The following is a 46,308-nucleotide window of genomic DNA, read 5'->3' as shown; positions in this document are numbered from 1 at the left end:
ATTGCTTTTCCATTTCCACTCCATCTCATTATTGAAATCGTGAGCTTGAAGGATTTAGATTTGACTTGATAGTCTGGGGTTTATGGAGCGCTTACAATTAACTGCGGCGCCATACTACAATAGCAATTGGCGTCAATCGATTGGCATTCATTTGTATCAAGGCATATTCATTAAGGAGGGAGTAGTTCATGGCGACGAGTGATCCAAGAAAAAATCTGCTCACTGCTAAGCTAGATTTTGAAGCCGTGGATGGCGGACCCATCAAAACCTCGGCTATCAGCGATGAAAGTTTAGACGAATGGGGTTTTAATCTTGATCCGGCTAAGATTGAATCAAAAGAGAATGACAAAGTAGACAAGACCGTTGCAAGTGTCCCAGTTTCTCCGGCTTTGCAAGCACCACCGATGATCCCTCTGAGCCAAAAAGCAGCGCGGGTTGGTGCCAATCAAAAAAAATCACCACCGCCAGATCCGCCCAGAAGAAAAACGGTCACGGTCAGAAAAAAAGACAACTTCGCCCAATATGCCGCCAGTGTCATTTTGCTGGCGTTTATCGGTATTACGGTGGCGATCTATACCTACGTCAATCGGGCGCCGACCAACGATATCGCAATCAGCTATGCCGCATTGCCTGAAGCGGTCGTCAACATCGATGGGCAAGTGACCAGGATGCAAGTTACGATTCAGGTAGATAACGAAGATCTGGATTGGTTACAAGAGAACAAAAAGAACCTTAACGATATATTCCAAGTTGCGGTTTCTACTACCGAGCCAGATGCTTTGCGCACTCCAGAAGGTTTTACGACGATGCAAAATAATCTTAAAAAACGCTTTAATACCGAGCTGAAGACCGATAAGGTGCAGGCTGTTTTACTTACAGAATTATTGTTGCAGGATAAATCTTAAGCTCAATTGGTTTTTTGCTGCGGTATTGACATACCGATGGCGATCACCTCGGCAGTTTATTTTTTGTGGCTGGTAAGCCTGGAGAGATAGATTTTAATATACTCCCCATTTATTTTTTAAAAAATGCCACATTGTCCAAGATTTATATGGACAATTAAAATATACTGGATATGAGTATATTTCTTGTTTGAACTTTAAAAACGGACTTGTCGTCAATTCCTAAGCCAGAACTTGTGTAGCGATTCTGGCGTCAATTAAGTACAAACTTAGTCTTGTTTAATCGCTTTATTGTGGGTGGTCATGCTCTCTTTTGCGCTCGCCCAAAAGAGTTGAAAGCATGGTAATGTCACAGCCAGATTATTTTATTCAGGGTGCGGTTATATGACGAAGACAGAAAAATCCATCGAGTTTGAGTTCATAGCAGGATTGACTGCCGAGTTATCGTCCAACGAATTAATTTTCCCCACATCGTTGAATGCGACGATGAAAATCCGACGCGCTCTTAGCCAGCCAGAAATGTCGATTGACGTGGTAGTCAGAATCGTCAGTGCAGAGCCGGTATTGTCTGCGCAGATGCTGCGTTTAAGCAATTCTGCAATGGCTAATCACACAGGTAAAAAAATAGTTGATCTGCGTTCTGCAATTATGTTGTTAGGCTTTACCGCTGTGCGTAATGTCGCTATCTCGGTCGGGATGAAGCAATTAGTCGACCAAAAGCGGAATGAGGTTTTATCCAAAAATATGGATGGTTTGTGGACCAGAAGTCTGCGCGTTGCTGCCTTATCTTCAATCATCGCAAAACGTATGACGCGATTAAGTCCTGACAAAGCGATGTTAGCGGGCTTACTGCATGACGTCGGCAAGTTTTATATTATGAGTAGGGCAAGCCACTATCAAGGCTTGTTTGTTTCCGATAGCGCGCTGTGGGAGTTAGTCGATCATTGGCACGCCAGCATCGGTGCGGCAATTTTAGAAAACTGGGATCTGGATCAGGATATCCGTGACGCTGTGATGGATCATCGTATGATTAATTTGCCATTGACTAGCAAACCTAGTTTGACGGATGTGGTAGCTACGGCGGATTTTCTGGACGCACATTTTGTCAACGACTCGCTGTCCGGACTCGATTGGGAGGCGATGCCGTCTGCACTGAAAAATCTTCAGCTCGATGCTGATAAATGCCAGATGTTAATGAATGAATCAAAAGTGGAATTAAGTCTGATTCTGCAAGCTATTGCCTAAAGCCTGAATAGTAGACATTTAATTTTGGGGTATTTTTGGGGTATTTCAATGGTCGGCGAGTTGCGTTGATTTTTTTTGCCTGTTCATTTAAGTGCCATCATTTGCAATTGCGCTTTCTCACCTTGCTTTCTTCTTCTCTTCCCACCTTTCATCTTCCATTTCACTTCAACTCATGCCACGGAGTTGTCACAGAAAATCTTGGCAAACAGTTCCGGGATTTTGTTACACTTGCCGCCTTGCATCGGAACTATCTTTACTCCTGAACTGCCGTTACTCCTTCAATTTCTTATTTGCAGAGACCTACCTTGTTCAATCATAAACGTTCGACTATCCAATTCATTGCGACCACGTTTGCAATGACGACAACAGCTCTGTTTGCACTTGGTACTGCCAGCATGGTTGCCCACGCCGACGAGGGACAATGGCAGCCTTACCAATTACCACAATTAAAAGCAGAGCTAAAACGTATCGGTATCGCCATCCCTGCCGAGCAGTTGGCTAACTTAAGCAAGTTACCGATGAGTGCCATGGTGGCGCTGCCTGGTTGCTCGGCCTCGTTTGTGTCTGACGCAGGTTTGGTCGTGACCAATCATCACTGTGCTTATGGTGCCGTGCAGCGTAATTCCAGTGCGACGCGTAATTTAATCGCCGATGGTTTTTTAGCGAAAACTCGTGCCGAGGAATTGCCAGCCGGACCCAGTGAACGTATCTATGTGACGGATAAAGTAGAGACCGTGACAGACAAAGTAACTGGTAATTTAAGTCCGAATTTATCGGGATTGGAACGCAATAAGCAAATCCAGAATCGCATCAAGGTACTGATTGCTGAGTGTGAGCAAGATAAAGCTTATCGCTGTTCGGTGCCGAGTTTTCATCGTGGTCTGGAGTATTACCGGATACGCCAATTGATGATACGTGATGTGCGTCTGGTGTATGCACCGTCGGATAAGATCGGCAATTTTGGCGGTGACGTGGATAATTTTGAATGGCCGCGCCACACCGGTGATTTCTCGTTTATGCGCGCTTATGTGGGCAAGGATGGACGTCCTGCTGACCCTTCACCAGAGAATATTCCTTACTATTCCAAAGACTTTTTAAAAGTATCTGCTGAGGGTTTAAAAAACGGTGATCCGATTTTGTTGGCGGGTTACCCAGGTCGCACCAGCCGCTACAAATTGCCGACAGAAATCCGCTCAGCGCGTGACACCAGTTATCCCCGCCGTGTCGCCGAAAACCAGGCAGATCTGGCAACGATCGCGCTGGCGACAAAAGACAATCCAGAATCAAGCGTACGTTATGCCAGTGTGGTTAAGAGTATTAACAATGGCATGAAAAAAACGGAAGGTCTGATTGATGGTTTTGCACGCAAAGATATTGCCGCCATCAAAGACGTACAAGAGGCGCAATTCCGGTTATGGTTTGCCGCTCATAGCAATGCCAATGATAAAAATCTGCTGACTGAGCTAGACACCGCCATTGCTGCTGATATCGCTTTAGGTGAGCAAGAGTTTGCGATGTCCGTTGCGCTGCACAGCGATATGTTCCGCAGCGCACGCAGCTTGTATCGCCTGGCCTTAGAGCGTAAAAAGCCTGATGCTGAGCGTGAGCCTGGCTATCAGGAACGTGATATTCCTTTTCTCAAAGCGCGCCTCTCCGGCTTAGAGCGATCTTTTGTCAGCAGCGTCGATCAGGCGCGCTGGCAAGCTGCGATGCAGCGTTATGCACAATTGCCAGCCGATACCCACCCGCAGGGTTTGGATGCGCTGCTGCCAGCGGTTGACGCGATTGCACCCTTGTACGCTCAGACCAAATTGACTACCACCGCGCAGCGTCTGGCATGGCTGGATAAAGATGCCGACAGCATGGCTCAATCGGATGATGCATTTTTACGTTTAGCCAGTAAGGTTTATCCGATGGGTCAGATTATGGAAAACCGCCGCAAAGAAATTGATGGCAATTTAGAACGCATTATCCCGCGTTATATGCAAGCTTTTATCAATTGGAAAAAGTCGCAAGGCAAGCCGGTGTATCCAGATGCCAATTCCACCTTGCGTGTGACCTTTGGTACCGTTGCACCTTATTCACCACGTGATGGCATTAGCAAAGGTCCGTTCACCACGGTAGAAGGTATTGTAGAAAAAAATACAGGCAAAGAGCCATTTAATGTGCCACCAGCGGAGCAAGACGCGATCAAGGCAAAGCGTTATGGCGTTTTCCGTGATGCGGTCTTGGGTACCGTACCAGTCAACTTCTTGTCCAGTGCAGATACTACTGGCGGCAATTCTGGCTCTGCTGTGATGAACAAACATGGTGACCTGATCGGCTTAAATTTTGATTCAACTTACGAATCCATTACCAAAGACTGGTACTTCGACAGTGCGATTACGCGTGCTATCCATGTGGACATTCGCTACATGCTGTGGGCGATGAAAGAGATTGATCATGCAGACAATGTATTGCAAGAGATGACGATCAAGTATCCATCGCATCCAAAATAATTTGTTTTGATCAAATGAGATGAAGTGCAATAAAAAAGACCAGGCAAAATTGTTTGGTCTTTTTTATTTGAAATTCCCACACCTTATTGGGCAAATCGTCCCAGAGGCTTAGTGAAGAGGTCATAATAGAGAACCTATTGATTGCCTCAACAATGGCATTTGTATTTAGGTTTGCAAGTGCAATCAAACTAAGCTCTTCTATGACACTCCCACTGTTCACATCTGATTTACTAATAAAGCGACTGAAGGCAAGCGCCTTGCTACCAAGGCTGCCAGCGCTAGTGACGCTCTCAGTTGTATGTTTACTGTTCAGCCAAGCTGCTATGGCGCAAGCTGTACCAGATACCTTAAGCCAGCGGCTCATGGCATGCACTTCTTGTCACGGCAAACAGGGTAGGGCGGCTAATGATGGCTACTATCCGCGTATTGCAGGCAAGCCGGAGGGATACCTGTTTAATCAGTTGAAAAATTTTAAAGACGGCAAGCGCACGTATCCTGTCATGACTTATATGGTGGGTAATATGTCAGACGCTTACCTGCAAGAGATCGCTACGTTTTTCTCCGATCAGCATCCGCCTTATCCAGCACCGCAGCAATTGGATATTCCGGCTGCATCGATAGAACGCGGGCGGCAGTTGGTGCAGCATGGTGATACGCAGAAAAAAATCCCTGCCTGTGTATCCTGTCATGGCGAAAAGATGATCGGTGTTGCTCCTTTTATCCCCGGCTTACTTGGATTACCGCGTGATTATATTAACGGGCAACTTGGTGCCTGGCAAACGGGTAGCAGACATGCGCAAGCACCGGATTGTATGGAGCAGATTGCCCAAAAATTAAGTCCCCAAGATGTAAGCGCGGTATCTGCATGGCTGGCGTCACAAGCCCTACCTGCCGATCCGCTGCCAATCGCAGCAAAAGACATGACCGCATCTTTGCCTATGCGTTGTGGCAGCGTACCGCTAATGGGAGCTAAGTAAATGAAGCGTATTTTCTTAGCGATGTTAGTTGTATTGGTGGCGGGTACTTCTGCCTTATTTGCGTATGGCTATTATTTAGGTGATACCGTTGTTATACGGTCGGAACAGCCTGCATCGGCGATATCATCTGCGCCAACAACCGCCAGCAATATTGCGGCGCAGATTACTAAAGGTGAATATCTTGCGCGCGCAGCGAATTGCATGGGCTGCCACACCACGCGAGGCGGATTGGCCTATGCCGGCGGTCGGGTAATTTCTTCTGAGTTTGGTGATTTTATCTCGCCCAACTTAACGCCAGACGTCGCTACCGGTATTGGTAGCTGGAACGCCGATCAGTTTTGGAATGCGCTGCATAACGGCAAATCCAAAGATGGTCGCTTGTTGTATCCCGCATTTCCCTTTACGAATTACACCCAGATCATGCGGAAAGATGCCGACGCGATGTTTGCCTACTTCAAATCGATCCCCGCAATTCAACGCGAGAATCAGGCGCATGCTTTGCGCTTTCCGTATGATCAACGTCCTTTACTGGCATTCTGGCGCGCTTTATATTTCCGTCCGGGCGAATATCAGAGTGACAGTAAACAAAGTGTTGACTGGAATCGAGGTGCCTATATGGTAAAAGGTCTGGCACATTGTGGCGCTTGCCACACCAGTCGCAATGCTCTCGGTGCCAGCGATACGGGGAATGAATTAGGTGGGGCAGTCATGCCGATCAGCCATTGGTACGCACCATCCTTAGTGGCTAAAGATGGGGCAGCGGATGACGCTATGTTAAGCAACTGGTCGGGCGATCAGGTCAGTGCCTTACTCCACACAGGCGTATCAGAAAAAGCCCACGCATCCGGCCCGATGGCAGAAGTGGTTGTCAATAGTTTGCAATATCTCAACGACTACGATATCCACGCAATGGCGAATTATTTACAAGCATTGCCCGCCGCTAGCAAGCCCAAGCCAGATGCACTGGACCGTGCCATTGCTAACCGTGGCGAAAGCAAAGAAGAGATGGCGCGCATCATGCAAGAGGGCGGCAGTATTTATAAAAATCACTGCATTGATTGCCACGGCGCAGAAGGCAAAGGCGCAGGGACAATCTATCCTGCACTTAAAGCGAATCCTGCAATTTTAATGAGTAATGCAGGCAATCCTATCCGCATCATATTATCGGGCGGCTTCCCTGCAACAACCGCAGGCAATCCAAGACCTTACGGCATGCCCCCATTTGCACCGACGCTGACCGATGGCGAGGTCGCGTTAGTGTTGTCGTATGCGCGCAATGCCTGGGGCAATCAGGCCGGTGTGGTCAGTGCGTCTGAGGTGAATCGTTACCGGACTGCGCCTCTGGATTAAATTAAATATCACCATCATATCGATTGATCAGGAAACACAATGTCACTTGCCTTCTCTTTTCTGCCATTGTTACTGATGCCATGCATCTTCGCATTGCTCATCAAACTGGCAGCTTTTTTGTATAAACGTACACAGTTACGCTGGACTCATGCATTAATATACGGCGTCATTGTTTCTGTATTGAGTACGATTACAACGATATTAAATAATGTCACTGGCAGAGTCTTACCGGTTTACTTCGCTTTTATTATTGGCTTAGCCTTACAGTTATTGCTGGGTGGATGGTATCTGGGACCAAAAGCCACCAACACAGATAACGCTCCTATTCTATTTAAAGGTGGCGTCATATTGTCATTGATCAGCTATCTGTTGGTTGTCGTGACCGGTATATTGGCCGCAATTTTCATTCTGATTTTTTATCAAATGCACTAGATTTCCTTGTCTGAAAAATAGACTCTGCAACGAAAGGTGGTTCTTTTGGATCTTCAGCTATCAGGTCTTCATGCCATTGTGACCGGTGGTTCTGCCGGAATAGGCGCGGCGATTGTCCATGCTCTGGCGAGTGAAGGTTGCACGGTTTCTTTTTGCGCCAGAGGTCAGGTGCAGATTGACAGATCACTTCGTTTAGTTGAGCAACTTCCCGGAACTGTTCGTGGCTACGTTGTTGATGTGACTAAGATCGACGATTTTAAAACGTGGATGGCTGAGATCGGTCATGTTGATATTTTCATTCCGAACGTGAGCGCGATCAGTATGGATTGGGCTGCCAGTATCCAAACAGATATTCAGGCGACGGTCAACACAACAGAGGCAGTCATTCCATATCTGCAAAAATCTTCTCATGCTGCAATCACATACATTGGCTCTAAAGCAGGCTCGCTGGAGGCACCGACTTCTGCACCTTATGGAGCAGCAAAAGCGGCAATGGTGCATTACATGAAATCTCTAGCCACGCGTCTGCTGCCGACAATTCGGGTGAATACAGTCTCTCCCGGGGACACCATATTTGACGGTGGATTATGGGATCGCGTAAGTCGAGAAGAACCTGAGACTTTCGAAAAAATTATTAAACGCAACCCCATGCGGCGCCTAGCTACAGCAGAAGAGATTGCGCGAGTTGTCGCTTTTATTTCCAGTCCCGCAGCAAGTTTTGTCGCAGGTGCAAATTGGTATGTTGATGGCGGTTCAGTCAATCATGTGCAGTTTTAAATGCCGACTCTGTGATTTCATGTAATTACATTTCAAGCACATGGCTACAGTCATCGGTTGGTCGCGCAAGATAGCTGTTTAACCAGTTAAATACTTTGCCTGCATTATCTTCAATTTGCTCGCCAAAACCGTGCGATGACAGTAAGGCGATACCGTTGGTATGTGCCAGTATTCCAGGGCGCAATATTAAGTTCTGTGCGTTGTCATCGGTTGCTGTTACGTAAAGCGAATTGAGCCATTTTTCTAGCAGTGGCGCGAGCACCAGATTATGTGATGAGACGATTACCAGACCTTTTTGCGCTAGTGTTTTTAATACCGCTGCGGCGGCAGAAACTGATTCGCTATGGTTGGTCCCGCGGAAAATTTCATCAATGATGTAAATGCCCTGATGCGTCTCATTGGCTGCGGTGAGTAATTCTTTGGCACGTCGCAGTTCTGCGATGTACAGACTCTCGCCACCCAATAAAGAATCTTCATTTTGCATACTTGCATAGACCGGACGTGTTGATACGTTGGCGGTCTTGGCATAACAAAATCCAAATGCACGGGCGACGATCAGATTTATTCCTATGGTGCGTAGCAGGGTACTTTTACCAATGCCATTTTTGCCGGAAATAAATGCACCCTTGGACTCCAGCCCAATTGATAGCGGCCGCGCCTGATGTAGCAGTGGATGTACTGCCTCAGTAAATGCAAGCTGCTTATATTGATGGCGCTCTGCCCAACAAGTATTGTTTTGATCTAACAGATGACGTGCCAAAGCGATGTCTGCTTCTAAATTTGATGTACGCAAATAACAGTCGCGTAGAAAATCGATATTGGCATAGACGTGCAATACACTCTTAAAATAATGCCTGACATTCGCTATCATTAACCAGTCGATATACGCTCTGGTGCCTGGAATGATGGCATCAATACTAGGCAGTCGTGTTAATTTCCGGTTGATTCTCCCGGCACGGACTCTATTATCAGCAAACTCTTTCAGATCTATTTCTGTACGTTTCCCAAGCACACTGCATACGCCCAATAACTGATTGAGTGAGCGCATGGAGTGATTCCAGAGATGCATCGCCGAATGATAATGAATCTGTATGGCAAACAGTCCTAGCAGCGAAAGTGACGCAGTTATCCCGGCGAATGGATGCAGCAATGTCGCACCAAGTGATACAAAAAATGTCGCAGCTATTAACCAAGTATAGCGATGCCAGCCAGGTAAGCTGATCTGATTTGAATCACGAAATAATAAGCCTGCAATCTCGGCGTCGGCTTTACGCAGGTTTTGGAATACATCATGCAGCTCGTCTAACACGGACGGATTTTGCGTCAGTGTTTGCAGTCGCTCAGACAGCTTTGCACATTGCTCATCGCCAAGCCCAGTACGCAAGCGTTGATACAGTATCTGTTGACCAAAAATACTGACTTCTTTTGATAATACTGTTGCGTATTGCTGTACCAATAAATCTTTCCAAGTTTGGTCATCAATCGCATGTGCGTCGGGATTTAGTGTGACGCTATGTAATTCCCCGATCTGCTTTACAGAAAATGAATGATCAAGTGAGTCTGGCTCGGGTAGAACTAAAAAACGAATCCAGCTGATGAAATTTTTCCAGGCAAATTGCAGTGATGATATAGACATACAGCCCTTGGCTAGCGAAGTGTGTAGCAGAATATAAATAGGAATTACGTAAATGCGTGCGCGTTGATTCACTAGATGTAGCTTTGGGCCAAGATATCAAGAGAGATGCAAAGGGATACGCAATACTGCGATAGATATTTGTCAACGCAGTTCGAAACGCGTTTGCCCGGTGGTGTCTGCGACGGACTTTTCTTCGCGCATAGAGGAAGATCGTATATTTTCCCGTAGACTAGTTACGGCAACTGGCACTGTTCTGATTTAATCTCTAATGTATGCTGCTTTCAAACCTTCAAATTCTATTACGTTGTTTAGTACGTATTTCCTAACATCCGTCTAGCCAACGCTATATATTCTTTCAACTTATCAAATTACATAGCATGACCGTGGCGCCCGCCTGGCGCCAGCTTGTCGCATACAACCAGTAACCGCCATGGCGCTGTGGAAGAAGTGGTGATTCGCCGCGAACCGACCGAGGGGTGCGAAGCACGAGCCAATTAGGTCTGGCTCAACTTTGCTCAGGTCATCACACGGCATGGCGCGAGCGGGCAATTGAATGGAGCCGCATTGATCATTTGGTAGCGATGCCCGAGTCAACGAAGTTGCACAAAGTGGATCGAAAAACCTTAGCAAAGACAGCGGTTTTGAGCATAAACTGATCTCAGTGCTTAGATTTTTTTCAACCTGCCATGGCGCAATGCGACTATAACAATCGCGCTGATGTCCGATTTCTCTGCAGGACTTCGCTGGCTCATCTTTTATGGCCCACTGTTCCCAACTACAACTGCGGCACATTGCCCTTGGCTTTATCTTGCTCGGCGCGGCGCTTCGCCTCGGCGCCCGCAGCCTTGGCATTGACGACGCCAATATCATGCACTAGCCATGGGGCTGCCATGGATACGCAGTAGGTATTGACCAAGCCCGACCTAGGAGCCAAGTGCGACGTAACCATAATATTTAGTGCACAGTTGGGCGAAGGATGGAGCAACATCGCATTCACTTCGGGGGCGCCGGGTATCAAATCCCCCTGGCATGGACTGTCGGTATTGGGTCCTCTGTCGTTCATGCTGAGTTTGCCGTTCATGTCGTAGCGCCACTTCGCTAGCCCGAGAAAATCCGGACGCGTTGCGTTGTCGATTCCTTGTGCATCGAATTTCGCTGCGACAGAGCGCTGCAGTACGGCCACTGGGATCGCTTTGTCTGACGGCAGGTTTGTGAAGGCGCGCAATACCATGAAGACGGTCCCAGCCTCGTTGTACAACAGGACGAACTTCTCACCGCTACCGTAAGAGTCGTCAGGCGAGGTGGTTCGCACATCGGCTTCAACACCGTTGAAACTAGAACTCATCCAGGTAAAATCGGTCTTTTTGAACTTGAAATTCGGATTTGCCTTGAGTGCAAGACGGCGCGCTTCATCGATATTCATACCAATCTTGATGCCAGCAATATCTGGCAAATTAAGTTTTGCTAGCACTGCGCTGACCTCGGCTGAATCGGGTCCTTCCGAGCTATTACGCGACGGACTGTTACTCCTACCCGCTGCGTTGCCGGACGGGGTCGACTTTCCTGAATTTGCCGTGTTGCCACTCGCAGGTGTGGTAGCGGGGGCTTGATTCTGGGTTGAGATGCTGTCGGTGATTATCTTCTTTAGGTCAATCGTTGTACCAGCATGGGTTGCCAGCGGTACCGCGAGTGCCAGTATTGATACGAGGGTTGATACAGCTTGCTTCATGTGTGCTCCGTCAAAAGGAAATTAGGGGGGGCAGTTGCCGTGCAGACGGCGAACGTAGCCATTCCATTGAAACATAAACTTGATTTAATTTCAACATTTCCGCATTGCTGCAGCGTGATGCGCAATTGATGTGAATATTTTGAATGAAGTCAAACTGATGTATTTTGAGAGCGGCGGCATTTCTTGCAGCTCACAATATCGATAGTGTTTGTTAACGCAGTTGGCAATGCGTTTACCCGGTGGTTTTGCGACGGACTGGATTAATTACAGCAACTGACATTGTTCTGATTCAATCACTACCACGCCGGGCGTGGCTTTTAAGGCCGCACTAATCATGGCTGCTGCCACTTTGCTTGTGGAGACCGGGCGTAGACGTTTTGGGACGAGTGGTCCTAGTAATTTACTGAAACTGATTGCAAACGATTCCCCCCAGCGTTTTTCTGGCCGTTCGCCACCGTCCAATAGCGAGGGACGGACTAGCATCAGAGATATAAATCCCAATCCCGCCAGATCACGTTCGGTTTCTGCTTTGACGCATAAATAAAATGAACTGGCATTGAGTTTGGCTCCCATGGATGAGTTGAGTACAAAGCATGTGGTACCGGCAGCAAATGCATATTTCGCTGCATCCACCACATAATCATGATCTACCCGGTAAAACGCAGCTTGTGACCCAGCCTGGCGCATGGTGGTGCCAAGCGCGCAGAGAACGGCATCGGCTTTCCACCATAGGGCATCAGCTGGTAGCTGATCAAAATCGATAATCGGATTTTCCAGCTTGGCGTGACGACGTTGGGCATCTGCTAGCGGGCGTCGGGTGGGCGCGATGATATGACTGATGCCCTCATTGGCCAGCGCTTGCGCCAAGATTTGTTGACCTACTAAACCACTGGCGCCGAGTACGATGAGGCGGGTCATAAGCGACTTTCACAAAATAAATAGGATGCGTTGAGTTTGATCAAGATGCCATAGCGACGATTAGTGTATCGCTGAAACGAATATGTTCGCAGAAGATTGTCTGGCGAACCGCCTTAGGCATAAGAGCCGATTTCTTGCGCTGACCGTACGCTAGTACGGAACCGTTTTGAAGCACAGCTGATTTTTACGCCGGCAGTTCCAAGCTTTCAGGACAATATTTCTACCTGAATTGAATATACTCCCTATTATTTTTATTAAAAATGTCGTAGTGTCCAATGATTATATGGACACTTAAAATATACTAGGTGATAGTATTTATTATTCATCCTCTTGTCTGATCATAAAAATACTATCACCTGCTACGATATATCACCAATTGTCTGCTACTTAGTGCCTACTTAGTTCCTACTTAAATGCCTTAATCAGCGCATCAAACTTCACCTTGATGGACTCGTCATGATGATGAATTGACGGGACTTCCCTATCGATTTTAAGTAGTTCATACACAGCCATTTGTGCCGCCCGTACCGAATATTCCACGGTGAAGACAACATCGTCAGCAATCTCTACAAACTGGCTGACGAAGGCAAGATTTTTAGAATTCGCTGGTACTGGCAATGGGCGATCATTTTTTGTCCTTGGCATAAACATGCTGGTGATATATGGCATGCGGCAAGGGATGCAATTGGCATTGGCAAAACTGGCCTGATCAAAATTGAGATGACCGCACAACTCTTGCAAAATCTCTGCTCCGCTGCATTCCGCCATTGGTTTGGCTACAAAATTACCGATGCGATCTGGGTGTAGCGCATAACCCCAAAATACCTGCACGCCCTCTGGCTGATCCGCAAAATGCGGTTGATGTGCAAGCACTACCGACATAAACCAATTGGAATCTTTAAACGTCACCAAGCCGCCAGTACCTGCCCGGTTACCAGTAAATTGTTCCATCTTATCGAAGAAAATACTGTCTTTGAGTGTGACCGTAAACGATGCCCAATACGATTCCGGGATGCTGGAATTAAAGGCGGCAGGGTTACCAAATTCAGGACGATTTACGGCGATCTTTTCCCACAAGCGCCAGCCTTTACTATCGTGTTTGGTCAGCTTTACCGGGGCGGCGCTCATGGAGCCATAACTAGAGGCATCGGTCATGGACGCATTTTGGAAAAACACAATATCGCCATCAACAACGGTAACCACTTCATCTTTACCATCGCGATGGCAATGCAAGGCAGTGACGACGATTTTGTCATTTTGCGTGACGAGATCCATATCCGTTACAGTGCAGTTAGTCACAAAGTTCACACCCTGAGTTTGCAACCAGCTTAACAACGGACGTACCAGTGAATCAAACTGGTTATACACAGTGCGCTTTACACCAGCTAAGGTTTCGATGCGAGAAAACTCCATCATAAAGCGGTGCAGATAACGCTTAAATTCCACCGCACTATGCCAGGGTTGGAAGGCAAACGTAGTCGCCCACATAAACCAGAATTTGGTTTCAAAAAATGTTGGCGATAACCAATCAGTGATGGCGCTGTTCCCCAAGCTGGCTTCATCAGCCTCGCTTAGTTTTAGCAGCTCCATCCGGTCTTGCATACTAAATCCCATGGACGTGACGTCCACTTTGAAGCGATTTTTATCTACCAGACGTGCCATAGAATGCGGCATGTTTTTGAGATTAAACGCAACGGTTTCATCGAATACACTTTGCGCCGGATTGCTCAATGAAGGAATGCTATTGAATAAATCCCAGGTACATTCGTAATTGTCAGTAGTTAGCATACGTCCACCACGCAAGGTGTAGCCGTGCTCTGGATTGCCCGCGCCATCGAGACTGCCGCCAAGGAGTGGCATCGCTTCAAAAATCGTAATTTGCTTACCGCTCACGCCGCCGTCGCGGATCATAAAGGCGGCGGCTGACAAAGAGCCAATGCCGCCCCCAATGAGATAGGCTTTATGCGTACTGTTCATTATTTTCCTAATTAGTTGATGTGTTGACGATTCGCGCTGCTTAGCGCTGCTTTCATGCTGATATGGCACGCGTTACTTTTCATCTAGGTCAAGATGTCTTACCTGACCGTAGAGCTAAAGGTAGATAAAATCTGTCGATTACGCTTTGATCTAGGTCAAGCAATAGTGGTGATAGAGCGAATGCTCAGGATGAGCGCATCGTAAAGCTCGGCGATAGTTCAGTCAGTGCGGCAGCACACAGTGCCTTGTATGTAGCCTCGAAGCTGATTTTGTTTGCATTTTGCTACGCAGAATGGCGATTGAGTTTTATAATAGTTTTTACCGATGTAAAGCAAAGAAATGACATGACAAAGACGCCAAGCCAGATGACTACCGTCCGCAAACCAGACTCTGCCAGCGCAGAGCAGCGAAGACTGCAAATGGCCGATATCGCCCGCTTGGCAGGCGTCTCTACTTCTACCGTGTCACGTGCTCTTAGTGGCAGCTCCTTAGTCAATGACGAGACCAAGAAAAGAATAGAAGAGTTAGCACGCTCATTAAATTATTCCATCAATATCGGCGCACAAAATTTACGCCTTAAACAAAATAAAACGGTAGCAGTCGTGGTGCCTTACGATACGACAACACGACAACATTTATCGGACCCTTTTTTCTTAAGCATGTTAGGTAGTCTGGCCGATGCATTGACCGATCGCGGCTTCGATATGTTGCTGTCGCGGGTGGATGCTGAGCAACTGGACTCGGCCGCACAAATTTATGATACCGGCAGAGTGCTTGGCGTGATTTTGATCGGGCAATGGCGTCATCACGATCAGCTTAATCAACTGGCAGCGCGCCGGGTGCCGATTGTGGTCTGGGGCGCACAATTGCCACAACAATTGTATGTGACCGTTGGTAGCGATAATGTCAGCGGCGGTTTTTTAGCGACCGAACATTTAATTCAGTCCGGCAGAAAGCGTATCGCATTTTTTGGCGATACCCAACTGCCAGAAATGGCGCAGCGTTATGAAGGCTATTGCAACGCGCTGAGCCGTTTTCAACTCCCCTTAGATCCCAATCTGGTCGTACAAGCCTCATTTGTAGAAGACGGCGGCCGACTCGCAGTAGAAGAGTTGTGCTCCCGTAAAATCCCCTTTGATGCCTTGTTTGCCTGCAGTGATTTGTTAGCGATGAAGGCAATCAATGCACTCAGGGATAAAAAATACCGCGTATCAGAAGATGTCGCCGTAGTCGGTTATGACGATATTGAACTTGCCCGTTATTTTCATCCTCCACTCACCACAGTGCGACAACCTATGGCAGCAGCAGGGCAGGCGCTGGTGCAAGCCTTATTGTCGATTGTCGAACACGATGCAGTTAGTCCGCGACTGTTGCCTACCCAATTGATTTCTCGTACCAGCAGTTTGTAATCTGGTCGACTAAGGCTTCTAGCTTGAATTCTATGACAATCAGTTTTCTGCTTTGATTGCAAATATTTGCAAACGGTTGCAATTCTTAGATTTTTTGTGTTTTTAAATCATCTAGATGTAGAATTTCTCTCGAAATTCATGCTGCGCCGCATCAGCAAACGATTTACATTTTTAGTATGTTGCACAATTGTGACAAGCGATTGTGGCCAGGGTACTTATCCTTTTTGCATTGAAAATTTCCGATTTAATCTTGAAAATTTCTGCTTTGACCATAGTAAAGGCGATAGTTTTTTGCTTAATGACAATTGGGAATAGTTAAGATATTTACCGCGAACAATATCAAATTCCTATTTCTTGATTGCACTAAATAAGTGCTTTGCTGCACTGCGTTATTGCAATCGATTGCAATGATTATTTATTTGACCGATAATCCATTCACTTACTGGTCGCCCATGGTTCAAAAGATCTTCAGCAATGTTTGTAGAATATGTTTGACGAGTGTTTTTGGAGAATTCCAAAAATCTACGAGGATTGCTGGAGGTCTTTTGTTATTTTCTTTAGTCCGTTGAAACACAGCGGTTTAGTAAGAGAACAGTGCGCTGAAGTAAAGTAAATACGTAAAGTGAATGCATAAAATAAATACGCAAAACGACGCAAAATAAGATTGTTAAGAGCAGTAAAAATAAAGAGAAGCAAAAATAAAGAGCCAAATCAAGCATGCATTGTGTTTGAAGAAATTTGGCGAAACCGAAAAAAACGGAGACAGAAATGACATCATCACGCATCAAAATGACGCGCATAGCCGGCTTGGTATCACTGGCTGTTTTGCAAATGAACTCTGCTTGGGCGCAAGAGGCAACGCCAAGTGCCGACAATGAAAAAAATTCTCTCAATCTGAATAGCGTAGTCGTAACGGGTACACCGCTACGTACGTCTAAGATGAAGGCCAGTGTTTCTATCAGTACGCTGGATGCAGACCAGATCGCCCAATCAGCGCCTACCAATGCAGCAGAAATTTTGCGTGCGATTCCGGGTGTGCGTGCCGAATCCTCTGGTGGTGAAGGCAATGCTAACTTGACCGTGCGTGGTGTACCGATCTCTGCCGGTGGTGCGCGTTATGTTCAGTTTCAGGAAGATGGATTACCCATTTTACAGTTTGGTGATATCGCTTTTGTGACGCCGGATATGTTCTTACGTGCTGATGGCGGGCTCAGTCATTTAGAAGTTGTCCGTGGCGGTACTGCCTCAACGATGGCGACTAATTCTCCGGGCGGCATTATCAATTTCATTACTAAAAATGGGCGTGAAAAAGGCGGCAGTATCGGGATTACTAAAGGTCTGGATTTTGATCAGACTCGTTACGATTTTGATTTTGGTACACCGATTTCCGACAAGACACGGATGTTTGTAGCGGGTTTTTATCGCAGCGGTGATGGCGCGCGTCCTGCTGGTGTTACCGCAGAAGATGGCGGCCAGATTAGGGCGAATATTACGCATGAACTGGACAATGGTTACATCCGCTTAAGCTTTAAACATCTGGATGATAAGACTCCGATGAACATGCCTGTGCCTGTGAAAACAGTTAACGGCACCATCTCAGAATTGCCGGGGATTGATCCACGCACAGCGAGCTTCTATTCACCGTACTGGACCCGCGATATCGTACTGAACGGTAACAACAGCAAAACCTCCACCAATGTGAACGATGGTTTGCATGTCGTCAATAATGCGTTCGGCGCAGAAGCTTCGTTCAAGCTTGGCGAGGGTTGGACTCTGGACGATAAGTTTCGGAAGTCGAATAATTCTGGTCGCTTCATTTCGATTTTCCCAAGTGATAACAGTAATGTACAAACCGGTATGACTTATGCCACCGGCCCTAATGCGGGTAAGGCGTATAACGGTGCTGCGTTCACTGCAACGGTATTCAATACTTCCCTGGATGATGTCGGTAGTACGGTCAATGATCTGAAAGTATCCAAAGTATTCGAACTTGGTAGCGGTAAATTGGCCGCAACAGCTGGTTTGTATTCCTCTATCCAAAATCTGGGCGTGACCTGGAACTTCAATCAATACCTGATGCAGTCCAGCGGCGACAAGCCAGCGCTGCTGAATTCCAGCGCAACGATTGCGGGTTCGCCCGGTCTATTAGCAGCAGGAACCGATGTCTTTGGGGGTTGCTGTAACCGTTATATCGATGCGCAATACAAGACCAATGCGACGTATCTCAACCTCGGTTGGGAATCGGGTAATTGGAATATTGATGGTGGTCTGCGCTACGATAAACAGAATGCTTCCGGTACTTATAATCAGGCAGTTAATCAACTGTATAGCGCGGCTAATACTAAGTTTATCGATTACAGCGTTAATCACACTTCGTATTCATTAGGTGCCAATTATCGTCTGACAAAAGACCTCGCTTTATTTGCACGTACGAGCGACGGTATTGCCTTCAATGCGGATCGCATTATGTTTGGCAATCCACTGGATGGATCGACACCGATCAGCACTAATATCGTCAAGCAAAATGAGGCTGGTGTGAAGTGGAAGACGGGTGACTTTAGCAGTTTTGTTACTTTCTTCCAGGCTAAAACGGCCGAGTCTAATTACGAAGCAACGACGCAAAAATTTACCTCTAATAATTACGATGCTAAAGGTATCGAAGTTGAAGCCAGTTATCGCATTAATGAATTCCGTATGGCTGGCGGCTTGACTTATACCAATGCAAAAATAGTTGGGGCAAATGATCCAACGATTATCGGCAAGACACCCCGCCGTCAGGCTGATTTGATCTATCAGATTGCACCAACTTATACCATCGGTGATACGGTATTTGGTGCTAGCGTGATCGGTACAACCAAGTCATTTGGTGATGATGCCAATACTTTAAATTTGCCAGGATTTAGAGTGGTCAATGCCTTCGTTAATTACCAAATTAATGAGCGTACACAAGTCTCCTTAAGCGCGAATAATTTGTTTAATTCAATCGGCTATACCGAAGTGGAGGGCGACGGTCATGCTGCTCGCTCAATCAACGGACGCACGATCCGCGCTACTTTGAAATACTCGTTTTAAATAATTGATCGTCTCAAATTAGTCCAAATAATGCCGTGGAGATTTCCACGGTGTTTTATCCAGTCCAGCAGTACTTTGACTCCCGTTGTGTGTTCTCCTTCTGCGGGAGTTTTTTTCTTCTTTTTGTCTTGCTAAATAATGCCTTCTAGTTTGTTACATCGCAGTCTTGCGTCTTTGCTCTCTGAGTTGCCATCATCGCAGCATGCCTTAATACGTTTACGTTTTGAGACGCAAGCGCCAGCTCTAATCGATAAATTGCAAAGCTTATATGCAGATCGCCTTGGGAGCGCCGAACAGTTTTCTACATGGCTTATTCAGTTGATGAATAGCGTCGGTCAATTGGCTGCCCAGCGCTCGTCTGCGCTATGCCAATTAGACCAAAGTCGCAGCGCAACACCTGGATGGTTTGCCAGCCAAGATATGCTGGGCTATTGCACTTATGTTGACCGGTTTGCCGGAGACTTAGCTGGCGTGACCGATAAGATTCCTCACCTGACAGAGATGGGTGTGCGCTACTTACATTTACTGCCATTTTTAAAAGCCCGCCAAGGTGAAAACGACGGAGGCTTTGCAGTAGCTGATTTTGATGCGATAGAACCGCGTCTAGGTAGTATGGAAGATTTGCAAGCACTGACCACCCGATTGCGTGATGCCAATATCAGTTTATGCTCTGATTTTATTTTGAATCATATTGCAGATGACCATCCTTGGGCGATGGCAGCGAAGCAGGGTGATCCGCATTATCAGAATTATTTTTATCACTATGCGGATCGACAAAAACCGGATGAATTTGAAACGACTTTAGGACAAGTTTTTCCCCAGGTAGCACCAGGTAATTTTAGTTTTATCGAGGAAATGCAGTCCTGGGTTTGGACCACTTTTTATCCTTATCAGTGGGATTTAAACTATAGTAATCCCTCTGTTTTTGCTGACATGGCTGCTGCCTTATTGCGTCTTGCCAACCGTGGGATAGAAGTATTCCGATTAGATTCCACTGCTTTTTTATGGAAACGTGAGCAAACCAATTGTATGAATCAGCCAGAGGCGCATTGGATACTACAAGCATTGCGAAGCATTGTTGATATTGCTGCGCCTGGCGTATTGTTAAAGGCGGAAGCGATTGTCCCGACAGCAGAGTTACCCGCGTATCTGGGCAGCGCAGATGGCGTTGTGAAAGAGTGCCATATTGCTTATCACAGTAGTTTAATGGCAGCTAGTTGGGTTGCATTGGCGGAGCAAAATACCGAGTTGATCAAACAGGTAATACTAGGCACGCCAGTGTTGCCGGATCAGGCCTCATGGCTGACGTATGTGCGCTGTCATGATGATATCGGCTGGAATGTATTACGCCCAGAGGCGAGTCAATGTACCTCAGATGTGCAACAACGGCTATCTAAAGTAGCGCAATTTTTTGCTGGAGATGGAGATAGTTTTGCCAGAGGAGCCAGCTTTCAGGCGAGCGATCCCAGCGCGGTTCATGGCAGTGTTGGTATGGCATCTGCATTAGCCGGATATGCCGCGGCTATTACGCCGGAACAATCCCAAATTGCCTTGCGTCGCCTGTTGTTAATGTACGGTCTGGCACTGAGTTTTGGTGGTATGCCCGTCATTTATATGGGTGATGAATTAGCCCTGGCCAATGATTCTGATTACCGTCAGAACTCTGCTAATGCGCAAGACAGTCGCTGGCTACATCGTCCAGTATTGGATGCTGCTGCATTTGCCGCGCGATACGACGATCAAAGCGATGCTGGTGCAATGTTTGCGGGGCTTTGTCATTTGCTTAAATTGCGTCGCCAGTTAAACCAACTGGCAGCAAATCAGCCACGCCAGTTATTGCATTTCAGTCAGCCAGAAGTCCTGGTATTTTCAAGAGGTAGTTTTTCTACTGACAGTGATCAATTTATTTTTATCGGTAATTTTTCTGATAAGAAAATTAGCTTAGATTGCTCAACGCTATTTAGTAATTTACCTGCGACGATCTCGCATGTCGTTCGCTGGAAAAATCTTCTTGCCACCTCTGCTCAGCAAGAGATTCCACTCGCTATCGAAAGCCAAAATCTGCTGGAGCTTCAGCTAGAACCATGGTCACAAGTCTGGCTTACTCCAATAACAAATACTGAAGCAGGAGTCGTATCGTGAGTAACCCAATTAGCATGCAAGTCACGATTTTTGGCGAGGTATTGATTGATCAATTTCCTCATCAAAAAATTATTGGTGGGGCACCTTTTAATGTGGCGCGTATATTAGGTTATTTTGCTTGCGATCCCTTATTCATTTCGCGCGTCGGACAAGATGCTTCTGCTGAATTAGTCCGTACTGAAATGCAGCGGTTTAGCCTGCGACAAGATGGCTTGCAAACTGATGTGGATTATCCGACTGGACTGGTCAAGGTAGAGCAAGACGAGGGCGGCGATAAAGCGCAGCATCGCTTTACGATTCTGCCAGATCAGGCGTATGACTACATCGACGCTGAGCAAGCATCGTCTACGTTTTCAACTATTAATAAAGCTAACGCAGGCATCATGTATTTCGGTACCTTGGCACAACGTAGTATGACTTCCCGCAGCGCTTTGTATGCCTTGCTTAATCAAACCAAGGCATTGAAATATCTTGATTTAAATTTACGTAGTATGCAGTTCAGTATGTCGGCGATTGATACGTCCTTGCATAGCGCCGACGTACTTAAGTTGAATGAAGATGAATTACTGACTTTGTACCAAATCTACCTGCAAACGGATTCTGCGCACCAGCTCAATATCAATAGTGAGCCGGCAGACTGGCAAGAGGCGATACAGATCTTAATGCGCCTGTTTAGTTTGCAGGCGGTTATCGTGACCTTGGGCGCACGTGGCTATGCTTATTTTGATCGCGAAGGTCGTTATCTCGATAGTGGAAAAAATACGCTGAATACCGTAGTGGTGGACACCGTCGGTGGGGGGGATGCGTTCTCTTCGATTTATTTATTGGGCCTGGTTCAGGGATGGTCGTTGGATGTCAGCTTACGGAGGGCGCATCAGTTTGCCGCCGCAATTTGCGGTGTGCGTGGTGCAGTCGCGGCGGACCTTGATTTTTATCGGCAATGGCAAGAGCGGTGGGCTGCAGAGTCTTTGAAGGACGAACTCAGTAAAGGAACACCCGTATGAGCAGCGTGACTAATGTGACCAGCGTGATCAGCAGCGTTCGAGGTATTTTGACTAAGCCTAAGCTATCGTTTTGGCAAATCATTAATATGAACTTTGGCTTTTTCGGTATTCAGTTCAGTTTTGGTTTGCAGCAAAGTAGCATGAGTCCGATTTACAAATATCTCGGCGCGGATGAAGCCAGTTTGCCTTATCTGTGGCTGGCAGGACCTGTTACGGGCTTGTTGGTGCAACCCTTGATTGGTGCGATGAGCGATCGCACAGTAACTCGTTGGGGACGACGCACACCTTATTTTTTATTCGGTGCGATTTTATGTAGCCTGGGATTGCTGGTGATGCCGTTTAGCGCAACGCTGTGGATGGCAGCTAGTTTGCTATGGATATTGGATGCCGCCAATAATGTAACGATGGAACCCTACCGCGCATTTGTCAGCGATAAGCTAGATAAGAGCCAACATTCAATCGGGTTTTTAACCCAGAGCGCATTCACCGGACTTGGGCAGACGCTGGCGTATTTAATGCCCTCTATCTTAGTCTTGATTGGCATGAATAAAGATGCCGTTAATGCCAATCACATCCCGCATATTGTGATTGCTGCGTTCTTAATCGGAGCTGTATTTTCAATCGTATCGATCATATGGACGCTCAAAACCACGCCAGAAATCCCGTTGACCGCTGACGAGTTAGCGGCGATCAAACGCAAACCAAGTGGCTGGTTAGCGACACTGCGCGAAGTTGGTCTGGCGATCAAAGAGATGCCGCTAACCATGCGCCAGTTAGCGCTGGTTAAATTATTCCAGTGGTACGCGATGTTTTGCTATTGGCAGTACATCATGTTGTCGATAGGCAGGACTATTTTTGGTACCAGCGATCAGACCTCGCAGGGTTTTCGTGATGCAGGTTTATTGAATGGGCAGATCGGCGCTTTTTATAACTTTATCGCATTTGTCGCGGCATTTGCGATGGTGCCATTTACCCGCCGCTATGGACCAAAAATCACGCATGCAATCTGCCTGACCTTGGCGGGACTTGGCATGTTAAGTATTCCTATGATCCACACACCGTCGTTATTATTTATTCCGATGATTGGTGTCGGTATGGCCTGGGCAAGCATTATGGGGAATCCCTATGTCATGCTGGCTGGCTGTATTCCGGCGGAGCGTACAGGTGTCTACATGGGGATTTTTAATATGTTTATTGTGATCCCGATGATCATTCAGATTTTTACCTTGCCTTTGTATTACCAAAGCTGGTTGGGTGGTAATCCCGAAAATGTGGTCCGGCTGGCGGGTGCTTTATTGATTTGTGGTGCGTTTTCAGTCAGTTTGGTGAAGATTCGTTCAGTCACTTCTGCTGTTAAAAAATAAAATAATCTTGCGTTGAGTCGATCCAAGATTGCATTGAATGTACGCATGATCTTGGATGACTATAATTAATATACTGGATGGTAGTAAATATGAGTTGTCCAGGTATTATCTGGATAATGAGCATTATTTCTTAAAAATAATGGGGAGTATATTATTTACATACTTAACAGAGCGGTTTTTTATCCTGCAAACACGCTCTATTTTTTACGATAAATTGGCTGATTAATTTAAAAAATTTTATTCCAAAATCCAGCGTAATTGCTTACCGTTGGCATCAACGATCGTCGTCATTTCTTTAAATACCCTTGCCTGGATCGCATCCGGCAGACGCACCAGATCCACGTGATTGACAAACCGGTCGCCGTGCATAAATCCCCAGGTAAAGAACTTAATCGCCGCCAGCGTTTTGTCTGGATTATTAGTTACTTGCGGCATGATGACAAATGTCCCCATAGTGATGGGCCAGGCATTGGCGCCTGGTTTGTCTGTCAGCATTTCATCAAACATGGCTTTAGATTTCCATTGGCTGGCATTCAGCGCGGCAGCAAAGCTGTCTGCCGTTGGCGCTAAAAATTTCCCGTCACGATTTTTTAACTGGACGCTACTAAGCTTGTCTTGCAGTACATAGTTGTAATCAACATAGCTGATCGAGTAGGACGTTTTTTTGAGGGTCGCAACGATGCCGCTACTACCTTTGACTTGGGTTACATCTTTATGCCAGTTAATCGTAAAATTTTTGCCATACGTTGTTTGCCAATCCTTGCTCATCTTTCCTAAGTAATCAGTGTAGTTGTAGGTTGTTCCTGATCCGTCTTGACGCACGATGACTTCAATATTTTTCTTCGGCAGACTGATTTCTGGATTGAGAGCCGTGATTGCCGCATCATTCCAGCTCACAATTTGACGAGAGAAAATAGCTGCTAATACATCACCGGTTAAGCGCAGTTCGCCCGATTTGACCCCTGGCAAATTGACGATGGGCACCACACCAGAAATCGCGGAGGGGAACTGTATCAGTTGATCTTTTTTTAAATCAGCCGGACTCAGTGCAACATCACTTGCACCAAAGTCAACTTCCTTCGCCTTGATTTGCTTAATCCCACCGGATGAGCCGATTGGTTTGTAATCCAATACATCGCCACTTTTCTTGGCATATGCTTCTGCCCAGGTGTTATACAGCGGTGCAGCGGCAGAAGAACCAGCTCCGTTCATAGTCGCCGCTTGGATGGGTGCGAGCAATACCAGATTGAGTAAGGCGAATAAGCTGATTCGTTTGGTGATGTTGTGTGCAAATTTCATAATAGACTTAGAGTAAAAAAATACTGCTGTAAAAAACTCGGATTATAACGACTATCCGATGATTGATATCGATCATTACTGCATCACTAAAATAGTTAATTTGATGCCATGTCACAGGAGTGTCACGTAAAAACACTAGGCTTGATCAATCTGAATATTCGATTTGAATATTCGTTTAGCTAAAAATCCGGATAAATTTTAATTTGTTTGTTTGAGATAAATAGTTTATATTATTTATATGTTTACATTTTTTGGAGATATTAATGGTTACTACTGCAAATAAAAAACCAGTTTTAGATGACAGCGCAGACAAGCCAGTGATTAAAACTGCTGTAGTTCCTGCAAAGAAAATTGCTACAGCAGCGAAGCTGGCTTCCAACCCGGAAGCGATGCCAAAAGCGCCTGTCGTAAAGGAAGAAGTGAAAGCGGTAGCTAAAAAAGTTGTAGCAAAAAAAGTAGCTGTAGCAAAAGCGAAGCCAGTTACTAAAGTGGCAAAGTCAGCGGTAAAAACAAAAGTATTAGCTAAGCCAAACACCGTAAAAATTGCAAAAGCGGCTACGCCTAAACCGGTAGTGAAGTCTGTAGCAGTTAAGGCCGCAACAAAGCCTGCTGCTAAATTAAGTGCAGCGACTGCGCATAAAGAAAAAGCTAAAAAAGAGAAACTGGTACGTGATAGTTTCACCATGCCAGAATCTGAATATGTCGTTTTAAGCCATGTGAAAAAAGCTTGTCTAAGTGCAGGGATTGAAGTTAAGAAAAGCCAATTGCTACGCATAGGCCTAGTCTTGCTGAACAAGACGGATCTCACTTCCCTCAAAACTTTGATTGCAGGCTTAGCGCCATTGAAGGCAGGACGTCCTAAGAAAGAAAAGTGATTTTTAAAAAATCATAAAATCGCTGCCAGTCATGACATAAGTAGCGAGCTTAATTAGCCATACTTAATCAGCTTTAATCAGCTATACCCCAAACAGGCTCAGCCCATAACGGACTGAGCCTGTTGTATTTTTGCTTGTCATAAAAGCGACATCAAACTGTCATCTTGTTGAAGTAATCCTCATTTAATCTTCGTCCGTCTAAAAGCACAATGCCCAAGATGAGATTGTCTAAGATTAATTGAAATAGGATGAAGAAGAGGATGACAATATGAGATTACTCACGATACCTGCTGATGCCAATCCTAGTTTTTCTAAATTAAGTTTAAGTCTGGCGAGTACCGCCAAAGAGATTAAAGAAGTCCAGCGTCTGCGTTATAAAGTATTCATCGAGGCAATGGGTTTATCTGCCTTAACCAACCCCGATGGTCTTGATAAAGACGAGTTCGATGAGCATTGCGATCATCTGATTGTGCGCGATACCAAGACCTTAAAAGTCGTCGGCACCTATCGTATTCTTGGCCCAACGGCCGCAAGACATATCGGCCGCTATTACTCCGAAACAGAATTCGATTTATCTCGCTTGCAAAATATTCGCGGCAGCATCGCTGAGGCAGGGCGTGCTTGCATTCACCCTGATTATCGCAGCGGTGCAGTCATCATGATGCTGTGGGCTGGCTTAGCAGCGTATATGCGTCGTGAGCGCTGCACCTACCTGATTGGCTGCGCCAGTATCAGTCTGACGGATGGTGGCCACAATGCGGCAGCGATTTACCGTAATTTTAAAGAGAACGACTTTGCTCCTCTGGAATATCGGGTTACGCCGCATTTGCCATTTCCGATTGATGAGATGGATGTTGGTCATGAGGCACGTATCCCACCGTTACTTAAAGGATATTTGCGCGCCGGAGCCTGGGTCTGTGGTGATCCTGCCTGGGACCCGGACTTCCACTGCGCCGACTTGTTTGTGATGTTGCCTTTGTCAAATTTGGATAATCGTTACGCTAAACATTACGGTACTGAGGAGAATGCATAATGAAACCTGGCGACCACTTCTTAAATCAGAAACTGTTTAAAACCAGCAAAAAAGATGTGGTGCGCTTCCGCACTATCTGGATATCCGATCTGCATTTAGGAACTACTGGTTGCCAGGCTGCCCGCCTACTTGAATTTTTGCAGGCGACTGAGTCAGAGAATTTGTATCTGGTCGGCGATATCATTGACGGCTGGCAGCTCAAACGCCGTTGGTATTGGGATCAAGTCCATAATAACGTAGTGCAAACCGTACTGAAAAAAGCCAAGAAGGGCACCAATGTCATTTTTGTCCCTGGCAATCATGATGAATCGATACGCCAATTCATCGATCTTGATTTTGGTGGTATCAAAGTCAGGGATGAACTGGTACATGTGACCGCACAAGGCAAACGTATGCTGGTGTTGCACGGCGACCGTTTTGATGGCGTGATTGCCTGCGCCAAATGGTTAGCGTATGTCGGTGATAGTCTTTACACCGTGATTTTGAAGTTCAACCAAGTCTTTAATAACTGGCGCGCCCGCGCTGGTCTACCGTATTGGTCACTATCGCAATACCTCAAACTCAAAGTCAAAAATGCGGTCAGCTATATCAGCTCATTTGAAAATGCCTTAGCCGATGAAGCACGCAAACGTGGTTTGGATGGTGTGATCTGCGGTCACATCCATAAACCAGAAATCAGAGATATTGATGGCGTGATGTACTGCAATGATGGCGACTGGGTAGAAAGCTTGTCGGCCCTGGTAGAAGACGCCAGCGGTGAATTACGTCTGATTAGCTGGCATGACGTGGTGCAGGTGCAGCAGCCAATGATGGCGCAAGAGCCGGTATTTTCTGAGGTTTGATTTTTTCAGCAGCTTTTGAATTAAAAATATCAATGAGAGTTTCTAAAAAGCCAAAGTGAAGGTTCAGTAATAATGCGGCTTGTAGCACAATATTGTGCTACAAGCCGCATTATTACTGGGGGGAGTGATTTTTAGAATTTCAAAAATCTTATGTCGGAGTATTTTTCTCCGCGTTTCGATTGCATAGTTTTTGGAATTTCTCGATTAGCTTGTTTTAATTTTTATTAAGCATAATCACCAGCTATCTCATCCTCGGCCATGCCAGGCGCTTCTGCTTGTAGGGTGATGTGATCGATTCTATGTTTCTCTAAGAGCATATTTTTTACGCTTTGTAAGATGCGTGGCCATGCCGTCAGATCATCAATTTCTAGATGCCCTATTAATGCAGGGTAACCGGGCGACATTTCCCATACATGCAAGTCATGTACCGACAGAACGCCTGCAATTGTTTCCAAGTCTTCACCGATTTGAATATAGTCGATATGGCGCGGGACGCCTTCCATCAAAAAATGATACGACTCACGCAGCACACTAAACGTTGATTTTAAAATCAATAGCGACACAAAAATCGATAACAGCGGATCAATTTGCATCCATCCTGTGTAGTAAATCACTGCACCAGACACGATCGCTGCAATTGATCCTAGCAAGTCGCCCATCACGTGGACTAGCGCCGCCTTGGTGTTGAGGTTTTCTTTGTCATGCGATAACACCCATGCAACGATGAGGTTAATCGCTAGGCCAATGCTGGCAACCAGGATGACGGTGCCGCCTTGCACTGCTTCGGGGTGAGACAGTCGTTGGGCTGCTTCAAAAGCAATCCATAAAACTACTGCCAACATGATTAAACCATTGACAAACGCGGCGAGCGCTTCTGCACGGCCAAAACCAAATGAATTTTTAGCTGTTGGCGGTCGTTTTGCAATCATTTGTGCCAGTAACGCTAGGCCTAATGCGGCTGCATCGGTCACCATGTGGCCAGCATCAGATATCAATGCTAGCGAGTTAGACCAAAATCCAAAACCAACTTCAACGCCGGCAAAGCCTAGTGTCAGCACCAGTGCCCAGGCTAGAATTTTTTGACTACGGTTTTCAAAAAAATGTCGATGTTCGGCATCACCATGACGGTGAGCGTGTAGATGTTCGCTGTTAGAGACGGCAATTTTTTCTGGCATGAGTGCTCGGAATTGTAAATAATATTGGTTAGTAAAGTCTTTCATCAGTGTAGCGGGATGCGGGCTTATTTGCTTAAAATCAGCGTAAATGACTGAATAACATTGCGCGCCGTGTTTCGCAAGCGCGGACAGCACCATAAAAATAAGTAAAAGATGTTTACGTTTTCGGCGCGGTTTGCTATAGTCTCGGCTCTTCGGGCGGTTAGTTCAGCTGGTTAGAATACTTGGTCGACATCCAAGGGGTCGCAGATTCGAATTCTGCACCGCCCACCAGATTTAATTATGCGGCACATAGTGTTGCAACATAGGTAAGAGCGAGAAAGGCATCATGGTTATGACACCGCGAACTACGATCACAGCAATTTGTGAGCGACGTTAGTCGAGGGTCTTTTTCGTTTGTAATTATTGAAAAAAACGCGGCTAGCCCGCGTTTTTTTTCGTCCGTATTTTCTGTAATTTCTTTTGAACGTTGTAAGTACTCGGCAAATATTGCTGACATGGAGACTTAAAATGGTTTCAGTTCGACTTCCCGATGGTTCGCAGCGTCAATTCGACTCACCAGTTACTGTGGCTCAAGTTGCCGCTAGTATTGGCGCAGGCTTAGCTAAAGCTGCTTTGGCTGGCAAAGTAGATGGTAGATTGGTAGATACTTCTTACCTGATCTCCTCTGATGCTGATTTGGCGATCGTGACTGACAAAGATGCTGATGGTCTTGATGTGATACGTCATTCAACTGCACATTTGCTGGCATACGCAGTGAAAGAGTTGTTTCCCGATGCGCAAGTCACTATTGGCCCTGTGATCGAAAATGGCTTTTATTATGACTTCTCTTATAAGCGCCCATTTACACCAGATGATATGGCCGCAATCGAAAAGAAAATGCAGGAGTTGGCGAAAAAAGATGAGCCAGTAACTCGCAAGGTATTGCAACGCGACGAGGCAGTGGCTTACTTCAAATCAATTGGTGAAGCGTATAAAGCAGAAATCATAGAATCGATTCCCGCCGACCAAGATGTATCACTTTACACAGAAGGTAACTTCACCGACTTGTGTCGTGGTCCGCACGTACCTTCTACCGGCAAGCTGAAAGTTTTTAAACTGATGAAGCTGGCTGGCGCCTACTGGCGTGGCGATTCTAAGAACGAGATGCTGCAACGTGTGTACGGAACTGCATTTGCAAAAAAAGAGGAGCAAGAGGCGTACTTGCATATGCTGGAAGAAGCTGAAAAGCGCGACCATCGTAAGCTAGGTAAATCATTAGATTTGTTCCACTTTCAAGACGAAGCGCCTGGTTTGGTTTTCTGGCATCCAAAAGGTTGGAGTATTTGGCAGCAAGTTGAGCAATATATGCGCAAGGTGTATCAAGACTGTGGCTACCAAGAAGTAAAGGCGCCGCAAATTCTGGATCGCACTTTGTGGGAGCGCACAGGGCATTGGGAGAATTACCGTGAAAATATGTTCTCCACAGAATCTGAAAACCGGAACTACGCATTAAAGCCGATGAACTGTCCTGGACATGTTCAGATATTTAACGCAAATATGCGCAGTTATCGTGAGCTGCCTTTGCGTTACGGCGAGTTTGGTCAGTGCCATCGCAACGAGCCTTCAGGTGCTCTGCATGGCATCATGCGAGTACGCGGCTTTACCCAAGATGACGGACATATTTTTTGTACTGAAGAGCAAATTTTGCCTGAAGTTGCGGCTTTCCATGCTCAGGCGATGAAGGTATATGCAGACTTCGGCTTTGAGCATATTTTCATCAAGATCGCTTTGCGTCCTGATAATCGTATTGGTTCTGATCAGGTTTGGGATACAGCCGAAGAAGCTTTACGTGCGGCTTTGCGTCAATGCGACGTCGCATGGGAAGAATTGCCGGGCGAGGGCGCATTTTATGGTCCTAAGATTGAGTATCACTTAAAAGATAGTTTGGGGCGCGCATGGCAAGTGGGCACTATGCAAGTAGATTTCTCGATGCCGGGTCGCTTGGATGCTGAATATGTGTCAGATGATAATTCCCGGAAAATCCCTGTGATGTTGCATCGGGCGATTGTTGGCTCGATGGAGCGTTTTATCGGTATTTTGATTGAAAATCACGCTGGCGCTATGCCTTTATGGCTGGCTCCGGTACAAATTGCAGTGTTAAATATCTCGGAATCCCAGGCGGAATATACCAAGTCTGTCGCAGAAAACCTGAAGAAACAAGGGTTTAGAGTGCACACGGATTTGCGTAATGAGAAAATAACCTATAAAATACGTGAGCATTCAATGCAGAAATTACCTTATATCATCGTGATCGGTGATAAAGAGCGGGATGCAAACACAGTGGCTGTGCGCACGCGTGGCAATCTGGATTTGGGAGTCATGTCCCAAGAAGCTTTTTTAGATCGTCTTAAAAATGACATCTTAATGAAGTCTTAATCAGGATTGTTGTGCGAAAGAGCACAGCCAAATTATTTAATTTTTGAAGGAAACTGCAATAGCTACTGACAAGTCACATCGCATCAACGGTGAAATTACGGCGCCAGAAGTGCGCTTATCTGGCGTTGAGAACGAGCCACTGGGCATCGTTAAACTAAGTGAAGCCTTTCGTTTTGCCGAAGAGGCTAATGTTGATTTAGTGGAGATTGCGCCTACTGCACAACCTCCAGTTTGCCGATTGATGGACTACGGCAAATTTAAGTATCAAGAGCAAAAGAAGGCGCATGAAGCCAAGTTAAAGCAAAAAGTCATTCTGGTGAAGGAAGTCAAATTCCGTCCTGGTACTGATGATGGTGATTACAACATCAAATTGCGTAATTTGACGAAATTTTTGGATGATGGAGATAAGACCAAAATCACCTTACGCTTCCGTGGTCGTGAGATGGCTCACCAAGAGATTGGTATGCGTATGCTGGAACGCCTAAAGCTGGATTTGGAACCGTATGGCCAAGTTGAGCAGTTTCCAAAGATGGAAGGTCGTCAGATGATTATGATTCTGGCGCCAAAGAAGAAGAAATAAGATTTGCGAAAATCGTTGATGGAAATCGGCGATTTTTGCGATGAGTATGGACTCGATTTCATGCTCCAACAAGTGAGAGTAGGCATCCAAGTGCATCGTAATCGTTGCCACCTACAATCATGTTAAAAAGGAACTGTCCTAAACAGACAGGTGTTTTATGCCTAAAATGAAAACAAAAAGCTCTGCCAAGAAGCGCTTTCGCGTGCGTCCGGGTGGAACTATTAAATGTGGTCACGCATTCAAACGTCATATTTTGACTAAGAAAACTACCAAGAATAAACGCCAATTGCGCGGTATCACGAACGTTAATGCAGCAGACGTAACATCAGTCATGCGCATGATGCCAACAGCTTAACCTCTACTCACTATTTAAGGAGTTACTATGCCTAGAGTAAAACGTGGGGTTACAGCTCGTGCCCGTCATAAGAAAGTTCTCGATTTAGCCAAGGGCTATCGTGGTCGCCGTAGCAAGGTATATCGTGTTGCTAAGCAAGCAGTTATGCGCGCTGGTCAATATGCATACCGTGATCGTCGTAACAAGAAGCGTGTATTCCGCGCTTTGTGGATTACGCGTATCAATGCTGCTAGTCGTCAACACGGTCTGACATACAGCGTGTTCATGAATGGTCTGAAAAAAGCTTCTATCGAACTGGACCGTAAGGTTTTGGCCGATATGGCAGTGACTGACAAGCCAGCATTTGCTGCGATTGTTAATCAAGTTAAGGCCAACCTGGTAGCGTAATTGTTAGGTGCGGTTTGCTCGCTAGTTTCTGGTTGAGCAATGCCGCAATATGAGCGGGGCAGAGGTTGAATCCTGTGCCCCGTTTTATTTTTAGTGTTCAATTTTCAACTTCCCTTTCGGGAATAACCGCATGAATCCCTTAGATCATCTCGTAACTCAAGCGCGCGCAGATTTTACTGCCGCCCAAGACGCTGCTGCACTGGAAAATGCCAAGGCACTTTATCTTGGAAAAACCGGACAGATTACTGAGCAAATGAAGAGTCTCGGCAAGCTAGCGCCAGATGAGCGCAAAGTACAAGGCGCGATTATCAATGCAGTAAAAGAACAAATTGAAAAGCTGCTCACAGATAGACGTGATGCCTTATCTAATGCACAAATGCAGAGTCGTTTGAATGCCGAGGCGATTGACGTTAGTTTGCCCGGGCGTGGCCGTGGTATGGGCGGTATTCATCCGGTGATGCGTACCTGGCACCGAGTTGAGGAAATTTTCCGCTCTATCGGTTTTGATGTGGCGGACGGTCCTGAGATCGAAAATGACTGGACTAATTTCACCGCATTGAACAGCCCGGAGAATCATCCTGCGCGCTCCATGCAAGATACTTTTTATATTGACGGTAATGACAACACTGGCAAGCCCTTGTTGCTGCGTACACATACCAGTCCAATGCAAGTGCGCTATGCACGTATGAATCAAGCGCCAATTAAAGTGATCGCTCCTGGTCGTACCTATCGCGTAGATAGTGATGCAACGCACTCGCCAATGTTTCATCAGGTCGAAGGTTTATGGATCGATGAAAACATCAGCTTTGCTGACTTAAAAGGCGTTTATCTGAATTTCGTCAAAGCTTTTTTCGAAACGGATGATTTGCAAGTGCGCTTTCGCCCTTCTTACTTCCCGTTTACTGAGCCATCTGCGGAGATCGATATTGCCTTCGGTAGTGGTCCATTAAAAGGTCGCTGGTTAGAAGTGTCTGGTTCCGGCCAGGTGCATCCAACTGTAATTAGAAATATGGGAATGGATCCAGAAAAATACATTGGTTTTGCTTTTGGTTCCGGCTTGGAACGCCTGGCAATGCTGCGCTATGGCATCAATGATTTGCGCTTATTTTATGAGGGAGATTTGCGCTTCCTGAAGCAGTTTAATTAAGTTGAAGTCGATGACGATCGTTTGATTTTTAACTTATATCTCCTCATCAAATTTCCTATGCGGTTTTGCAAAAAAATCGTATTAATGATTGAATATTTACACGGCTGAATTATGCAATTTTCTGAAAACTGGCTACGCACTATGGTTGATCCGAAGATGACTTCGGATGAGTTGTCACACTTACTCACGATGTCTGGATTGGAAGTAGAAGAAGTAGAAGCTGTCGCTCCGCCTTTTAGTAATGTAGTCGTGGCAGAAATTCGTGAGATTGCCAAGCATCCCGATGCTGATCGCCTCAATGTTTGTCAGGTTGATGTTGGCACTGGTACTCTACTGAATATCGTCTGCGGCGCACCGAATGTCCGTGTTGGTATGAAAGTACCGTGCGCAATGGCGGGCGCGGTATTGCCGCCGGGTGCCGATGGCAAACCGTTTGAGATCAAAGTTGGTAAATTGCGTGGTGTTGAATCGCAAGGCATGTTGTGCTCTGCCCGTGAATTAAAATTATCAGACGATCAGGGCGGTTTATTGGATTTGCCGATAGACGCACCGGTTGGACAAAATTTTCGGGATTACTATCAATTAAATGATCTTAAATTCACGATCAAGTTGACCCCGAATAAGGCAGACTGCCTGTCCATATTGGGTGTTGCGCGCGAGGTATCGGCATTAACTGGTACCGTATTAACGCTGCCTGAAATTCATCCAGTAGCAGTCACTCTGCAAGAAACCTTACCCGTTAAAGTATCTGCGCCTGATTTGTGTGGGCGTTTTAGTGGTCGGGTTATTCGCGGTGTTAACGCCAAAGCACCGACACCAGACTGGATGAAGCAGCGTCTTGAGCGCAGCGGTCAGCGGCCAATTACTGCCTTAGTCGATATTTCTAATTACGTGATGTTAGAACTTGGACGTCCAACCCATGTATTTGATTTGGATAAAATCCACGGTGGTCTGGATGTACGTTGGGGGAAAACGGGGGAGTCATTAAAACTATTGAATGGCAATACCGTTGCAGTAGATGAATGGATAGGCGTCATTGCAGATGACAAAGAGATTGAATCTTTGGCCGGAATCATGGGTGGTGACTCTACTGCCGTAACGCTCGACACGCAGAATATTTATCTGGAAGCAGCATTCTGGTGGCCGCAAGCGATACAGGGTAGGGCGCGCCGTTATAATTTTTCTACAGATGCGGCACATCGCTTTGAGCGCGGCGTGGACTACGCGACGACAGTCGAGCATATTGAACGCATTACTGCCTTGATCGTAGAAATTTGTGGTGGTAGCACGCAAGTCAAAGCCGGCCCGGTCACTGACCTGATCGTTAATTTACCAAAGCGCCCTGCGGTGCTTTTGCGTACAGCGCGTGCGGTTAAAGTGATTGGTGTTGCATTGAACGATGCGCAGATCGCCGATATATTTACCCGTTTGGGATTGGCGTTTACGCAGACCTCGGGTGAATTCCTAGTAACGCCACCATCCTATCGTTTTGATATTGAAATCGAAGAAGACTTGATTGAAGAAGTCGTCCGGGTTTATGGTTTTGAAAATATTCCTGCGTTACCTCCCATCGCAGCAAACGCGATGCGCATCGCACCAGAAAATCAGCGTTCTTTATTTACAGTCCGTCGTCAAATTGCAGACATGGATTACCAAGAAGTCGTCAACTATAGTTTTGTAGAAGAAGCTTGGGAAAAAGATTTTGTAGGTAATGATGCACCGATTAAATTACTTAATCCAATTGCCAGTCATATGAGCGCGATGCGCAGCAGTTTGATCGCTAGTTTGGTTGCTAATGCGCGCTACAATTTAAATCGCAAGATGAACCGTGTGCGCATTTTTGAAATTGGTGCGATCTATCTGCGCAATGCGGCCATTCCAGACGGTCCTCTGACGATTGCTGGCTATGATCAGCCGAAGCGTCTGTCCGCACTTGCATATGGTCCTGTAGTTGAAGAACAGTGGGGTCAGGCAACACGCAATGTCGATTTCTTTGATATTAAAGCGGACTTGGAAGCCTTGTTTGCACCTAAAACTTTGCGCTTTAGTAAAGTTGAACATCCAGCTTTGCACCCAGGGCGCTCTGCTAGTATTGAGTGTGATGGCAAAGTGGTGGGCATCGTTGGCGAGTTGCATCCACGTTTGCAGCAAAAATATGATTTACCTTTAGCACCAGTGGTTTTTGAGGTAGATACGCAAAGTTTGCAATCCATTACGCTACCGATTTATCAAGAAATTTCAAAATTTCAAGCGGTCACTCGTGATCTTGCTTTATTAGTAAAACAAACAATTTTTGCTCAAGATTTACTCGATGTTTTCTTTGCTGAGGCGAAGTCAAACGAAACATGTAAAATCTTGCAAGCCGTTGTTTTATTTGATGAATATCGTGGTCAGGGACTGGAGTCTGACGAGAAAAGTCTTGCATTCCGCTTTAGCTTGCAAGATACTCAAAGTACGCTGCAAGATGATAAAGTAGAAGCCGCAATGGCATCTTTACTGGCTGCAGCTGCAAGTAAATTCTCAGCAAGATTACGTTGAGATAACTCCGCCGCAATGTATCTGACAGTGCGTCTAAATAAATAAAAATTATCGCGATCTCATTTTGCATAGCTGCTTAAGATGATCGCTTTGACTTTCAGCAAGTAGGATTAAAAAAGAATGAATGAAGTAACTTCCGCCGAACTGCAATCAGTTCTTGATGCAGATTTGAACCGGGCGATGCGTGAAGCAAAAGCACGTTCACAAGCGGAAAGAGACTTACCTACCTTGACCAAAGCAGAGTTAGCAGAACTCTTGTTTGAACAAGTTGGTTTGAATAAACGTGAAGCCAAAGATATGGTGGAAACTTTTTTTGACGAGATTCGTGATGCGTTAGAAAGAGGCGAGGCGGTGAAGTTATCTGGCTTTGGTAATTTTCAATTGCGAGATAAGCCCCAACGTCCTGGCCGTAACCCAAAAACTGGTGAAGAAATTCCTATTACCGCGCGTCGTGTTGTGACATTCCATGCTAGCCAAAAACTTAAGGGAATGGTCGACGCTGCAGGTAGTCAACCCCTTGCACATGCAGCCTGAATTCCTTTATGAGCGAAATCAAGATCGATGCTTTTGTGTTGCCGCCGATACCAGCGAAACGCTATTTTACTATCGGTGAAGTCAGTGAATTATGTGGTGTCAAACCACATGTATTACGTTATTGGGAGCAAGAGTTCACTCAATTAAAACCGGTAAAACGACGTGGCAATCGCCGTTATTACCAGCATCACGAAGTCTTGTTGATACGCCGTATCCGCGAACTTTTATATGAGCAGGGTTTTACGATCAATGGCGCAAGAAATAAATTGAATTTGCATGCAGCGATCAAAGATGAGCTGAATGAAATGGAAGTAGTAATCCCGGTTAATTTATTACAGATTCGCGAAGAACTGCATGCAGTGCTCAATTTGTTAAAGCGCTGATTTGATGCTGGTGTTAGTGTTGATACATCGAATACCTTAGCGCAACTCTGAAAGCCAGTGACGATAGAAATCTTAAAATTTCTATCGTCACTGGCTTTAGTTTTATATGGCATGCTTGTTCCGACTTAACGGGATGTGTGATGCAAAGAGAGATGTTTGGTTTGATTAGATGCATCCAATATTAACTGTATTTAACCCAGATTTTCCATTGGAACAACGCCAGGTAGTTCGCCAAAGGTGCAATTGTCGCTGTAGCACTCGCACTCAAATCGCGGTGGTGTTATCCCTCTGAAGACCGCATGCCGTCTGCGTTTTTTGCGAAGTAGTAGCGGTCTAATGGAAAATCTGGGTTTAATATACTCCCCATTATATTTTCTTAAATTGGCTTATTGTCCAGTTAATATATGGACAGTTAAAATATACTATGATGAGTATATTCTCCTGCAAAGAATGACGCACCATAAAAATATATTCAATGTACGCAGAATTGTTGTGGCAATGCTTGATCTACTGTTTCAAATAGATAGCTCTGACCCATCTCCTTGTTGAACCTAAGTGGAGCCAGGCAGTGCTAATGCTCATTTAAAAATGCTAGGAATAATTCATGAACTTCCCTCAATCTCATTTAATCAATAAATCACGTTTATTTCTGACCGTTAGTGCTCTGCTTTGCGGCGTGCTCAACCCCGTTATCGCACAAACTAACGTAGTTGATTCCGGCTTAGACACCGTTATCAAAGGTGTTTGGCGTTCTGACGAAAATCGCGCGCGAGATCAATATCGCCACCCAAAACAGACCTTGGAATTTTTTGGTGTTCAAGCTAATGCGACGGTGATCGAAATTACTCCGGGCGGATCAGCTTGGTATGGCGAGATACTGGCACCTTTTTTAAAAGAGAAGGGCCATTACATTGCCGCCAATATTGACGGCACTAAAGTGTCTGCTAGCAGCGCTGCGTATCAGACCAGAACAGCAGACGCACAAAATAAAAAATTTCTTGCAGATCCTGAGCGCTACAGCAAAGCAAGGACAATTAATTTTGATCCAGCCGCACCGCAATTTGGACCGGCAAACTCAGCTGACTACGTGCTGACCTTTAGAAACGTGCATAACTGGGTCGGGGATCACACAGAAGTCCTTACCTTCAAGGCGATGTTTGACGTGCTTAAACCGGGCGGTGTGTTAGGTGTGGTTGATCATCGCGCGGCTGCTGGTAAAACTTTAGATGCAAAATTAATTGATACCGGTTATTTACCCGAGGAGTATGTCATCGCATTAGCCCAGCAAGCAGGATTTAAATTGGTGGGGAAGAGTGAGGTTAATGCTAATCCGAAAGATACAAAGGATTATGTTAAAGGTGTTTGGACATTGCCGCCAACCTACGCCGATAAAGAAAATAATCGTCAGAAATACAAAGAGATTGGTGAGAGCGACCGCTTTACTTTGCGTTTCGTTAAGCCGTAGAAAGCTTACTTAATGATGGTGTGATCGCGGATTGATTTGCTGATGTATTGGATGCTTGAAAATGAAAGCCCGATTGATGTCGGGCTTTTGTTCTTTAGAAACTTGGATTAGCTTGGCCAGGACAATTTATACGCCTGATTTAAAAAGAGACTGACCGATTATTTCCCAACAAATGTATCGGAATAACATTTGAGCGAAAAACAAAAGGGGTCGCATTTGCATGCGACCCCTTAATTATTTGGCTCCCCGACCTGGACTCGAACCAGGGACCTGCGGATTAACAGTCCGTCGCTCTACCAACTGAGCTATCAGGGAATAGAAGAAATGATGATCTTCGTTAAACTTTTTACTGCACTTGCAACATGCTAGGAATTCTGTGGCTCCCCGACCTGGACTCGAACCAGGGACCTGCGGATTAACAGTCCGTCGCTCTACCAACTGAGCTATCAGGGAACAGAGACAAAGATTATATGCGTCTTTGCCTGTTCTGTCAAAATTTTTCTACCCTGAAACGTCTATAAAACCTTAGCAATTGCGTCAATGACGACATCGATATTGCGCTTGTTTAAAGCTGCAACACAAATACGACCGGTATCGACAGCGTAGATAGAATTGTTATCACGCAGCTTTTCTACTTGCTCTTTCGTTAAGCCGGAGTAAGAAAACATGCCGCGTTGCTGGGTCACAAAGTCAAAGTTATGCGCTGGTGCTTTTGCTTTTAACTCTGCAACGAAGGCAGAGCGCATTTCGCGGATGCGTACGCGCATGCCTGCCAGTTCTTCTTCCCACAATTGGCGCAGTTCTGGTGTTGACAATACGGTCGCAACCACTTGGCCGCCGTGAGTTGGTGGATTGGAATAGTTAGTACGGATTACACGCTTTAATTGAGACATGATGCGCGCGGCTTCTTCTGCGCTGGAGGCGGCAATACTCAGTGCGCCAACGCGCTCGCCGTACAAAGAGAAGGATTTAGAGAATGAATTGGAGACAAACAGGGCGCATCCAGTTTCGGCAAAGCGGCGTACTACTTTGCCATCGGCTTCTATGCCATCGCCAAAACCTTGGTAAGCCATATCCAGGAAAGGCACCAGTTTGCGCTCGGTGACGACTGCGATGACTTCCGTCCATTGTGCATCGCTCAGATCGGCGCCAGTCGGATTGTGGCAGCAAGCATGCAGCAATACGATTGAACCCGCTGGCATGGCCTTCAGTGCCTCCAGCATGCCTGCAAAGTTCACACCTTTAGTCACTGCGTCGTAATAAGGGTAGGAATTGACCACAAAGCCAGCAGATTCAAACAAGGCGCGATGGTTTTCCCAGCTTGGATCACTGATCCATACTTGCGAATTCGGTGCGAAGCGTTTTAAAAAGTCGGCACCCAATTTCAATGCACCAGTGCCACCAATTGCTTGCGCCGTGATGACACGCTTTTCTACAACAACGGCACTGTCTGCACCGAACACTAATTCTTGTACTGCTTTATCATAAGCAGCTAAACCTTCGATCGGTAAGTAAGTGCGTGGCGCGAATTTTTCCATCAAAATAGCTTCGGCTTTTTTGACGCATTCCAACAATGGCACTTTGCCATTATCATCGTAATAAACGCCGACACCAAGATTGACTTTAGCGGGATTTTTATCCGCGTTAAAGCCCTCTGTGATGCCGAGGATAGGGTCGCGTGGTGCCATTTCTATGGCAGAGAACAGGGAGGCGGAGGCAGGTGCGTTCATCGTGATAATATGAAAAATTAGCTGTCAAATTTCTGACAGAAAGGTTGGAATAATGCCAATTGGTGACAATCTGGACATGCTTGAAATTTCAATCACCTCATTCTAACAAAGGTAAGTGCGTCATGCCTGTAGCATCGATAATTTCTGCTGAAAATAATAGCAATACCAATAATCCGCCGGAAGGCAAGTTCGTCACTTTTCCGGATTCTCAGTTCGAGCTATTTCAGCCTTTTCCTCCGGCGGGCGATCAACCGGCTGCGATTGCCAAGTTGCTGGAAGGGATTAATGACGGTTTGTTTTTCCAGACTTTGCTTGGGGTAACCGGTTCTGGCAAAACTTATACGATGGCAAATGTGATCGCGCAAAGCGGCCGGCCTGCGATTATTTTTGCACCTAACAAAACCCTGGCGGCGCAGTTGTACAGCGAGTTCCGCGAATTTTTTCCGCGTAATGCCGTGGAGTATTTCGTCAGCTACTACGATTATTATCAGCCGGAAGCGTATGTCCCACAGCGTGATTTATTTATCGAAAAAGATTCTGCGATCAACGAACATATTGAGCAAATGCGCTTGTCTTGTACCAAGTCACTGATGGAGCGGCGCGACGTGATTATCGTCGCGACCGTCTCTGCGATTTACGGTATCGGTAATCCTAGCGAATATCACAAGATGATTTTGATCTTGCGTGCGAAAGACAAAGTCAGCCAGCGGGATTTGATTGCGCGCCTGATTCAGATGCAATACACCAGGAATGAAATTGATTTCGGTCGCGGTACATTCCGGGTGCGTGGCGATACGATTGATATCTTCCCGGCAGAACATGCTGAACTAGCAGTACGGGTAGAAATGTTTGATGATGAGATCGAAAATCTCCAATTATTTGATCCGCTGACCGGCCGCGTAAAACAAAAAATTCCACGCTTTACTGTCTATCCCAGTTCGCATTATGTGACCCCGCGCGAGACCGTATTGCGCGCAGTAGAAACCATCAAAATCGAGCTACGTGAACGCTTAGAATTTTTCCGTAAAGAGAATAAGCTGATTGAAGAGCAGCGGATAGAACAACGCACACGTTTTGATTTAGAGATGATGTCCGAGATCGGTTTTACTAAAGGTATTGAAAACTATTCACGCCATTTAAGCGGTGCTAAAGCCGGAGATCCACCGCCGACACTGGTGGATTATTTACCCGCAGACGCGCTCATGTTTTTAGATGAGTCACATGTACTGACCGGACAGTTAAACGGCATGTATAACGGCGACAGAGCGCGAAAAACAAATCTGGTTGATTATGGTTTCCGGCTGCCGTCCGCGCTAGATAATCGTCCGCTCAAGTTTGCAGAATTTGAGAGCAAAATGCGGCAAACCATTTTTGTGTCAGCCACACCGGCAGAATATGAAAAGCAGCATGCCGATCAGGTTGTTGAGCAAGTAGTACGACCTACAGGCTTGGTCGATCCGCTGATTGAAGTGCGTCCGGCATTAACGCAAGTCGATGATCTGATGAACGAGATTACGATTCGTGTACAGAAAAATGAGCGTGTCTTGGTCACGACATTGACCAAGCGAATGTCCGAGCAATTGACCGATTTTTTGGCGGACAATGGCATCAAAGTACGTTATTTACACAGCGATATTGATACGGTAGAGCGGGTAGAAATTATCCGTGATCTACGTTTGGGTACCTTCGATGTGCTGGTCGGCATTAACCTTTTACGAGAAGGTCTGGATATTCCAGAAGTGTCTTTGGTGGCGATCTTGGATGCCGACAAGGAAGGCTTCCTGCGGTCGGAGCGTAGCCTGATTCAAACCATAGGCCGTGCTGCACGTAATTTAAACGGGATGGCAATTTTATACGGCGATAAAATTACTGAATCTATGCGTCGCGCCATTGATGAGACTGAACGTCGGCGCACTAAACAAGTTGCGTTTAATTTGGCGAATAACATCACGCCTATCGGCATTAAAAAACAGATTAAAGATTTAATTGATGGCGTCTACAGCCAACAAGAAGCCAAGCAAGAGCTAGAAGCTGCACAAGAGCATGCACGCTATGAAGTCATGAGTGAGAAGCAAATTAGCAGAGAAATAAAGCGCTTGGAAAAACTCATGCTCGATCACGCCAAAAATCTGGAGTTTGAAAAAGCGGCCCAGGTACGTGATCAATTAGCGCATCTGAAAGCGCAAGTATTCGGCGCGGGCGGCAGTGATAATGTGTTGTCGTTAGCGAATAAGTAGTAGTTGGAAATTTCCATTTTTTCATCGTCCAATAATAATGCGGCTCCCAAGGCAAAAAAGGCCTAGGAGCCGCATTTTTATTGGACGGTCAAAATCTGTATTTTATGTAAGGTTTCCGCTATTCCTTCGACTTAGCTAAATACGAGTTGCAATTGATATTAGCAAGGACGAAGGTGAAGCATGGTACAGGCGATAACATCATCTGCAATCATTGGCGGAAGTAGTGCCGCTAATCCGGGCAATGCCGCTTCGGCGCTTGCCAGTCTTCAGGCGCAGCTTGCCAGGTATCAGCAACAGCTATCTGATTGTGTAAATTGCGCGTCGTCCAAAACGATAGAAGGCAAAGTGCAAATTCAATCGGTGTCTAGCAAAATTAGTCAGGTCAGGGCGCGTATTGATCAGGTCAACAGCGTCAATGCAAGTCAGCAAACGCCTCTCCCCAAAACCAGTCGTTCTAAAGAAAATAATAGCATCACCAAGGATTTGACCATCGCTCCAGCAATAGAGAATCGCACGGTCACTCCGCCAAGCTTAAGCATTGCGAATCCCGTTATCGGCGGCAATATCAATACACTTGCATAGTCGCCAAAGCCCAACTGCGCTGTTTTGAGCAGAATAAAACTCCACCTAATACTATGCAGGAGTGTCAGCAATCTGCAACCCTGCATTGGTGGCATTGTTGAAGCCCCAGTAAACATTGTGAGCTCTTAAACGATACGCTATATTGCTGCTCAAACCCATTTCAAAGGAGAATGCAGTGAAGCCACAAACCCACAAACCAAGTAATGCTTTCATCGGGGCATCTTGGCTCGCGCTGCTGGTCGGTGCCATTACATTCATGGTCGGCTTATGGAATGCCAGCATGCAGTTGAATGAAAAAGGCTATTACTTCACCATCTTCATGTACGGCTTATTTTCTGCCGTGTCCTTGCAGAAATCCGTCCGCGACCGTATGGAGGACATTCCCGTTACTGGCATCTATTTTGGCTTATGCTGGGTATCCACCGGGCTAGCAATTTTGTTGTTGGCAGTTGGTTTATTTAATGCCACGCTAGCCGCTAGCGAGAAGGGTTTTTACGCGATGGCATTTTTGCTGAGTTTGTTTGCTGCAGTAGCAGTACAGAAGAATGTACGCGATCTTTCTATGCTAAAAGACGATGGTAGTTATCCAGAAAACTGATCTTGATTGACTAACATCAATAGCAAAACATACTGAAAAATTGAATTTTGATCGTCCAATCATTCTGCGGGCTCCAGGCTAAAAATGGTCTGGGAGCCTCAGAATGATTGGATCTTTAAATGTTGCGCTAGAAGCCTCTGCTGCATAGATTTGTTTACTGGCTTATGCGGTTATTTACCAGGTTTAAGCTGGCAATAATATTCTGCCTGGGTTGCGTCTGGCGATGCCAGTGAATGCAAAATCAACTTCAGGGTAGTGTCCGGAAACGATATCTGCAATCGCGCGACCTGATCCGGCACCCATTGTCCAACCCAAAGTGCCATGACCTGTGTTGAGGTAAAGATTGCTGTATTTGGTCTTGCCGATGTATGGCACATTGGATGGTGTCAACGGACGCAAACCAGTCCAGTAGGTTGGGTTCTCGTAGTCGCAGGCGTTCGGAAATAACTCGCGGGTGCGGCGGGTAATCGCTTCGCAACGAGCCGTATTTAAATCACGTCCATAGCCGTTGACCTCGCAAGTGCCGGCAACGCGCAAACGGTCACCCAGGCGTGACACAACTAATTTATAGCCGTCATCAGTCAGCGAAACCGTCGGTGCTTCGTCAGGATTGGTGATCTGGTAGGTAGCGGAATAGCCTTTGCCTGGATAAATCATCAGATTGACGCCCAAAGGCTTTAACAATGGCTGCGAGAAGCTGCCCATTGCCATTACAAAAGAATCCGCGCGCAAGACTTTATGGCGGCCTTCTGCATCAATGACTTCGACGCCGACAACTTTAGCCGATGAGCCGCTGCCCTCAGTCAGCAAGCGGGTGACGCTAGTATTGAATTGGAAATCGACACCTGCTTCGGCAGCTTTTTTGGCTAAGCCACTGGTAAATTTATAGACATCGCCGGACTCATCGGTCTCTGTGTAATCGCCGCCGACGATTTTGTCCCGGATACTGGCAAGTGCTGGCTCGATGCGTACGACTTCGTCTGCGCCGATTGAATCACGCTGACAACCGAGATCGCGCATCAATTTTGCGGCTGGTAAGGAGTCATCAAATTCTTTTTTATCGGTATAAAAATGCAAAATACCTTTGGTTAGACAGTCGTAGTCGATGCCTGTTTCAGCACGAACTGCTTGCAAGGTTTGACGGCTATATTCAGAAATCGCAACGATCTGGCGGATGTTATCTGCTGTGCGTCCAGGCGTACATTCGCGTAAAAAACTCATGCCCCAGAGCCATTGCAACCATTCTGCGCGTGGACGGAACAATAAAGGCGCGTCTTCTTTGCCTAACCATTTTAAGACTTTGAGTGGTGCTGAAGGATTCGCCCAAGGTTCGGCGTGAGAGACAGAGATCTGGCAGCCGTTGGCAAAACTGGTCTCTTGTGCCGCACCGGGTTGACGCTCGATCACAGTAACATCATGACCTTGCTTTTTGAGAAACCAGGCAGAAGAGGTGCCGATAATGCCAGAGCCGAGAACGATAACTTTCATGGGGAGAATCTCCTAGAGCGACAGTTTTGCGAGGAATTCGCGATAGCGAGATTGTAGAAAGTTATTGATTATTAATGCAATCAATCAGAGGGTAAATGTTTTTATTTTTAAAAGTAATTTTTTGAATTGTGTTTATAAAACAAAAATAATAGAAAATTATTTTTTATTTTGTAATTTTGACTTTAGTGATCTCTTGTGTCACTGCGCGGGTGATTACTTCTTCCATTGTCTTGTGTAAACCACCACGAATTTCGATTGCCAGGCTCTCGACGGCGGTTTGTAATACATCAGCGAGACTATCGCGTACACGATGCTCCAGCACAAAATCCACTCTTGATAACACCTGACGTAATACATTTTCTCTTAAGGTTTGCTCTAGCTTTTGCCAGTCTTCTTCGCTGAGTTGCATTGCTGTTGGTGCTGTGTTCGATACTGCGTCTGACCCAGTAATCTGGTTGACTGGCGCAGCTATCGTCGCAGTGCCAGAGGCGACTGCCGGGGAGAATTGCGTGCCGGGTTGAATAATTTCGGTAAGTACCGGAATACTGGCATCGATTTGATTGCTCATTTGACGTGATAACTTATGAAGGGCTGTGGGGAATAACTTAGCTTACTCTGCTGTACTTAATTACTTTACTTTTGCAGCGCCGTTAGGCGCATTGGCATTAGTGTGGGATAAAGTATGTCCTTGTTGCTGATAAAAGCGATAACGCTCCCGTCCTGCGGTGGTGGCGGCATCGTCCGTTGCGATGATTTCTATCATGCGTTCAAACTGATCAAAATGGCTGGGTGTAGTTGCCGTTAAGTTAATCAATAACTGATGATGCGGAAATATCGCTGTGTCGTCATCCGTCAAGATCACTGGTGTATGAGTCGCCAGTGCATCGTCCTGCATCACATGCGGTAAAAAGTCGATTTCTGAAAACGTCCATAGCGCACTATTCAGCGCATCTAATTGTGCCCGGTTGCTATCAAATACCACCACCTTACAATTTGCCGCTCTGGCCTTACGGATCAGGCGGCATGCGTAGTTGAGCTTATCGGGTACATTGCTATGGAAATCAATCCGCATCATTTTGATCTTTAAGTTTGTTTTTATTTTATTTTTAATTATTTTGAGACCTTTGCATGACAGCCTTAATCAGAGCCGTTTCAGCAAAGGTTGAATTTTTAAAAAATAAAATGATGCTTTTTTAGTGATTTTGTCTTC

At 46.0% G+C, this 46,308-nt stretch carries 38 protein-coding genes and 3 tRNA genes; 28 read left to right on the top strand and 13 right to left on the bottom strand.

What is annotated here, in order from left to right; genetic code table 11:
* The first annotated feature begins 188 nt into the window (after nucleotides 1-188).
* The 3 genes from AAKU61_RS16265 to AAKU61_RS16255 all read left to right on the top strand — a co-directional run bounded on the left by AAKU61_RS16265 (nucleotide 189) and on the right by AAKU61_RS16255 (nucleotide 4,645).
* A complete protein-coding gene (locus tag AAKU61_RS16265; RefSeq protein ID WP_354333940.1) occupies nucleotides 189-905 on the top strand; it encodes a flagellar basal body-associated FliL family protein in 717 nt (238 codons plus the stop codon).
* 381 nt (nucleotides 906-1,286) lie between these two features.
* A complete protein-coding gene (locus AAKU61_RS16260) occupies nucleotides 1,287-2,147 on the top strand; it encodes an HDOD domain-containing protein (RefSeq protein WP_354333938.1) in 861 nt (286 codons plus the stop codon).
* Between the two features lie 356 nt (nucleotides 2,148-2,503).
* Entirely contained in the window at nucleotides 2,504-4,645 is a 2,142-nt protein-coding gene (locus AAKU61_RS16255; RefSeq protein WP_354333936.1) for a S46 family peptidase, read from the top strand.
* Nucleotides 4,646-4,655: 10 nt separating this feature from the next.
* Here the strand turns inward: AAKU61_RS16255 and AAKU61_RS16250 are convergent, their stop codons facing one another.
* Nucleotides 4,656-5,009, bottom strand: a complete 354-nt coding sequence (locus tag AAKU61_RS16250; protein ID WP_354333935.1) for a hypothetical protein — start codon at nucleotides 5,007-5,009, stop codon at nucleotides 4,656-4,658.
* On the opposite strand from AAKU61_RS16250, the gene AAKU61_RS16245 reads away from it, so the two are divergent.
* Genes AAKU61_RS16245 through AAKU61_RS16230 form a run of 4 tightly spaced genes read left to right on the top strand, consistent with a single transcriptional unit; the run spans nucleotide 5,008 to nucleotide 8,181 of the window.
* Nucleotides 5,008-5,622 carry a c-type cytochrome gene (locus tag AAKU61_RS16245; protein ID WP_354333933.1) on the top strand — a complete coding sequence of 205 codons (615 nt, stop codon included), beginning with the start codon at nucleotides 5,008-5,010 and terminating at the stop codon, nucleotides 5,620-5,622. The two genes, AAKU61_RS16250 and AAKU61_RS16245, sit on opposite strands and share 2 nt — an antisense overlap.
* Entirely contained in the window at nucleotides 5,623-6,972 is a 1,350-nt protein-coding gene (locus AAKU61_RS16240; protein ID WP_354333931.1) for a c-type cytochrome, read from the top strand.
* 39 nt (nucleotides 6,973-7,011) lie between these two features.
* On the top strand, nucleotides 7,012-7,404 hold the full coding sequence (locus AAKU61_RS16235) for a hypothetical protein (RefSeq protein ID WP_354333929.1): 393 nt from the start codon (nucleotides 7,012-7,014) through the stop codon (nucleotides 7,402-7,404).
* Between the two features lie 45 nt (nucleotides 7,405-7,449).
* The gene (locus tag AAKU61_RS16230) at nucleotides 7,450-8,181 is read left to right on the top strand and encodes an SDR family NAD(P)-dependent oxidoreductase (protein ID WP_354333928.1); all 732 of its coding nucleotides are present in this window, start codon (nucleotides 7,450-7,452) and stop codon (nucleotides 8,179-8,181) included.
* A 25-nt stretch (nucleotides 8,182-8,206) separates the two neighbouring features.
* Here the strand turns inward: AAKU61_RS16230 and AAKU61_RS16225 are convergent, their stop codons facing one another.
* The 4 genes from AAKU61_RS16225 to AAKU61_RS16210 all read right to left on the bottom strand — a co-directional run bounded on the left by AAKU61_RS16225 (nucleotide 8,207) and on the right by AAKU61_RS16210 (nucleotide 14,441).
* The gene (locus AAKU61_RS16225; protein ID WP_354333926.1) at nucleotides 8,207-9,817 is read right to left on the bottom strand and encodes a MutS-related protein; all 1,611 of its coding nucleotides are present in this window, start codon (nucleotides 9,815-9,817) and stop codon (nucleotides 8,207-8,209) included.
* A gap of 775 nt (nucleotides 9,818-10,592) precedes the next feature.
* Complete coding sequence (locus tag AAKU61_RS16220) at nucleotides 10,593-11,546, bottom strand: hypothetical protein (protein WP_354333924.1); 954 nt, start codon at nucleotides 11,544-11,546, stop codon at nucleotides 10,593-10,595.
* A 264-nt stretch (nucleotides 11,547-11,810) separates the two neighbouring features.
* On the bottom strand, nucleotides 11,811-12,464 hold the full coding sequence (locus tag AAKU61_RS16215; RefSeq protein ID WP_354333922.1) for an NAD-dependent epimerase/dehydratase family protein: 654 nt from the start codon (nucleotides 12,462-12,464) through the stop codon (nucleotides 11,811-11,813).
* Between the two features lie 405 nt (nucleotides 12,465-12,869).
* Nucleotides 12,870-14,441, bottom strand: coding sequence for an oleate hydratase (locus tag AAKU61_RS16210; RefSeq protein WP_354333920.1), 1,572 nt, complete (start codon nucleotides 14,439-14,441; stop codon nucleotides 12,870-12,872).
* 344 nt (nucleotides 14,442-14,785) lie between these two features.
* Between AAKU61_RS16210 and AAKU61_RS16205 the strand changes: the two genes are divergently transcribed.
* From AAKU61_RS16205 to AAKU61_RS16185, 5 genes are all read left to right on the top strand, one after another.
* Complete coding sequence (locus tag AAKU61_RS16205; protein ID WP_354333919.1) at nucleotides 14,786-15,850, top strand: LacI family DNA-binding transcriptional regulator; 1,065 nt, start codon at nucleotides 14,786-14,788, stop codon at nucleotides 15,848-15,850.
* Between the two features lie 768 nt (nucleotides 15,851-16,618).
* Nucleotides 16,619-18,922, top strand: coding sequence for a TonB-dependent receptor (locus AAKU61_RS16200; RefSeq protein WP_354333917.1), 2,304 nt, complete (start codon nucleotides 16,619-16,621; stop codon nucleotides 18,920-18,922).
* Nucleotides 18,923-19,060: 138 nt separating this feature from the next.
* On the top strand, nucleotides 19,061-21,064 hold the full coding sequence (locus AAKU61_RS16195; protein ID WP_354333915.1) for an alpha-amylase family glycosyl hydrolase: 2,004 nt from the start codon (nucleotides 19,061-19,063) through the stop codon (nucleotides 21,062-21,064).
* Entirely contained in the window at nucleotides 21,061-22,068 is a 1,008-nt protein-coding gene (locus AAKU61_RS16190; protein ID WP_354333913.1) for a PfkB family carbohydrate kinase, read from the top strand. The genes AAKU61_RS16195 and AAKU61_RS16190 overlap by 4 nt, the downstream gene beginning before the upstream one ends.
* Entirely contained in the window at nucleotides 22,065-23,432 is a 1,368-nt protein-coding gene (locus AAKU61_RS16185) for an MFS transporter (RefSeq protein WP_354333911.1), read from the top strand. Before AAKU61_RS16190 ends, AAKU61_RS16185 begins: the two co-directional genes overlap by 4 nt.
* A gap of 237 nt (nucleotides 23,433-23,669) precedes the next feature.
* On the opposite strand, the gene pstS is transcribed toward AAKU61_RS16185, so the two are convergent.
* On the bottom strand, nucleotides 23,670-24,731 hold the full coding sequence (gene pstS / locus AAKU61_RS16180; RefSeq protein ID WP_354333910.1) for a phosphate ABC transporter substrate-binding protein PstS: 1,062 nt from the start codon (nucleotides 24,729-24,731) through the stop codon (nucleotides 23,670-23,672).
* Between the two features lie 251 nt (nucleotides 24,732-24,982).
* On the opposite strand from pstS, the gene AAKU61_RS16175 reads away from it, so the two are divergent.
* The 3 genes from AAKU61_RS16175 (at nucleotide 24,983) to AAKU61_RS16165 (ending at nucleotide 27,481) form a co-directional block, all read left to right on the top strand.
* Nucleotides 24,983-25,606 (top strand): hypothetical protein, encoded by a 624-nt coding sequence (locus AAKU61_RS16175; protein WP_354333908.1) that lies wholly within the window; start codon nucleotides 24,983-24,985, stop codon nucleotides 25,604-25,606.
* Nucleotides 25,607-25,874: 268 nt separating this feature from the next.
* The gene (locus AAKU61_RS16170) at nucleotides 25,875-26,639 is read left to right on the top strand and encodes a GNAT family N-acetyltransferase (RefSeq protein ID WP_354333906.1); all 765 of its coding nucleotides are present in this window, start codon (nucleotides 25,875-25,877) and stop codon (nucleotides 26,637-26,639) included.
* A complete protein-coding gene (locus AAKU61_RS16165; protein ID WP_354333904.1) occupies nucleotides 26,639-27,481 on the top strand; it encodes a UDP-2,3-diacylglucosamine diphosphatase in 843 nt (280 codons plus the stop codon). The genes AAKU61_RS16170 and AAKU61_RS16165 overlap by 1 nt, the downstream gene beginning before the upstream one ends.
* Before the next feature lie 224 nt (nucleotides 27,482-27,705).
* Here the strand turns inward: AAKU61_RS16165 and AAKU61_RS16160 are convergent, their stop codons facing one another.
* The gene (locus AAKU61_RS16160; RefSeq protein WP_354333902.1) at nucleotides 27,706-28,656 is read right to left on the bottom strand and encodes a cation diffusion facilitator family transporter; all 951 of its coding nucleotides are present in this window, start codon (nucleotides 28,654-28,656) and stop codon (nucleotides 27,706-27,708) included.
* 196 nt (nucleotides 28,657-28,852) lie between these two features.
* Here AAKU61_RS16160 and AAKU61_RS16155 point away from each other — a divergent pair.
* The 10 genes from AAKU61_RS16155 (at nucleotide 28,853) to AAKU61_RS16110 (ending at nucleotide 38,463) form a co-directional block, all read left to right on the top strand.
* Nucleotides 28,853-28,929: transfer RNA gene (locus tag AAKU61_RS16155), tRNA-Val, on the top strand.
* A gap of 237 nt (nucleotides 28,930-29,166) precedes the next feature.
* Complete coding sequence (gene thrS / locus AAKU61_RS16150) at nucleotides 29,167-31,074, top strand: threonine--tRNA ligase (protein ID WP_354333900.1); 1,908 nt, start codon at nucleotides 29,167-29,169, stop codon at nucleotides 31,072-31,074.
* Between the two features lie 43 nt (nucleotides 31,075-31,117).
* Entirely contained in the window at nucleotides 31,118-31,654 is a 537-nt protein-coding gene (gene infC, locus AAKU61_RS16145; protein WP_354333898.1) for a translation initiation factor IF-3, read from the top strand.
* A gap of 157 nt (nucleotides 31,655-31,811) precedes the next feature.
* On the top strand, nucleotides 31,812-32,009 hold the full coding sequence (gene rpmI, locus AAKU61_RS16140; RefSeq protein ID WP_322119413.1) for a 50S ribosomal protein L35: 198 nt from the start codon (nucleotides 31,812-31,814) through the stop codon (nucleotides 32,007-32,009).
* A gap of 27 nt (nucleotides 32,010-32,036) precedes the next feature.
* Nucleotides 32,037-32,396, top strand: coding sequence for a 50S ribosomal protein L20 (gene rplT, locus AAKU61_RS16135; RefSeq protein WP_354333896.1), 360 nt, complete (start codon nucleotides 32,037-32,039; stop codon nucleotides 32,394-32,396).
* Between the two features lie 130 nt (nucleotides 32,397-32,526).
* Nucleotides 32,527-33,543 (top strand): phenylalanine--tRNA ligase subunit alpha, encoded by a 1,017-nt coding sequence (gene pheS, locus AAKU61_RS16130; protein ID WP_354333894.1) that lies wholly within the window; start codon nucleotides 32,527-32,529, stop codon nucleotides 33,541-33,543.
* A 111-nt stretch (nucleotides 33,544-33,654) separates the two neighbouring features.
* On the top strand, nucleotides 33,655-36,081 hold the full coding sequence (pheT, locus tag AAKU61_RS16125) for a phenylalanine--tRNA ligase subunit beta (protein ID WP_354333892.1): 2,427 nt from the start codon (nucleotides 33,655-33,657) through the stop codon (nucleotides 36,079-36,081).
* A 180-nt stretch (nucleotides 36,082-36,261) separates the two neighbouring features.
* Nucleotides 36,262-36,615 carry an integration host factor subunit alpha gene (locus tag AAKU61_RS16120; RefSeq protein WP_503012627.1) on the top strand — a complete coding sequence of 118 codons (354 nt, stop codon included), beginning with the start codon at nucleotides 36,262-36,264 and terminating at the stop codon, nucleotides 36,613-36,615.
* Nucleotides 36,616-36,623: 8 nt separating this feature from the next.
* On the top strand, nucleotides 36,624-36,998 hold the full coding sequence (locus tag AAKU61_RS16115; RefSeq protein ID WP_354333890.1) for a MerR family transcriptional regulator: 375 nt from the start codon (nucleotides 36,624-36,626) through the stop codon (nucleotides 36,996-36,998).
* Between the two features lie 604 nt (nucleotides 36,999-37,602).
* The gene (locus AAKU61_RS16110) at nucleotides 37,603-38,463 is read left to right on the top strand and encodes a class I SAM-dependent methyltransferase (protein WP_354333888.1); all 861 of its coding nucleotides are present in this window, start codon (nucleotides 37,603-37,605) and stop codon (nucleotides 38,461-38,463) included.
* A gap of 239 nt (nucleotides 38,464-38,702) precedes the next feature.
* On the opposite strand, the gene AAKU61_RS16105 is transcribed toward AAKU61_RS16110, so the two are convergent.
* The 3 genes from AAKU61_RS16105 to AAKU61_RS16095 all read right to left on the bottom strand — a co-directional run bounded on the left by AAKU61_RS16105 (nucleotide 38,703) and on the right by AAKU61_RS16095 (nucleotide 40,193).
* Nucleotides 38,703-38,778, bottom strand: a tRNA-Asn gene (locus AAKU61_RS16105).
* A gap of 62 nt (nucleotides 38,779-38,840) precedes the next feature.
* Nucleotides 38,841-38,916: transfer RNA gene (locus AAKU61_RS16100), tRNA-Asn, on the bottom strand.
* Nucleotides 38,917-38,978: 62 nt separating this feature from the next.
* A complete protein-coding gene (locus AAKU61_RS16095) occupies nucleotides 38,979-40,193 on the bottom strand; it encodes an amino acid aminotransferase (protein ID WP_354333886.1) in 1,215 nt (404 codons plus the stop codon).
* A 122-nt stretch (nucleotides 40,194-40,315) separates the two neighbouring features.
* On the opposite strand from AAKU61_RS16095, the gene uvrB reads away from it, so the two are divergent.
* From uvrB to yiaA, 3 genes are all read left to right on the top strand, one after another.
* A complete protein-coding gene (uvrB, locus tag AAKU61_RS16090) occupies nucleotides 40,316-42,430 on the top strand; it encodes an excinuclease ABC subunit UvrB (RefSeq protein ID WP_354333884.1) in 2,115 nt (704 codons plus the stop codon).
* Nucleotides 42,431-42,610: 180 nt separating this feature from the next.
* A complete protein-coding gene (locus AAKU61_RS16085; protein ID WP_354333882.1) occupies nucleotides 42,611-43,012 on the top strand; it encodes a FlxA-like family protein in 402 nt (133 codons plus the stop codon).
* A gap of 175 nt (nucleotides 43,013-43,187) precedes the next feature.
* Complete coding sequence (gene yiaA / locus AAKU61_RS16080) at nucleotides 43,188-43,610, top strand: inner membrane protein YiaA (RefSeq protein ID WP_354333880.1); 423 nt, start codon at nucleotides 43,188-43,190, stop codon at nucleotides 43,608-43,610.
* 183 nt (nucleotides 43,611-43,793) lie between these two features.
* Here the strand turns inward: yiaA and AAKU61_RS16075 are convergent, their stop codons facing one another.
* The 3 genes from AAKU61_RS16075 to AAKU61_RS16065 form a co-directional block, all read right to left on the bottom strand.
* On the bottom strand, nucleotides 43,794-45,098 hold the full coding sequence (locus tag AAKU61_RS16075; RefSeq protein WP_322119164.1) for a D-amino acid dehydrogenase: 1,305 nt from the start codon (nucleotides 45,096-45,098) through the stop codon (nucleotides 43,794-43,796).
* A 163-nt stretch (nucleotides 45,099-45,261) separates the two neighbouring features.
* Nucleotides 45,262-45,666: a DUF2486 family protein gene (locus AAKU61_RS16070; protein ID WP_354333878.1), complete on the bottom strand. Its 405-nt coding sequence runs from the start codon at nucleotides 45,664-45,666 to the stop codon at nucleotides 45,262-45,264.
* A 60-nt stretch (nucleotides 45,667-45,726) separates the two neighbouring features.
* On the bottom strand, nucleotides 45,727-46,173 hold the full coding sequence (locus tag AAKU61_RS16065; RefSeq protein ID WP_354333876.1) for a DNA polymerase III subunit chi: 447 nt from the start codon (nucleotides 46,171-46,173) through the stop codon (nucleotides 45,727-45,729).
* Nucleotides 46,174-46,308: the final 135 nt, after the last annotated feature.

Source organism: Undibacterium sp. GrIS 1.2 (assembly GCF_040544435.1).
Classification (GTDB): domain Bacteria; phylum Pseudomonadota; class Gammaproteobacteria; order Burkholderiales; family Burkholderiaceae_D; genus Undibacterium.
The sequence above is the reverse complement of the archived record's forward strand: the minus strand, read 5'-3'. Positions and strand labels throughout refer to the sequence as shown.

Bases quoted from the DNA above. Each gene is read 5' to 3' on its own strand.
- AAKU61_RS16265 (WP_354333940.1), top strand. From the start codon at position 189: ATGGCGACGAGTGATCCAAGAAAAAATCTGCTCACTGCTAAGCTAGAT.
- AAKU61_RS16260 (WP_354333938.1), top strand. From the start codon at position 1,287: ATGACGAAGACAGAAAAATCCATCGAGTTTGAGTTCATAGCAGGATTG.
- AAKU61_RS16255 (WP_354333936.1), top strand. From the start codon at position 2,504: ATGACGACAACAGCTCTGTTTGCACTTGGTACTGCCAGCATGGTTGCC.
- AAKU61_RS16245 (WP_354333933.1), top strand. From the start codon at position 5,008: ATGGCATGCACTTCTTGTCACGGCAAACAGGGTAGGGCGGCTAATGAT.
- AAKU61_RS16250 (WP_354333935.1), bottom strand. From the start codon at position 5,009: ATGAGCCGCTGGCTTAAGGTATCTGGTACAGCTTGCGCCATAGCAGCT.
- AAKU61_RS16240 (WP_354333931.1), top strand. From the start codon at position 5,623: ATGAAGCGTATTTTCTTAGCGATGTTAGTTGTATTGGTGGCGGGTACT.
- AAKU61_RS16235 (WP_354333929.1), top strand. From the start codon at position 7,012: ATGTCACTTGCCTTCTCTTTTCTGCCATTGTTACTGATGCCATGCATC.
- AAKU61_RS16225 (WP_354333926.1), bottom strand. From the start codon at position 9,817: ATGTCTATATCATCACTGCAATTTGCCTGGAAAAATTTCATCAGCTGG.
- AAKU61_RS16220 (WP_354333924.1), bottom strand. From the start codon at position 11,546: ATGAAGCAAGCTGTATCAACCCTCGTATCAATACTGGCACTCGCGGTA.
- AAKU61_RS16215 (WP_354333922.1), bottom strand. From the start codon at position 12,464: ATGACCCGCCTCATCGTACTCGGCGCCAGTGGTTTAGTAGGTCAACAA.
- AAKU61_RS16210 (WP_354333920.1), bottom strand. From the start codon at position 14,441: ATGAACAGTACGCATAAAGCCTATCTCATTGGGGGCGGCATTGGCTCT.
- AAKU61_RS16205 (WP_354333919.1), top strand. From the start codon at position 14,786: ATGACAAAGACGCCAAGCCAGATGACTACCGTCCGCAAACCAGACTCT.
- AAKU61_RS16200 (WP_354333917.1), top strand. From the start codon at position 16,619: ATGACATCATCACGCATCAAAATGACGCGCATAGCCGGCTTGGTATCA.
- AAKU61_RS16195 (WP_354333915.1), top strand. From the start codon at position 19,061: ATGCCTTCTAGTTTGTTACATCGCAGTCTTGCGTCTTTGCTCTCTGAG.
- AAKU61_RS16185 (WP_354333911.1), top strand. From the start codon at position 22,065: ATGAGCAGCGTGACTAATGTGACCAGCGTGATCAGCAGCGTTCGAGGT.
- pstS (WP_354333910.1), bottom strand. From the start codon at position 24,731: ATGAAATTTGCACACAACATCACCAAACGAATCAGCTTATTCGCCTTA.
- AAKU61_RS16170 (WP_354333906.1), top strand. From the start codon at position 25,875: ATGAGATTACTCACGATACCTGCTGATGCCAATCCTAGTTTTTCTAAA.
- AAKU61_RS16165 (WP_354333904.1), top strand. From the start codon at position 26,639: ATGAAACCTGGCGACCACTTCTTAAATCAGAAACTGTTTAAAACCAGC.
- AAKU61_RS16160 (WP_354333902.1), bottom strand. From the start codon at position 28,656: ATGCCAGAAAAAATTGCCGTCTCTAACAGCGAACATCTACACGCTCAC.
- thrS (WP_354333900.1), top strand. From the start codon at position 29,167: ATGGTTTCAGTTCGACTTCCCGATGGTTCGCAGCGTCAATTCGACTCA.
- rpmI (WP_322119413.1), top strand. From the start codon at position 31,812: ATGCCTAAAATGAAAACAAAAAGCTCTGCCAAGAAGCGCTTTCGCGTG.
- rplT (WP_354333896.1), top strand. From the start codon at position 32,037: ATGCCTAGAGTAAAACGTGGGGTTACAGCTCGTGCCCGTCATAAGAAA.
- pheS (WP_354333894.1), top strand. From the start codon at position 32,527: ATGAATCCCTTAGATCATCTCGTAACTCAAGCGCGCGCAGATTTTACT.
- pheT (WP_354333892.1), top strand. From the start codon at position 33,655: ATGCAATTTTCTGAAAACTGGCTACGCACTATGGTTGATCCGAAGATG.
- AAKU61_RS16120 (WP_503012627.1), top strand. From the start codon at position 36,262: ATGCGTGAAGCAAAAGCACGTTCACAAGCGGAAAGAGACTTACCTACC.
- AAKU61_RS16115 (WP_354333890.1), top strand. From the start codon at position 36,624: ATGAGCGAAATCAAGATCGATGCTTTTGTGTTGCCGCCGATACCAGCG.
- AAKU61_RS16110 (WP_354333888.1), top strand. From the start codon at position 37,603: ATGAACTTCCCTCAATCTCATTTAATCAATAAATCACGTTTATTTCTG.
- AAKU61_RS16095 (WP_354333886.1), bottom strand. From the start codon at position 40,193: ATGAACGCACCTGCCTCCGCCTCCCTGTTCTCTGCCATAGAAATGGCA.
- uvrB (WP_354333884.1), top strand. From the start codon at position 40,316: ATGCCTGTAGCATCGATAATTTCTGCTGAAAATAATAGCAATACCAAT.
- AAKU61_RS16085 (WP_354333882.1), top strand. From the start codon at position 42,611: ATGGTACAGGCGATAACATCATCTGCAATCATTGGCGGAAGTAGTGCC.
- AAKU61_RS16075 (WP_322119164.1), bottom strand. From the start codon at position 45,098: ATGAAAGTTATCGTTCTCGGCTCTGGCATTATCGGCACCTCTTCTGCC.
- AAKU61_RS16070 (WP_354333878.1), bottom strand. From the start codon at position 45,666: ATGAGCAATCAAATCGATGCCAGTATTCCGGTACTTACCGAAATTATT.
- AAKU61_RS16065 (WP_354333876.1), bottom strand. From the start codon at position 46,173: ATGATGCGGATTGATTTCCATAGCAATGTACCCGATAAGCTCAACTAC.